The organism is Nocardiopsis terrae (assembly GCF_014651695.1).
Classification (GTDB): Bacteria; Actinomycetota; Actinomycetes; order Streptosporangiales; family Streptosporangiaceae; genus Nocardiopsis; species Nocardiopsis terrae.
In genome coordinates this window covers 400608-457783 of the sequence record NZ_BMXJ01000006.1, presented here as the reverse complement: position 1 = coordinate 457783, position 57176 = coordinate 400608, and the positions used below count along the sequence as shown (strand labels likewise).

Sequence of the window (57176 nt, the reverse complement as noted above, 5' to 3'; positions counted from 1 at the left end):
GAGGTCAGCCCGGTGATGTCACCGTTGGCGAAGCCGGCGGCGATGTCGCGCTTGTAGTCGAAGTTGGTGACCTGGCCGTAGGGCGTGTAGGCGGTGTAGGGGACGGTCTGGTCGCCGTAGACCTCGTGGTAGACGTGCGGGGCTCCGCCGAAGCCGGGGACCTCGTTCAGGGCTCCGATGACGGCGCCCATGTCGTCCTCGGGGACGTGTTTGGAGGCGTCCACCCGGAAACCCCCCACCCCCATGTCGACCAGGCCGTTGAGGTAGCGGGTGATCCGGGCCCGGACCTGGGGGCTGCCGGTGTCCAGGTCGGCCAGGTCGAGGAGCTGGCAGTTCTGGACCTGCCACTTGTCGTTCCAGTCCTCGATGGTGTCGTAGCAGGGGCCGAAGTCGTCGCGGGAGTAGGCGGCCCCGCCGTCCCCGAACAGGTCGGGGTACTCGTACTGCTGCCACTCGGTTCCGGCGCTGCCGACGCTTCCGCCTTCCTGCGGGCCGGTCATGTGGTTGACGACGGCGTCGACGTAGATCCGCACTCCGTTGTCGGCGCAGGTGGCGACCATGTCCTCGAACTCCTCGGCGGTGCCGCGCCGGGTGTTGTCGATCCGGTAGGAGACCGGCTGGTAGTCCTGCCACCAGGGGTAGTTGCCGCCTTCGGAGTAGGGGACGACCACGTGTTCCTGGGGCGGGGAGACCTGGACACCGCCGTAGCCGTTGGGGCCGAGGAAGTCGGCGCACTCGGCGGCGACGGAGTCCCAGTTCCACTGGAAGAGGTGGACGATGGTGTCGCCGTCGCCCTCCTGGAGGGGGACGGGGCTGTTCGCGGAGGCGGCGACGGCGTCCTGGGGGCCGACCGGACCGGGAACCGCTAGCAGGCCGGTTCCCAGCAGCACGGCGCCGATGAGGGCGCCGGGGCGGGGTGTTCTCATGTGCGCTCCTTGGGGGAGGTCCTCGGCGGGGCCACGCTGCCCCGCCGACACTCTCTTGCAGTCTTTGCAAGAGTTTGCGCAAGCGTGACGAAGGTAACAGATGAACCTTCGCTTGTGAACAACGGATTTCCGGTGGCTTGCGGCCATTCGAACGCGCGAGCTCAGCGAATGCCGATGAAAGAAGCTGCAAAGATTTCAACGACGGGGGCACAGAGAACCCCTGGAGAGCTCCGAGAGGGCACGAAAAAGCCGGTGGCGGGCCAGACCTCTCGGCCTGGCCCGCCACCGGCTGACCCCGTGCGGGCGGGAGCGGGAGGCGCCCCGCGGCGGGCGCCTCCCGGGGGTGTCACCAGAAGACCGCGACACCGATGTTGACGATGGCGAGGACCCCGGCGACGATCGCGAGGTTCCTGGCGGGCTTGCGCAGGTTCAGCACACCCAGGACCACGACGGCCAGGGCGACGAGGAGCTTGACCGCGATCTTGACGTGGTCGGTCTCGGCCAGGTCCGCCATCTCGGCGACGCCGACCAGCAGCAGCCCCGTGACGAACTGGAGCAGGGCGCTGTGCAGCAGGACCTTGGTCGCCTTGACGTTGTCGGTCATCAGCTGCATCAGGAACCCGGCGATGATGCCGGCCAGGCCGATCATGTGCAGGAACACGAGCGCGGAGTAGAGAAAGTCCATGCCGACAGACTACTACGCACTGTAGTTGAAGAGCCCGTCTTACTGACGCCCTGACGTAACAAATCAGACAACCCGGCACCTTGATCACCTCCGTTTGGCCACTCCCCACTGCCGCCACAACAACCAGACCAGCACGACCAGCGCCCCCGCACCGGCCGCACGCACCAGGCTGTCGCGGTCCACCAGCTCACCCACCCGAGAGAGGACCGTCCGGTCGGCGACCAGGAGCGTGTCGCTCGCGCACGCCGAGGGTTCGGCGTCCCGGTCCAACAGCAGGCAGGCCGTGCTCACCACGCGGTCCCCCGCCTCCGCGTCCTCGGGCACCCGGACCCGGACCGCGTACACGGCCTCCCCGCCCTCCGGTACGTCGACCCGCCAGTTGGCGACGCCCTCCTCGACCACGCCGGACCGGTCGATGCCGACCACCTCCAGGGGTTCGGGGACGTGTTGGGCGAGCAGGCCCCCCTCGACAGCCGTCGCACCGCCGTTGGCCACGGTCGCCCGGTAGCGGACCTCCTCGCCCGGCACCGGGGACTGCTCCGCGCCCGTCAGGGTCAGACCCACCAGCTCGGAGTCGGCGAGGCCGTCACCGCCGTCGGCGAGCACGCCGGGCTGCGCCCGCTCTCCCCCCTGCCCGTCGGCGGCGGCGGGGGCCGCGCACAGCACGGCGGCGGCCAGCCCCGCGAGGACCCAGCCGGACCTTTGGCCGAGCCCGCTCCCGACTGCTCCTGCCCCGCCCGCCCCCTCTCGGCACGGCCCTGCACCGTCCGTGCCCCGCCGACCGGTTCCGCAAGCGACCCGAGTCATCCCACGCCTCCTTGAGGTTCACCCTGTGACACCTCAAGACAACTACGCGCGATCATCCCCGAACGCTCGGTGACACGCCTCCGACCAGCACAACCTCCAACGGAAACCGCTCCGGGCCGCCTCCGGGCGCGAGCGCTTGGGACGCGTATCACCCGCCTTAGGGCGCTTGGCCCACCGACCCACCGGTTGCTGCGGAGAACCGGTCATTCCTTCCGGTGCGCGAGGGCCCCCAGCCGGATCGTGGAGGGCACGGGGGCGGAACACGGGTTCCGCCGCACAACGGAAAGGACCACCGTGTTCCACCTCGAACCACCACGCGACAGCCGCGCCCCCTCCCGGACGGCCGCCCGCGGGAGCGAACACCTTCGGGCGGCGGCGAGGGCCCGGGCCGAGGCACGCGCCCGCCGGGTGCTCCGTCCCTGCCGGGTTACGGGGCGGGGGCTCAGCTCTCGGGGACGACGTGTTCCACCACCTTGGCGACCAGCTCGTCCAGGGACCCCTCCGCGGAGAGGACGCCGGGGAGGGTGAGGTAGTCGGCGACCAACCGGTTCAGGGCCAGGTAGAGCACGAGGACGGTGTCGCGGTCGCCGGGCATGGCCGCCTCCTCGTGGGAGGCGATGTTGGCGTCCAGGTCGGCACGGACGCGTTCGGTGATGTTCCGGCGCAGTTCGGGGCGGCGGGTGGCCTCCAGCTGGAGTTCCAGGGTGGCCAGGTAGACGTTCGGGTCGGCTGCCAGGCGGGTGACCGTGGCGCGCATGAGCTCCACGAGCTTGGCGCGGTCGCGGGGGCCGGTGAACACGTTGTCCCACTCGGCCTGGTCGGGCGTGAAGCGTTCGTAGGTGCGCACGCTCGCCTGGGCGAGCAGTTCCTCGCGGTTGGCGAAGTAGTTGGAGGCGGTGCCGGCGGGCACCCCCGCCCGGGTGTCGACCGCGCGGAAGGTGAGCCCGCGGGCGCCCTCCTCGGCGAGCACGCCGATGGCGGCGTCCAGCAGCGCGGCGCGGCGCTCCGGGTTCCTGACCATGGTCCTCTCCTGTTCTCCGAAAAACCCTTGGCAAACCACTACGCTTGAAGTACTTTGTTCGTAGTACTTCAACCATAGTGGTCAACAGGCCGCGGGAGTACCCCGGCAAGGAGACACATGCGAAACCTCACCTACTTCGTCGCCGTCTCGCTCGACGGCTACGTCTGCGCGCCCGACGGCTCCTTCGACTTCTTCCCCCTGGGTGAGGACGGCGAGGAGCTCGGGGAGACCGGCGAGTTCCACGCGGACGAGTACCCGGAACTGCTGCCCAGCCACGTCCGCGCCCACCTGGGCCTGGACGCGCCCAACAGGCACTACGACACCATGCTCCAGGGCCGGGGCTCCTACCAGGTCGCCCTGGACGTGGGCGTCACGAGCCCCTACGCGCACATGCGCGAGTACGTGTTCTCCCGCACCCTGCCCGCCGACACCGACCCGAACGTGACGGTCGTGGCCGCCGACCCCCTGGAGACCGTCCGCGAACTCAAGGGGGAGGACGGACCCCTGGGCGTCTGCATGGTCGGCGGACCGGCCATCGCCGGGTACCTGCTGCCGGAGATCGACGAACTCATGATCAAGCGCTACCCGGTGGTGGCCGGGTCCGGAAAGACGCTCTTCGAGGGAGCGGCGTTCGACCCGGCCGCCTTCGAGCGGGTGGAGGGCACCGTCTTCAGGGGCGGAGCGGACTACACGCTGTTCCGCCGCAGCACGACCGGTGCGACCTGAGCGGGGCCCGCAGCCGCGCCCCGGACCGCCCTGCGGCTGATCGGCCCGCCCAACGGCTGGTCGGACTCTCCAGCCGGTTGGTCAGACCGTCCAACGATTGGTGATGGGCACCCGGCGGTCCCGGCTGAGGTTGCGGGAGCTGATCTTGGTACCGGGCGCGGACTGGCGGCGCTTGAACTCGGCCCGGTCCACCAGGCGGATCACCCGGCGCACGAGGTCGGGGTCGTAACCGGCGAACACGAGTTCCGCCTCGCCTCGGTCGGTACCCACGTAGGCGGCCAGAACCGAGTCCAGGAGCGCGTAGTCGGGCAGGGAGTCCGCGTCGGTCTGGTCGGGGCTCAGTTCCGCGCTCGGCGGTTTGCTGATCGAGTTCTCCGGGATCGGCGGGGTCTGGCCCAGTCGCTCCGCCTCGGCGTTGCGCCACAGCGACAGTTCCCACACCAGGGTCTTCCAGCAGTCCTTGATCGGGGCGAAGCCGCCCACGGAGTCGCCGTAGAGGGTGGAGTAGCCGGTGGCCGCCTCGCTCTTGTTCCCGGTGGCCAGCACCAGGTGCCCCTCCTGGTTGGACAGCGCCATGAGCAGCGTGCCGCGCACCCGGGCCTGCAGGTTCTCCGCCGCCAGCCCGGTCAGGGCGGCCTCCGCGGAGGCGGCGGCCTGCCCGAAGGCCTCGACCGCGGAGGTGATCGGGACCGTGCGGGCGGCGAACCCCTGGCGTTCGGCGAGGTCCTCGGCGTCGGCCACCGAGTGCGCACTGGAGTGCTCGCCGGGCAGCAGGACACCGTGTACCCGGTCGGAGCCCAGCGCGTCCACCGCGATGGTCGCGACCAGCGCCGAGTCGATACCCCCGGAGATCCCCAGGACCACCGAGGCGAAACCGTTCTTGGCCGCGTAGTCGCGCAGCCCCACGACCAGGGCCCGGTAGACCTCCCCGGTGTCGGACAGCGGGTCCGGGCGCGGTGTGACGGTGTTGGACCGGGGCTCGTAGGCGGGCACCGGGTCGGCGGACAGCGTGCGCCGGACGATCCGTATCCCGTCGATCACGTCCCCGTCCCGGGCGCCCCGCTCCCCGTCCGCCGCGGCCGGGTCCAGGTCGACGAGGAGCAGGTCCTCCTCGAACTGCGGCGCGCGGGCCACCAGTTCGCCTTCGGAGTCCACCACCAGGGAGTCGCCCTCGAAGACCAGTTCGTCCTGCCCGCCGACCATGTTCACGTACGCCAGGGCGGCGCCGATCTCGCGGGCGCGGCGCGAACACAGTTCGAGGCGCACGTCGTCCTTGTGCCGCTCGTACGGCGACCCGTTCAGGGTGACGAGCAGGCCGACCCGGGCGGCGCGGGCCGCGGTGACCGGACCGCCGTCCTGCCACAGGTCCTCGCAGACGGCCAGGGCCACGTCGACGCCGCGCACCCGGATCACCGGCAGGGTGTCGCCGGGCACGAAGTTGCGGTACTCGTCGAAGACACCGTAGTTGGGCAGGTGGTGTTTGGCGGAGGTGAGCTCGACCCCGCCCCGGAGCAGGACGGCGACCGCGTTCTGCGGCGCCCCGGAGGGCTGGCCGTACCGCTCCCCCGGCCCCTCCCTGCGGGAGAGGAATCCCACCACGACGGGCAGGTCGCCCAACCCCTCGGCGTCGAGGTCGGCGGCCAGGGCGCGGGTGGCCCGGACCGACGCCGACACGAAGGAGTCCCGCAGGGCCAGGTCCTCGACCGGGTACCCGGTGACGATCATCTCCGGGAGCACCACCAGGTGCGCGCCCTTCTCCGCGGCCCGGCGGGCCGCGCCGACCACGGTTCGCCGGTTTCCCTCCAGGTCTCCCACAGTGGGGTTGACCTGGGCCAGTGCGATTCTCAGCTGTGCCACGGAACCGAGCCTAACGGCCGGATGTTTCCGCCCCGGGTCGCGCCCGGCCGTGCTCGGTGAATCCGGACCGTCCCTTCCGGCCGGGGAGGGCCCGAAACCCCCGGGCTGAGGCCATAATGCGTGTAGGGGGAACGGACCGGGCAGGCCGGCTGGCGTGTGCGGAAATACCCTGGAAATATCCGCACGGCAGACTGGTCCCGGGACAACGTGTCCGGCTCGGCCCCGCAGAGTGTGGACCGGGACCGGGACCGACCGGCATCGAGGAAGGTTGATCGTGAATCGACAGCAGGAATTCGTGCTCCGCACGTTGGAGGAGCGCGACATCCGGTTCGTGCGGCTGTGGTTCACCGACGTGCTCGGGTACCTCAAGTCCGTGGCGGTGGCGCCCGCCGAACTGGAGGCGGCCTTCTCCGAGGGCATCGGGTTCGACGGTTCGGCCATCGAGGGCTTCGCCAGGGTCTACGAGGCCGACATGCTCGCCCAGCCCGACCCCTCCACCTTCCAGGTGCTGCCCTGGCGCAACGAGCCGCACGGCACCGCGCGGATGTACTGCGACATCCTGATGCCCGACGGCTCCCCCTCCCCCGCGGACCCCCGGCACGTGCTCAAGCGGCAGCTCAGCCGGGCCTCCGACCTCGGGTTCACGTTCTACACGCACCCCGAGATCGAGTTCTACCTGCTGAAGAAGTTCCCCGAACACGGCGAGTTCCCCGAGCCGAACGACTCGGGCGGCTACTTCGACCACACCCCGCACAACAGTGCGCACGACTTCCGGCGCAACGCGATCAACATGCTCGAGGCCATGGGCATCTCGGTGGAGTTCAGCCACCACGAGGGCGGCCCCGGCCAGCAGGAGATCGACCTGCGCTACGCGGACGCGCTCACCACCGCCGACAACATCATGACCTTCCGGCTCGTGATGAAGGAGGTGGCGATGGAGCAGGGCGTGTACGCGACGTTCATGCCCAAGCCCTTCACCCAGTACCCCGGGTCGGGCATGCACACCCACCTGTCGCTGTTCGAGGGCGACCGCAACGCCTTCTACGAGCCCGGTGCCGAGTACCAGCTGTCCAAGGTGGGGCGCGGGTTCATCGCGGGCCTGCTGCGGCACGCCGACGAGATCGCCGCCGTCACCAACCAGTGGGTGAACTCCTACAAGCGCATCTGGGACGACCCGGCCGCCTCGGCGGGCATGGGCGGTGAGGCCCCCGCCTACATCTGCTGGGGCCACAACAACCGGTCCGCGCTGGTCCGGGTCCCGATGTACAAGCCCGGCAAGTCGAACTCCAGCCGGATCGAGATCCGTTCGCTGGACAGCGCCGCCAACCCGTACCTGGCCTACGCGGTGATCCTGGCCGCCGGTCTCAAGGGCATCGAGGAGGGCTACGAACTGCCCCCGGGCGCCGAGGACGACGTGTGGGCGCTGACCGACGCCGAGCGGCGCGCGCTGGGCATCAAGCCGCTGCCGCAGAGCCTGGACGAGGCCCTGCGCCTGATGGAGAACAGCGAACTGGTCGCCGAGACCCTGGGCGAGCACGTGTTCGACTTCTTCCTGCGCAACAAGAAGGCGGAGTGGAACTCCTACCGCCGCCAGGTCACCCCCTACGAGCTGCAGCGGTACCTGCCCACGCTCTAGCCCCGGGGAGCGGGCCGGGTCCCTTTTCCGCGGTGATCTTGCTACCAGGGGCAACTTCGGCGCCGAAGTTGCCCCTGGTAGCAAGATCACCGCGGTCGGTCCGGGGACTACACCAGCCCGAGTTCGCGGGCCCTGGCCACGGCGGCGGTGCGGTTGCCGACCCCGAGCTTGCCCATCAGGTTGCTCAGGTGCACGCTCACCGTCTTCGCCGAGATGAACAGCGACTCCCCCACCTCCCGGTTGGACAGGCCCTCGGCCACCTGCACCAGCACCTCCAGTTCGCGCCGGGTCAGTCCGGCGGGCAGTGCGGCGGCGGCCTTCGGCACCGGATCGGCGGGGAGCACCTCACGCATCTGTGCCACCTCCTGGCGGACGACGTGGACGTCGAGCTCGGCGAGCAGCGCCTCGGTCTGCTCCAGCAGCTCGCGGGCGCGCTCAGCCTCGCCCGCCCCGTGAGCGGCCCAGAAGGCCCCGTACAGGCATTCACTCCGAGCGGCGCCCTTGGTCCGGGCCGCCAGCGGCAGTGCCCGGCCCCAGTGGGCCAGGGCCCGTTCGGGGTCCTCCTCCAGGAACCCCCTGCTGGCGTGGCGTGCCAGCTCCCCCATCGGGGAGGCCGGCCAGTCCTCGCGCGCCAGCAGCCCCAGCAGGACCTCGGCCAGCTCCTCGGCGAGCTCGCGGTCCCCGGGTTCGGCCCGGCGCCGCAGCCGCCAGGCCACCCTCGCCGTGGCGGTCAGTCCGCTGGCGCTGAACCGGATCTGGGAGAGCAGGCCGATGTCGGCCTCCCCCGCGAGCACCAGCCGGGCCGCCTCGGCCAGCCGGTCACCCGGCCCGTGCAGCAGCAGGAGGAGGCGCGTGTGGTACTCCGGCATGTACTCAACGACCGTGGAGGTGTCCCGGGGCAACAGCCGGGCGAACTCCGCCAGGGCGCGCTGGCTGGCCTCCCACTCGCCCTCCATCGCGGCCATCTGGGCGAGCAGGACCTGACGACGGCCTCCGGCGAGGTCCTCCGAGGAGGGTGCCGCGCGCAGTTTCGCCCGGGCCTGGTCGAATCTGCCCAGAGCGACGAGGGCGCTGGCCACCCCGTTGACGTACCCGACACCCTGGGTGCGCAGTACCCCCAACTCAGCGCAGCGGCCCAGAGCCTCCTCCGCGCAGGCCAGCCACTCCTCGAACTCGAACCGGTTGTTGTGGTTGCTGCCGATGTTGTTGAGGCCCCGCATCTCCACCTGGGCGTCCCCCAGCTCCCGGGCGATCCGGATGCCCTCGCGCAGCATGCCCAGGGCCTCCTCGGAACCGTTGACGTCCAGCAGGTTGCCCAGGGTGATGAGCGCGTCGGCCTCGCTGGCCCGGTCGCCGCAGGCCCGGGCCTCCTCGACCGCGGCGCGGGAGACCCGCTCCGCCTCGGCACCGCGGCCCCTCATCATGAGCACGGTCCCGGTGGCGGCGCTCACCGCGGCCCGTTCGGGGTGGCCCTCGGGCAGGAGTCCGGCGGCGGCGCGCAGATCGTCCAGCGCGGAGAGGCGGCCCAGGTCCTTGTAGGCCACGGCACGGGCCACCAGCAGCCGGGCGGTCAGCTCGGGTTCGGCCTCCGGATCGAGGCCGGCCAGGGCCTCGGTGGCGTGCTCGACCGACCGGCGCAGACCGCCCGCGATCTGCGCGGCCAGACAGACCCGCAGCAGGAGTTCACCGTGGGAGAGCCCCAGCCGGTCGGAGGCGTCGGGCACCAGTTCCCACAGCTCCAGTACCCGTTCGAGCAGCTCCAGGTGTTCGGGGTGGGCCGCGGTGGCGGCGGCGTGCCCGGCGGCCTCCCAGGCGGCGGTGAGCGCGCGCGGATGGTCGTGCGCGGCGTAGGCGTGGTGGGCGAGCCGGGCGACGGCCCCGGCACGGGGCAGGCCCGGGACCCCGGCGTCCAGGGCCTCGGCGTAGCGGCGGTGTGCGCGCACCCGCTGTCCGGGTAGCAGGTCGCCCTTGACGGCCTCGGCGAGCAGGGCGTGCCGGAACACGTATCCGGTGTCGGTGGCGCGTAGGACCTGGGCGTCGACGGATTCGCGGAGTGCCTCGTCCAGGTCGTCCTCGGAGATCCCCGAGGCCTCGGCCACCTCGGCGAGCAGACCGTGGTCGACGCGGTCCCCGGCCACCGCGGCCAGGCCCAGGACCTTGCGGGCGGTGGCGGTGAGGGGGTCGACGCGGCGCATGAGGAGTTCGCGCGGGCCGTCGGGCACCGTACCGCCGTCCGGCACGGTGAGGAAGGATTCGACGAACAGCGGGTTGCCGCCGCTGCGTTCGACGAGCAGGTCCAGGGCGGCCGGGTCCAGGGCGGTGCCGCGCAGGGCGGCGGCCTGTTCGGCGACGGCCTCCCTGGAGAGCGGTTCGAGGTCGAGGCGCGTCACCCGGGACAGCCGTTCCAGTTCCGGAAGCAGGGGCCGCAGCGGGTGGGTGCGGTGCAGGTCGTCGGTGCGCACCGAGAGCACCAGGTGGACCGGGGCTGCGCCGAGGTTGCGCAGCAGGAAGACCAGGAGGTCGCGGGTGGAGGCGTCCGACCAGTGCAGGTCCTCGACGACCAGGCTGAGCCCGCCGGGGGCGGCCCGTTCCTCCAGGAAGGTCAGGACCGCCTCGAACAGGCGGGCCCGGCCGTTGTCGTCGGTTCCCGGGGCCGGAGCGGATTCCCGTCCGGGGCCGGGGAGGAGGCGGACGAGTTCACCGCCGATCTCCGCGGCGTCGCCGTCCGCGCGGACGAGCTGGCGCAGGAGCGCGGTGAAGGGGGCGAAGGCGATGCCCTCGGTGCCCAGTTCCAGGCAGCCGCCCAGGGCTGCCTGCCGCAGCGGCGTGCGGTCCAGGTACTCCTCCAGGAGCCGGGACTTGCCGATCCCGGCGTCGCCGCAGAGCAGGACCGCCCTGGATTCTCCCGTGCGCGCCCGGGCGGCGTCGGTGAGGAGGCGGTCGAGGTGCTGCTGGCGACCGACGAGGACGGAGGAGGGTTCGTGGACCTGCATGCTGTCCAGTATGTCCGGCTGACCCCGGTCCGGCAGCCGGATTCCGGGCCGGAACCGGCCGGTGCTCCGGATCTCCGACAGACCTCGCCGCCCTGGGGCGGGTGGTCAGTGGCCCCCGTGCTCGCCTGTCCTCAGATCACCGGGGCCGGGACACCGGGACAGCAGCCGGGACATGAGAAAGGGCCCACCTGGCAGAGGTGGACCCTTGAAGGGGAGCCGAGGTCAGCCGACCAGGGCGGCGAGCAGGCGCTCGGCGTCGAACTCGCCGTCCTTGACACCCTCAACGAAGGCATCCCACTCAGCACGGGTGAAGACCAACGGGGCGGCCTCAGGGTTCTTCGAGTCACGAACCACGAAGACCACGTCCCCTGCCTCCTTGTTCTCCACAACCACCTCGTGACCAGAGGCGGCCGCCACCTCAACGCAGTTCGCGCCGTTGGCGCTGTAGCTTGATTTGTGCCATCCGGAGGGGTTGGTGCTCATGCCAGCTTCCTAAGTGTGTCCAGCGAAAGGGCCTCCGGGAGCGATGCCGCCAGGGCTGCGGTGGCCTCACCGGTGAGCCGATCGTAGTGGGGCTCTTCGTGTATCACGTTACCGTCCGCGTGGTCGCTGACCACTGCGATGTCTCCAGTGCGCAGCCTGAAGATCATCAGTGGTGCGGCAGGTACGAGCAACCCGCTACCTTCCGGAACCAGGTGCAGGACCACACGTCCCGCATCGGCCCATTTCAGGAGATAGGAAACCTGCGCGCGGCGGAGGGCTTCGGGAAGGCATGACAGGGCCGAGGCGGGGAAGACAGCCGTGACATTCAGGTCCGGAAGCGCTTCCAAACGCCCCGTGCGTAGAGCGACAAGGTGCGCCACATCATCCGCGGAGGCTCCGAGCATCCCCGCCTGAAAGATCGCCCGCGCCAACTCCGGACACTGAAGATAGCCAGGAACCATCGCTGGCGTGACAGTGGTTACGTGCCGCGCGCTGTTCTCTATGGACTCCAGGTCACGGGCCCATTCAGGAAGGCCCGTGCCTTCCACTGTCCTCCGGAGCGCAGCGGCAAGCGTCGTGCGTGCGTCCTGAACCCCGGCATCTTCTAACGCTTTTCCCAAAAGTTCCACATTGTCCCGTTTTGGCACCCCCTTGCCAAGCTCCCAACGGTTCACACTGGAATGGGACGCACCGCTTCGATTCGCCAGCTGACGTTGAGTGAGGCCAGAAAGATCCCGGAGCTTGATGAGGCAATCCTGAAAAATACTGGAGACCATATGGCGAACTGTATCAACAGAGTAGGAAAAAGGATCAGGTAATCCCAAGATCGAACAACTTGCTTTGAGACAGGGCTGACCTCGGCTCAGCATGTGGTCATGGACGTTTTCGGACAGCGGCAGACGCAGACCACCCGGACCACTCAGAGCCAGGACACCGACCCTCGGGCTGAGGCCCTGCAGGCCTTCCGTGAGATGCGGGGGCTGACCTTCACCGTGGAATGGCGGCGCTTCCCCTGGACCCGGGGCGCTGACCTCGAACGCGCCCTGGTCGGCCCCGCCTATCTGGGCAATGTCGCCCTGGGGCTGAAGGACCGCAGCCACTGGGCCTACCAGTCCCGGGACGGCCGTACCTGGCGCTACATCCCTCGGGCCCAGGTCCGCCGCCTGGTGCACGAGGTGGTCGAGGAGTTCGCCGGGTTCGTCCCGCCCCTGCCCCGCAGGCCCTGACCTCCGGCTGGAACACCCCGCTGGTCCAGGAACACCCATCCCGGACAGCCCCCGCCCCCGCCAACGGGAGGCCCGCCCCGCACAGACATGCAGGGGCCTGACAACCGAAGCGGCCCGGCGGTGCTACCCACACCCCGGGCCCGGACAACGCCACTAAGGAGCGCTGTCATGCCTTACGTTACCGCCGCCCTGTGCACCCTGGTGCGCCTGCTCCGCCCCTGCGGCGGGCTGCACGCCGACCCCTCCGGCTACCTGCGCACCCTGGCCGCCGAATACCGGCGCCGCTCCCGCCGGGTCCGCCGCTACACCCTGCCCGAACACACCCCCAGCCGCCCGGACAGCACCGTGCCACGTACCAACCGCACCCAGGGCGCGAGCAACACCGGACCCAAGCCGACCACCGTACGACCCTCGGACCAGGTCGGCCCGTTCATTCCCCGCCCCCGCCGTCCCGTCGACGTCCAGCACCCAAGCCCGCTCCCGGCCGATTCCCGGACCATGAACCCGATCCCGGACACGCCCCGGGCGCTGTTGCCGACCTTCCGCGTCTCCCAGGGCCACACGCCCGCACCGGAACCCTCCGCCGCCGCTGGCCGAGTCGACCTCGTGCGCACCTACTACCGCGCCTACGAACAGCACACCCGCGCCACCCGAACCCGCGCCACCCGAACCCGTACCGGCCACCCCGGCTGACCTCTCCCGCCAGACCCCGGGCCTCCCCCGGTCCCTCCGCCAGCCGGTCGGCGTTGGGTGTGGCGACCGACGAGGACGGAGGAGGGTTCGTGGACCTGCATGCTGTCCAGTATGTCCGGCTGACCCCGGTCCGACAGCCGGACTCCGGGCCGGAACCGGCCGGTGCTCCGAGCGGCGGACAGCCCCCGTGAGGGCGGCCGGCCCCGGAGAGCGACCGGTTCCCGCCGAACCCTCCCCCGTGAACACGGTCAGTCGTCGGCGCCCAGCCACAGGTCGGGGCCGAAGACCTCGTAGCGGACCGAGCGGGCGGGCACGCCCGCGCGCAGGAACTGGGCCCGGACGTCGCGCATGAACGGCAGCGGGCCGCACAGGTACACCTCGGCGCCCTCGGGCACCTCGACCCGGGCCAGATCCATCGTCCCGGGGTGGTGGTCGCCGCCGGTGCCGTCCCCGGGGCACCCCTGCTGGCAGTTCTCGTACCAGGTGTGGGCGGTGGCGCCGGGGAGCCGGTCGACCAGGGCGGCGATCTCCTCGCGGTGGGCGTGGTCCTCGGGGCCGCGGTCGGCGTGCAGGACCAGGACCGGTCGGGTACTGCCCTGTTCGGCCAGGTGCTGGAGCATGGCGACCATCGGGGTGCAGCCGATCCCGGCCGAGGCCAGGACGAGCGGGTGGTCGCCGTCGGCCAGGGTGACGTCGCCCGCGGGGGTGGACACCATGAGGGTGTCGCCGGGGGCGGCGGAGTCGTGCAGGAGGGTGGAGACCTCACCGGCCGGGTGTTCGCCCGCGCGCAGCCGCTTGACGGTGATCCGGCGGCGGCTGCCGTCCCAGCCGGAGAGCGAGTACTGGCGGGCCTGGTGGAGGCCGTCGGGCAGTTGGACGCGCACGCTGACGTACTGGCCGGGCCGGAAGCCGGGCGCCGGTTCGTCGCCCTGGGGCTCCAGGGTGAGGGAGACGGTGTCGGGGGTCTGCGCGGAGCGGTCGGCCACCCGCCAGGGGCGCCACACGTCGCGGCCGGTGGCCCCGGACCCCTGGTAGAGGCGGGCCTCCATGGCGATGAGGCTTCCGGCCATCAGCCAGTAGACCTCGTCCCAGGCCGCGACGACGTCGGGGGTGGCGGCCTCGCCCAGGGTGTCGGCGATCGCGGCGAACAGGTACTTGTGCACGATCACGTACTGGTCCTCGGTGATGCCGAGGGAGACGTGCTTGTGCGCGATGCGCGACAGCAGGGCGTCGGGGCGCTCGTCCGGGTGTTCCAGGAGGGCGGTGGCGAAGCCCGCGATGGATCCGGCCAGGGCTCTGCGCTGTTCGCCGCTGGCCTGGTTGCCCCGGTTGAACAGGCCGTCGAGGAGCTCGGGGTGCTCGCCGAGCATCGTGTCGTAGAACCGGGCGGTGATGGTGTCCAGCGCACCCGCGACGGCCGGGATGGTGGCGCGGATCGTGGCTGCGGACTCGGTGGAGAGCACACGTCCTCCTTCGTCGGGGCGGGGCCCCGCGTCAGATAATTGGTATCTGAGATGCATATTAAAACCGACGCTCGAGACCGCTGCACCGGGGTGGGTCCAAACACGAAAGGGCAGTTCAGAGGGGCATTCGGGGCTCCCGGGGGGGAGGCCCCTCCCCTGCCAGGGAGAGCCCCCTGCCCGGGAAAGCCCTCCGGCAGTCAGGACGCGTCAGGCCACGATCAGGCCGGAGGGGCGTCCTCACCGAGCACGATGAGGGTCTGCCGGGCGGGCGGGGACACCAGGGACTCCACGGTCACCCCGTCCAGGGACACGTAGAAGGCCTCCCGGGCCTGGGCCAGCGCACCGCGCAGCCGACAGGCCGCGCGCAGCGGGCAGGGCGGGTCGTCCTCGCACCCGGCAAGGTCCCCGGCCCCCTCCAGTTCACGGACGATCGCCCCCACCGAGGAGCGCCGTCCCGCCTCGGTCAGCAGCAGCCCGCCGCCGCGGCCCCGCCGCGCCTCCACCAGACCCATATCCGCCAGCCGCGCCACTGCCTTGGCCATGTGGGTGTAGGGCACGGCGAGCATCCCTGCGGCGGTGCGGGTGGTGAGGAGTTCGCCCTCCCCCGCCACCGCGAGCCGCATGACCAGGCGCAGGGAGACGTCGGTGAAGGCGGTCAGACGCATGGACCCATGGTAGGTCCTGCGCCCGACCCCGGCCCTGGTCCCGGTCCTGGTCCTGGTCCTGGCTCCGGATGTTCCCAGCCCGGCGGTCGGCACCTGGACCTGTCACGGCCCCCCTTTCCGCGGTGATCTTGCTACCAGGGGCAACTTCGGCGCCGAAGTTGCCCCTGGTAGCAAGATCACGGGGGGACAAGGGCAGAGGGCGCCTAGCTCGCGGGGCGCTCCGACCCGCTCCCCTCGGCCTCGCGGGCCCCCCGGTCCGGCCGGTGGACGGCGGCGTCCCGGGGCATCCACACCAGCACCACGACCAGCCCGACCACGCCGAAGCACAGCGAGACCAGCGCCGCCAGGTGCAGCCCCGCCAGGAACGCCTCCTTGGCCGGGGCGACCAGGGCCTCTCCTTCAGCACCCAGCCTCCGGGCCAGCGCCATGGTGCCCTCGATCGACTCACCGGCCGAGCGCAGCTCCCCCGGACCCACGTCCTCGGACTCCTCCGCCACGGTGCGCAGGGTGGGTGCGATCCCCGCCCGGTAGTGGAAGGAGATCACCGCCCCCAGGACCGCCACGCCCATGGCGGTGGCGATCTGGCGGACCGTGTTCTGGACCGCCGAGGCGGCTCCGGCCTTGCCCGACGGGACCGACGACATGATCGCGTCGGTGGCCGGGGTGAGCACCACCGCCATCGCCGAGGCCTGGAGGAAGAAGAATCCGATGATGAGCGGCAGCGGGGTGTCCACCGCGATCTGCGTGTAGAAGACGAAACTGCAGCAGACGGCGACGACACCCGCCGCAGCGAGCGTGCGCGGGCCGAGCAGGCGCACCAGGGTGGGGCTGAGCGGGGCGAAGATCATCTGCCCCAGCGCGGCGGGCAGGACCAGCAGGCCCGCGAAGAACGGGGAGAACTCGCGGACGCTCTGCCAGTAGAAGCTGAGGAAGAAGATGATCCCGGCCATGCTGAAGAACAGCACCATGATCGTGGCGATGGAGACGCTGAACCGGGGGTCGCGGAAGAAACGCACGTCCAGCGAGGGGTTCGGGGTACGCGCCTCGTGGACCAGGAACAGCACGATTACCGCCACCCCCAGCAGCAGCGAGCCGAACACGTCCCAGTCGGACAGTGAGGCCCGCTCCCCCGCCGTGATGATCCCGTAGATGATCAGGACCAGCCCCGGGATGGACAGCAGGACGCCGACCACGTCGGGACGCCCGGCGTCCTCGTCCCTGGACTCGGGGATGAGGACGTACATCAGCGCCAGGCCGACGGCCACGAAGGGCACGTTGACCAGGAAGATCGAACCCCACCAGAAGTTCTCCAGGAGCAGCCCGCCCGCTGACGGGCCGATCGCCATCGCCAGGCCGACCGCGCCGGCCCACAGCCCGATCGCCCGCCCGCGTTCCTCCGGCGGGAACACGTCGGTGATCACCGACAGGGTCTGCGGCATCACCATGGAGGCGCCGAAACCCATCACGGCACGCGCCCAGACGAGCTGTTCGGGGCTCTGCGAGTAGGCCGACAGCGCCGAGGCCGCGCCGAACACCACCAGTCCGGCCGCGAGCAGCCGACGCCTGCCCCACCGGTCGCCGAGCACACCGAAGGTGAACAGCAGCCCCGCGAAGACCAGCGTGTAGGAGTTGATCGCCCAGGCCAGCTGCGACTGGCTGGCGCCCAGGCCGAGGACCGGATCGGAGAGGGTGCGCAGCGCGACGTTGAGGATGGTGTTGTCGGCCACGATCACCAACAGGCAGATGACGAGCACCGCCAAACCGCCCCACCTGCGCCGATACGCCGTCTGCTCGTCCATCAACCACCACCTGTAGCCAGGGACGTCCCCGGCCGGGGGCTGGGCACCCGAACAGGTCCGACCATCTGATGAGGGGCCTTCTTACCGAAAACGCAACTCTACCGGTACGCGGACTATACCCGCGAAGGAACCCCACAGGTCACCTCGCATGAATCCTGGCAAACATGGCCTTAAGTCCTTTTCTTGGACTCCGGGGCTTCCCGGTTTTTTGAACCGGGAACCAGAAACCCACCACCTGGGAACATCACGGAGAAGAGTTGCAAACGGAGGCCCCAGCGTCCGGATGTGGCCAACTCACTTTTACTCCGCATCCGCCTTCGCTAATCTGTCGCCCACCAGAAAGAGCACAAATTAAAAACGGAGATCCACAAGATGTCCGAAATCATCCCCCAGATTTCACCGCGAGTGGCTTACGATGAACTCGCCAAACACTACGATGCCGTCAGCCGCACACCGGACTATCACCGGTGGATGCAGCTCTTCGACGACCTCTTCCGTGAGTACGGAGTGAGGGGACCCCTGCTCCTCGACCTCGGGTGCGGAACGGGAAACAGTTCCGTCGAGCTCAAGAAACAGGGTTACCAGGTCACCGGAATCGACATTTCCCCGGAGATGATCGAGGTCGCCAGGAACAAGGACGAGATGTCCGGCATCGAGTTCCAGGTCGGGGAACTCACCGACATCCCCGGCCCGCCCGGGACGTTCGACGCAGCCGCGGCGGCAGGCGAACCCTTTCACTACCTCCTGGACGAGGACGCGCTGACCACAGCGTTCTCCGAGGTCAAACGGATGCTCGCACCCCAGGGGCTCCTGGTTGCGGAGATGAACACCACGATGGCCTTCCGCATGTCGGCGGAGGGGCCGGGGGTGCGCCGCCTGGAGGGCAGTTTCGTCTGTTTCTCCCCCTCCCCCGCGACGCCCTTCTCTCCGGGCGGACTGCTTGACATTGAGTCCGACTCGTTCGTCGAACAGAACGACGGCAGCTGGGAACACCTGTCCACCCGGCACCGGACCAGGCATTTCACGCACGACCAGGTCCTGCGATGCCTCAAGGAATCGGGGCTCGAGTTCGTCGCCGCACGCGGATTCCACGGCGGAGGCCTTGCTCAAGACCTTGACGAAGAGCATCACATCAAAGCCCTGTACGTCGCCCGACGTACAGAAGCCGAGGGCTGAAAACCCGAAGGGGAACGCCCTCACCCGGGATGGATCCATCCCGGAACCAGAAGGAGAGATTATGCAGATCAAGATCGAGAAGGTCGAAGAATTCCGCATTATCGTCGAGTTCAGGGCCGCCTAACAGCGGCAGGGAGGCCAGCCTTTCCGGGGCTGGCCTCCTCCGTTTTTCCAGAAAGGAAGATGATGAGGTACAAATCGGTGGAGGGAATCGGGTGCGCGTGGAACGCCGACGGGCTTCTGGTCAAGAACCCGGTCACGCGGACCACCATCACCACCGAACCCGTGACAGTGGCGCTGCTCCACCATTTCCGGGAGTGGAACACCGTGGCGCAGGCGGCCAAGGAGGTCGGCTACGACGAGGAGAGCGTGACGGAGGCTGTCGGCTCCCTGCACTCCCTCGGTTTCCTGAACAGCGAGGACGCCCCTGACGGGGACACGTCCTCCTCCCTGGGCCCATGGCGGCCCTGGTCGCACGAGGGGACGGCGTTCCACTTCATGACCAGGGACGCTCCGTTCGTGGAGACCACCGATCAGATCAGGGAGGAGCTGACGACCGAGCTCCCTCCCCCGCTGTTCAAGGACTATCCCGACGCCGACCGGGTGTTCCTCCCCCGCAACCAGACACGACTCGACGCCCCCTACGGCGAGGTCCTCTACGGCAGGAGGACCCACCGGGACTTCTCGGCGGAACCGGTGGACCGGGAGACCTTCTCCACTCTCATGGGAGCGGTCTTCGGCCTGAAGGACTTCATCGACGCCAAGCAGTTCGGCTCACTCATGTTGCGGACCAGCCCCTCCGGCGGCTCCCGCCACGAACTGGAGGCCTACGTCGCCGTGTCCGACGTGGCCGACGTCAGTCCGGGTATCTACCACTACGGCGTCCGGGAGCACGCGCTGGAACTCATCCGGGAGGGGGACTTCCGCGACGAGTTGACCCTCATGTGCAACTCCCAGTCCGGTGTCGGCCAAGCGGCGTTCTCCATCATCCTGACCTCGGTCGTGGAGCGCATGAGCAGCAAGTACCGGCACCCCAGGGCCTACCGGGTCATGCTGATGAACGCCGGCCACCTCGGACAGACCTTCGCACTGACCGCTACCGCGCTCGGCCTGGGGCCGTTCCACACCGCCGCGTTCAGCGACTCCGGCGTGGAAGGCCTCATCGGCGTGGACGGGGTCTCCGAGACCGCGCTCTACGTGCTCTCCGCCGGAATCCCCAGAACCGACGAGCGGGGCAGGACCGTCTTCGCCAACCCCCCGATGAGCCTCGCCTCCTCCAGGGCGACCCGATTCGACACCAGCCGTGACTAGTTTCCAGGACGACACCAGGCGACCCGCTGCCACCGCCCGGCTGGGCGGTGCCTTCCAACGCTTCTGGGCCGCCCACACCAGCGCGAACCTGGGTGACGGGATCCTGCTCACGCTGTTGCCCCTGATGGCCGCCGCCGTCACCACCGACCCGCTCATGGTGTCGCTGCTGACCGTGTCGGCCTACCTGCCCTGGGTCCTGTTCGGGCTGCACGCCGGAGCCTTCGTCGACCGCACCGACAAGCGGCGGGTGATGGTCGTCGCCAACGTGCTGCGGTGTGTGTTCCTGGGGCTGCTCATGGTGCTGGTCTGGGCGGGCGCCACACCGATCTGGACGCTGTGCCTGTTCGCGTTCGCGCTTGCGCTCTGCGAGGTGCTCCACGACGGATCCGCCCGTGCGCTACTGCCCGTCCTCGTTCCGCGCCCGCTGCTGCCCAGCGCCAACAGCCGCCTGGAAGGAGCACGGATCCTGGCGTCGGACTTCGTGGGCGGCCCGGTGGCGAGCCTGCTGTTCGTGGCGGCACCGGTGTTCGCGGTGGCGCTCAACGCCGGGACCTACCTCGTGGGAGGGCTGTTGCTGCTCGCCGCCCTCCCCGTACTGACGCGCCCGCTGCCGTCGGAGCCCTCCGACGCGGACGGGGAGGCGCAGGACGGGGAAGCCCGGGACGGGGAGGCTCAGGAGGGGGAGGCCCGGGAGGGGCGCGGCTCGCTCACCCAGGACGCCGTCAGCGGCCTGCGGTTCGTCTGGGGGGACCGGATCCAGCGGGGATTCACCGTGACGGCCGCGATGTCGGCGTTCGCCACCGGCCTGGTGTCAGCCATCCTGGTGCTCTACGTCACCCGGACCCTGGGCGTGAGCGAGGCCATGTTCGGCGTGTACACGGCCGTCGCCGCCGTGGGCGCGGTCATCAGCGCCCTGGTGTGCGGGCCCCTGATCGGACGCCTGGGTGCGGGCTGGGTTCTGGTCGGCGCGTACGTACTGGCCAGTGTCTCCCTGGTGGCACTGGGCGTGTTCCCCGACGTCTACGTCGGCGCGGCAGCGCTCGGGCTCTTCGGGTTTTCCGGTACCGCGATCTCGGTGAGCGCGGTCTCCACGATTCAGGCCGTCACCCCCGTGCACGTCCTGGGTCGTGCGGGCATGACCCGCGCTCTGCTGACCCACGCGGCCGTCCCCGTCGGAGCGCTCACCGGCGGGGTCCTGGGCTGGACGGGGCTCCAGGTGCCGTTCGTCGTCGCGGGTCTGCTGCTCCTGATGGTCCCTGCGCTGTTCTGGCGGGTGATACACGAGGCCTCCGCCCGCGCGGCCGAAACTCCCTGACCGCAGCGGGGCGACCGGCCCCGCTCGGCGCGGGGGACGGCCGGAGGCGCGAAACCGTTCTCGTACCGAAACACACGGCCGGATTCCGGTCATGCGATGATGCTTGCGTGCGGCCCCCGCACACCCGTTCCTCCCGCACCGGTTCCGCCGGGCGGCCCGGAACCGGAGGCGGGGAACAACCCGCACGGCGACACCGTTCCCTCCGGGGAACCCGCGTGCGAGAGCACGTACGACAACTGTTTTCGTCCACAGGTCCGGGGACACCCCCAGCGGGTGCTTCGAGACAACGGAGGAAGAAACATCATGAACACCACCGCGAAGACCCCCTCCGCCGGGAACGCCCTGTACGGCGGGGTCACCAACCGGCGGGTCACCATCCGCGACCTGGCCCTGGCCAAGCAGCGCGGCGAGCGCTGGCCGATGCTGACCGCCTACGACGCCCTCACCTCGCGGATCTTCGACGAGGCGGGCATCCCCGTCCTCCTCGTCGGCGACTCCGCCGCCAACGTCGTCTACGGCTACGACTCCACCGTCCCGGTGACGATGGACGAGCTGGTTCCGCTGACCGCGGCCGTCTCCCGCTCCACCAGGCGGGCGCTGGTCGTGGCCGACCTGCCCTTCGGCTCCTACCAGGGCTCCCCCCAGCAGGCGCTGGAGGCGGCCTCCCGGTTCATGAAGGAGGGCAACGCCCAGGCCGTGAAGCTGGAGGGCGGCCACACGGTGGCTCCCCAGGTCGAGATGCTGGTCTCGGCGGGGATCCCGGTCATGGGCCACGTCGGCCTGACCCCGCAGTCGGTGAACACCCTGGGCGGTTACCGGGTGCAGGGCCGGGGCGAGGCCGCCGCCGGTCTGCTCAAGGACGCCAAGGAACTGGAGCGCGCGGGCGCGTTCTCGGTGGTGCTCGAAGCGGTCCCGGCCGACCTGGCCGCCGAGGTCACCGAGCAGCTGTCCGTCCCGACCATCGGTATCGGCGCGGGCCCGTCCACCGACGCCCAGGTACTGGTGTGGCAGGACATGGCCGGGCTGAGCCCGCGGGTGGCCAAGTTCGTCAAGACCTACGCCGACCTGGCCGGAACCCTGCGCGACGCCGCGGCCGACTACGCGGACGAGGTCGTCAGGGGCAGTTTCCCGGCCGAGGAACACACCTACTCGAGCTGATCCGTGAGCTGACCACGGCAGCAGCCCGGGTGAGCGGACCGCCGCCCGGAGACATCGCGCCCCGGCCGGCGGTTCTTCGTACGTGGGGAAACCCCGTCATCCGGCCGCCCCTCGCGTCGGACGGGCGCGGGGGCGTGCGATCCACGACGGTTCGGTGACCGTTTGGGCCCCCGACCGGTCTCTCCGACTGGTCACCGGCGACGGGCCCGGGTGGCCCGCTGGGTCTGCGTTCCCTGTGGAGCGGTCCCCGGTTCTTCCAGGGGCCGCTCCAGCCTTTTCGCGGCCCGGCCGAAGGCGGGCAGGGCAACCGCTGCCAGGTAGACCGCCGCCCCGGCCGCCAGGACCGGGGAGACTCCGAGCAGGCCGATCGCTGCCCCGATGCCCGGGGCCGCGATCGGGGCGCCGACCCGGGCCAGCGCCCCCACCATGGACATCCCCCGCCCGACCATGTGTCCGGGCAACCGCTCGAAGATCACCGCGGACAGGATCGGGTTGATCAGCCCGCCGCCGAGCCCGGAGACCGCCCACACCACCAGAACCACCCACAGCGGAACGTCCAGGGCCAGCACCAGGACGCGCGGCGGACCGGCGATCACCATGGCCGCGAAGAAGGCGGCCCTGCGGGGAAGCCGGTGCCCGACCCAGGCGGCGACCAGAGACCCCACCACGGAGGCGCCGCCGAGCGTCCCCGCCACCAGCCCCACGGCCTCGGCCCCCCAGCCGCCCTCGTGCGCCCAGACCGGCAGGGCCAGGCTCATCACCGCGACGTCCACGATGTTGGTCACCAGGATCATCGCGACCAGCATCCGCAGCGGCAGGTCGCCCCAGACCGCCCGCCAGCCCGCGTGCAGCCGGGCCAGGTAGCCGTCGCCCTCCTCCGGATCGGTCCTGGCCGGCCCCGCCACCTCGGTGCCTCGGCTCAGGAGGAACGCCATCACCAGCGCGGACAGGACCATGAGCACGGCGTTGACGTAGAGCGCGGTGAGCGCGCCCAGGGCGGCGACCACCGCACCCGCCGCGATCGGGCCCACGGTCATGGAGAGCCGGTCGACCGTTCCGGCCAGGCCGGTGACCCGTTCCACCCGTACGTTCGCCGCGGCGGCCACGAACGGGGCCAGCGACACCTTGGCCGCCTCCGAGGGCCCCGTGGCCAGCCCGATCACGGTGACCAGGGCGAGCAGCACCGGGAACGGCAGCAGCCCGGCGGTGAACAGGATCGGTACCGCCAGCAGGGCCGCGGCGGCGATCAGGTCCACCCGGATACTCACCGCGCGCTGGCCCACCCGGTCCAGGAGGGGGCCGACGAACAGCCGGGCCAGGGTGTAGGCGCCCAGTTCGAAGAGGGTGACCAGGCCCATCTGCGCGGGGCTGCCGGTGGTCTCCAGGACGAACCAGGGGATGGCGATCATGGCCAGCCTGGTGCCCGTGTAGGCCAGGGCCTCGGAGGTGATCAGGCCGACGATCGGTCTCATGGGGGTTCCTCGGGGTGGGGGTGTCGGCGGGAGTCAGGCGTCGGGGTCGGCGCCGGGCTCGGGACTGGGGAAGGCGGCCAGCTGGACGTGCACCGTGCGCTCCCCCGGACCGCCCCGGGCGGCGTGGCGGTTGAGCACCTCGATGAGCTCCGCGCGCAGGCCCTCCGCCTGCTCCAGGGTCAGGTCGAGGGTGCGGTCGGCCATGAACTGGGCCTCGCGCCAGCCCTCGGGCTGGGCGGACCACTGGTTGACCGCCGCGCCCAGGCGCTCGGACCAGCCCGCGGCGATGGCGTGGCGCAGAGCGGTGGTGAGTTCGGGGGCCTCGGTGTCCAGGTGTTCTGGGAGGCGGAAGCCCCGAGCCTCGGCCCGCCACCAGCGTTCCCGGCTGGTGCCCAGGTCCGGGTCCTCCCGGATGAACCCGTAGGTCTCCAGTTGGCGCAGGTGGTAGCTGGCCGAGGCGGAGGAGATGCCCAGCCTCTCGGCGACGGCCTTGCCGGTGGCGGGTGCCTTCTGGAGCAGCTGGTGGACGCGCATGCGCAGGGGGTGGGCCAGGCCGCGCAGAGAGCGCGCGTCCAGGACGGCGGCGTTCTCGAAGGGATCCGGGGCCGACCGGTCGTCGGCAGGTGTGGTGCTCATGGACGGAACCTAAACGCCCAAGGATCATTGGCCAAGGGTTGTTGGCCAAGGAATCTTGGGCCTGGCCGGATGCGGCCACGGCAACCCCTGGGGAGGGCCCGACGGAACCGGGGGCGGGGCGGCCCCGGAGAGGATCCCGGAACAGGTGAGCCAGACAACAAACCGAACTGGACTCGGTAGTACAGTGACGGCACACCGAGCACCTACGCGGGCCGGGGGTCCGGCCCACCGGGAGGACAGCACATGCGCATCTCGATGCCGCTCCAGTACGCGGGCGAGCCCAAGGCCGCCGTCGACCAGGTCGTCGAACTGGAGAAGGCCGGGTTGGACACCGTGTGGGTCGCCGAGGCCTACGGCTACGACAGCCCCACCCTGATGGGCTACCTCGCCGCCCGCACCGAACGGGTGGCCATCGGTTCGGCCATCCTCCCGATGTACAGCCGGACCCCCACCCTGATCGCGATGACCGCCGCCGGGCTGGACTACCTGTCCGACGGGCGCGCGATCCTCGGTCTGGGCGCCAGCGGTCCGCAGGTCATCGAGGGCTTCCACGGCATCCCGTACACCAAGCCGCTCGGCCGCACCCGCGAGACCATCGAGATCTGCCGCAAGATCTGGGCCCGCGAGGAGCGCCTGACCCACGACGGCAAGGTGTTCCAGCTGCCGCTGCCCCCGGAGAAGGGCACCGGCCTGGGCAAACCGCTCAAGATCATCAACCACCCGGTCCGGCCCGCGATCCCGATCTTCGTCGCCTCCCTGGGCGAGAAGAACGTCGAGATGACCGCCGAGACCGCCGACGGGTGGCTGCCGCACCTGTTCATCCCGGAGAAGGCCGAGACCGTGTGGGGCGAGTCCCTCGCCAGGGGCAGGGCCAAACGCGACCCGGCCCTGGGCGCGCTGGAGATCTCCGCGGGCGGCCTGCTCGCCATCGGCGAGGGCGAGGACACCAGGAAGCTGATGGAGTTCACCCGCCCGATGATCGCCCTGTACGTGGGCGGCATGGGCGCCAAGGGCAAGAACTTCTACAACACGGTCGCCCAGCGGTACGGCTACGAGGAGGCCGCCGAGAAGATCCAGGACCTGTACCTGGACGGGAAGAAGGACGAGGCCGCCGCCGCGGTCCCGGACGAGTTCGTGGAGCTGACCAACCTGGTCGGCCCCGAGTCCTACGTACGCGAGCGCGTGGAGGCCTTCCGGGCCGCCGGCGTCACCCAGCTCAACGTGACCCCGGTGGGCGACAACCCCGCCAAGCTCATCGAGAAGGTCAAGGAGTGGGCCTCCTGACCCACCCGTAACACCAGGTCGCGTGCCCTGCGCTTCCGCGGGGCACGCAGTCCCCCAAGAGACGGGGGACTTCTTTCTCACACGAAGGCGCAGCGCACCCCGCATTCGCGACTCTCGGTAACCAGAAACCCACTTATCGCCCTGTTAACATGCGTTAAGTAACGTCCCGCCCCCGGACGAAACCGGAGAACGCATGTCCCCCGTACCCCGCAGACTCGGCGCGAGCGCCCTCCTGGCGGCGGCCGCCCTCGGCTCGGTCCTCGCCTCCCCCCTGCCTGCGGCCGCCTCCCCCGCACAACACTGCGTCGGCGACATCGACGGCAGCGGCCAGGAGTGCTTCGACACCTACGCCCAGGCGATCGACGCGGCGGAGAACCGCGTCGGGCGCACCCTGGCCGAACAGGAACGCGCCCTCGCCGAACAGGAGCACACCCCGTCCGGGTCCCGGATCGGCACCCTCGCAGCCGCGAGAAACTCCAACGTGATCATCGGCACCTACTTCGAACACGGGAACTACGGCGGCGCCACGTTCACCCTCCACGGGGACAACACCTGCCAGGGCGGTGACGACATCGAGTTCTGGTTCACCTTCCCCCCGGAGTGGCAGAACATCATCTCCTCGGCCCAGCCCTGGGCACGGTGCTCGCTGTGGCTGCACGCGGGACCGGACGGCACCGGCGACCGCGACGGCCCCTACCGCGAGAACACCCCCGACATCGGCGGCTACATGAACGACCGCACCGTCTCCACCACCCTGGGCTGACGTCCGACTCCCCCACCCCCGCTCGATGGGAGAACCGACATGAGACGCACGTACGCCGTGCTCGCCGCCGCCGCGGTCGCCGTGGCGACCGCGGTCACCACGGCACCGACCCCGGCCTACGCCGACCACGAGGGCACGCCCACGGTGCGCCAGCTGCTGGAGCTGTGCAACGTGTCCACGGACCTGTGCGAATTCCACCCCGGCGGAGAGCCCGAACTGTTCTCCGCCCACGGCCGCGTCGTGGGCTCGGAGGTGTTCAACTGCACCTCGGGCCGCCAGAACATGGCCGTGCAGTGGGCCGACACCACGTCCCAGAGCAACAGCGTCGGCCTGGCCCTGACCACCGAGGCCGGATTCGGAGAGGTCTTCTCGGTGTCCTACGAACAGTCCTTCCAGCACACCTGGACGACCTCGCACACCGAGGCGCAGACCACCTTCGTCAACACCGGCCCCGGTGAGGTGGGGTGGGTCGAGCGCCGACCGCGGATGCAGCGCGTGCACGGCACCTACGAGCTGCACTTCGGCAGCCGCCAGTGGGGCCACTACATCTGGTACGCGCCCTTCACCGCGGAAGGACCCGTCCCCGGCTCGCCGGACGAGATCGTCACGCAGAACGTGCGGCCGATGACCGACGCGGAGGAGGCGGCGTGCCCGTGACCCACCGCCCCGGGAGGGGCACAGCGATGAGACGCCTCGCGGCCGGTGCCGCGGCGGGCGCGGTGGCGGCGGCCCTGGTGCTGTCCCCCGCGCCGGCCGCGGCCGACCACGAGGGCACCCCGACCGTCCGGGAGCTGCTGGAGAGGTGCGGTGAGAGCACCGACCTGTGCGAGTTCCACCCCTCGGGCGCCCCGGAGTACTTCCAGAACACCGCCGAACAGGTCGGCGCACCGGTCTACAACTGCACCGACCACGAACAGCTCTCCCAGGTGTCCTGGTCCAAGACCACGGGCGAGTCCAACAGCGTGAACCTGTCGATGACGGCCACGTTCGGTGCGATCTTCAAGCAGAGCTTCACCGTCTCCTACGGCCACGAGTGGAGCTCGGAGCACACGCAGACCCAGCGGACCCAGATCACCGCCCAGCCGGGCGAGGTGGCCACCGTGTACTACGGGCCCAGGATGCAGCGCGTGCACGGTACCTACGAGCTGCACTTCGGCAGCCGCCAGTGGGGCCACTACATCTGGTACGCGCCCTTCACCGCAGAAGGACCCGCGGACGACCAGGGCAGCACCGTCACCCAGTCCACGAGGCAGATGACGGACGGGGAGCGCGCCGCCTTCTGCGGCTGACCCGGACCTCCCGGCCGTGCCGCGCCCCCGGTTCCCCGACCGGCGCGGCACGGCCCGGGGCTCACAGTCCCGTGATGCGAATCCCCGCGTGGGTCTTGTAGCGGCGGTTGACCGCGATGAGGTTGGCGGTGAGCGCCTCCACCTGGTGGGCGTTGCGCAGCCGCCCGCCGAACACGCCCCGGACGCCGGGGATCCGCTCCGCCAGGGCGCGCACGACGTCGGTGGCCTCCCGGTCCTCGCCCAGCACCAGGACGTCCAGGTCGATCTCCTCGACCTCGGGGTCGAGCAGGAGCACGGCGGACACGTGGTGGAAGGCCGCGGTGACCCGGCTGCCCGGCAGGACCTCCGCGGCCTGCTGGGCGGCGCTGCCCTCGGCCACGTCCAGGGCGAAGGGCCCCTTCTTGTCGAAGCCGAGCGGGTTGACGCAGTCCACCACGATCTTGCCCGCGAGCCTGTCGGCCAGGGACACCAGCAGCTCGCGGTGGCCGTCCCACGGCACGGCGACGATGACGACGTCCCCCTGGACGGCCGCCTCCACGTTGTCCGCCCCGTGCACCCGGATGGCGGTCGACTCGGCCTCGACCAGCTCACCCGCTGCCTTGGCGGCGCGCTCGGCGCTTCGGGAACCGATGTAGACGGTGTGCCCGGCCAGGGCGAACCTGCGGGCCAAACCGCGTCCCTGGTCACCCGTTCCGCCCAGGACGGCGATGGTCAGCCCGGAGATGTCCGCGCCCTGTGTCGCGTTCTGTTCACTCATGCGCCGATCCTGTCAGAACGGGGTTCGGTGAGGAACGCACAGGGCCGGTGTTGACCGGACCAACCCCTCCCGCCCCTGGTCAGGACCGCCCCCGGGTGGGGCGGGACGGCCGGCCGGACCGGCGGCCGCACCGTCAGCGGTCTCCCCCGTTCTCCTCCTGTTCCTCCCAGGCCTCGTTGCGCTCGGCCGCGATGCCCAGGGCGCGCGCCGCCGTGGCCTCGTCGGGGTAGGGGCCGAGCCGCTGGCTGTTGGGGCAGCCCGCGCCGTGCTCGACCCTGCTGTGTCTGAGGCAGTACCACCAGCCGTCGTCCTGTGCGTCGCCCACTACCGAACCACCTCTCTCGCTTCCGGGTACGTGGGGCACCTACCCGAACCTGGGGCGCTCCTCACACCCGCCCCGGACACGCCGCGGCCCGGCCGGGAGGGTGCACCCACGAACTACAATCAGTGTCCATGACTACTCCGCTGGTTCCTGGGCGCATCTCGCCACAACGTTCGGTTCCCCCGCACATCGTCCGACCGGAATACGTGGGCAGGAAGCACCCGGTGGAGGGTGTTCTGGGAGACGTCCAGACTCCGGAGACCATCGAGCGGATCCGGGTCGCGAGCCGGATCGCGGCCCGGGCCCTCGAAGAGGTCGGCAGGAACGTCCAGCCCGGTGTGACCACGGACGAGCTGGACCGGGTCGGTCACGAGTTCCTGCTGGACCACGGCGCCTACCCGAGCACCCTCGGATACAAGGGCTACCCGAAGTCCCTGTGCTCCTCCCTCAACGAGGTCATCTGCCACGGCATCCCGGACGACACGGTGGTCCGGGACGGCGACATCGTCAACATCGACATCACCGCGTACAAGGACGGCGTGCACGGCGACACCAACGCCACGTTCCTGTCCGGCGAGGTCTCCGAGGAGCACCGCCTGCTCGTGGAGCGCACCCACGAGGCGACGATGCGCGCCATCAAGGCGTGCCGCCCCGGCCGCCAGATCAACGTGATCGGCCGCGTGATCGAGTCGTACGCCAAGCGGTTCGGCTACGGCGTCGTCCGTGACTTCACCGGGCACGGGGTGGGGCCCGAGTTCCACTCCGGACTGGTCGTCCCGCACTACGACGACCCGCGCGCCACCACCGTGATGGAGCCGGGCATGACCTTCACGATCGAACCCATGATCACCCTGGGCGGCGTGGACTACGACATGTGGGACGACGGTTGGACCGCCGTCACGGCCGACCGCCGGTGGACCGCGCAGTTCGAGCACACCCTGGTCATCACCGACACCGGCGCGGAGATCCTCACCCTGCCGTAACCGGGCGTGCCCGTCCCCCAGCCGCCCGAGGGCCCGGCCGCCGCCCCTTCGTTCCCCGAAGGCGCCGCCGGGCCCCGGCCGCCGCGCCGGTGTCGAGAACCCTGTACGAGCCCGGCCGCCCGGCCGGTGACCACGTCCGACCGACACACGGGGACCCTGCCATGGCGATGTTCGTCCACCTCACCCCCCGCGCCAACATCACCCGCGTCCGGCGGTCCGGCCTGCGCACGACCACCGGTTTCGGGGACGCGCGCGGGGTGTTCTGCTTCCCGGTCCTGCCGTCGTACACGGTGACCCACCAGTGGTTGCGGGAGCTGTCCCGCCACCACGGGCCGCGTGGCCTGGTCGGGGTGTACGTGCGGCTGCCCGACGGCGAAACGGTCACGGTCGGCCACCACGACGACCGGCGGGGGCCGCGGAAGGTGACCGCCGCGGAGGCGGTGCGCGTGATCGCCGCGTTGGAGGACCCGCGCGGCTGGGAGGTGGTCGTGCCCCGACCGGTGGCCCGGAGCGAGGTGCACCGTATCCGGGAGGTCCGGCAGGTGACCGGGTGGCGCTGCTTCTCCGACTCCCACGGCGCCGCCCCCTGCACCTGCGCGGACTGTGCGGTGCGCGGCGGATACGGCGTCAGGCGGTTGCGCCAGCGCCGTCCGCACCCCCTGGACGGCCCGGTCCCCCCGCCCCGGGTACTGGTGGGTCGGATCTCCGAAGCACGGACCCGGGGGGACGCCGCAGCGCTGCGCGAGGCGCTGGGGTGGTTCAGCCGGCGCCGCCGCGGTCCCGTGGAGGAGCTGGCCCCGCTGGCCGACTATCCGCATCCGCTGGTCCGGGCCTCCCTGGCCGAGGCCGTCGCGGCCTGGTCGACCCCGGGCGTGGACGCCCTCCTCACCCGGCTGGCCGCCGACCCCGATCTCCAGGTCCGCGAGGAGGCGGTGGCGGCCCTCGCCACCCGCACCGACCGGCGCCCGCCCCTCGCCCGCACCCCGTCCGGGCAACCGCAGCCGCACGGGCGCTGAGCCGTCCCCGTGCGCCCGCCCCCCGGCGACAGCGGGCACCCTCGGAGCAGGATCGAGGACCGCGCCGAAGGTGCGGCGGGGCCCGGTCCGCGTTCGTCCGGTGCCGCCCACGGCCCCGGGTCCCGGGTCCCGGGTCCCGGGGAGTCCGCACGTACACACGCCTCGGCGTGTTCAGGGGGCGAGCCAGGAGAGCCGAAGAACCACGACACGTCGCTGCTCGTCCAGAACCAGGTAGATGACGTCGCACTCGCCGCCCACGCCGATCGTGTGGACACGCGTATTCGCGTCGGGTCTCTCCTTGTTGTAGGGAAACCCGCTCGTTGTAGGGAAACCCGCTCCACGGCTGCAACTCCAGCAATGAGAAGAGAGAGGCCAACTCGGAGAGCAGATGTTCGGGGAGAGCTTGGATCTGTTCCTGGGCGATCTCTTCTACGTCGACTCGGTACAACTACAAACCCAACCGAGCCTTGAGTTCTGACCACGGCACCGTGCAGACGGGCTCACCTCTCTCCACCTTGGCCGCAGTGTCCAGCATCCGGCGATGGGCTTCAGGGTCACGGGAGGACATGGCTACATGCCACCAGCGATCCAGGCACTCGTTCACCGGAGCGATGCCCAAACTCTCCCGTGCCTCGTTCATCACCCGCCGACACTCCCGGTCGAAGTCACCCGCCTCCTCCGGAAGAAGCGCGGACCGGATCGCTCTGGGATTCCTGTTGATCCGCTCGTTCGGGCTCTGCTCTGGGCTGCCCTGGGCTCGCCGGGAACGTGCTGGCATGTGTGTCCTCCTCACTCCGACCTCCAGATTACGGCGACGGAGGCCGCCACGGCGGTCGTCCACAGGGGGAATTCGGGTGAGCGCCTCAACGGTCCCTCCGGTCGGAGAGCACCCGCCCGCCGCGCCCGGCTCTCCCCGCACCGCGTAGGAGGAGGCCGAGGTCATCAGGACCCCCGCGCCCAGGCCGAAGGCGAAGAGCAGGCCTGCTCGGGCCCGCCTCGCCGGTAGCAGTGCGGCCGCGGCCAGAGCCGCGCAGAGGACCAGGTCGGGGACCAGGAAGAGGTTCTCGGCGCGCCAGGAGTCGTGGTGGAGCAGGTACACGAAGGTCACGAGGCCGATCGCCGCGGCGGCCGTGCGCGCCAGGAGGAGCAGGTTCACGGAGTCCTTCTGAAGACTGATTGTCAGCACTAATGACAATCATGTTTGAGGAATATCAGCGCCCTCCCAAGCGGTCCCTGCACTCTCCCCATGACCAGCAGCGCGCGGATCGAGATCGCCGACTCCACCGGGTACCTGCTCCACCGCCTGGGTAACGACACGACCCGGGTGATCGAGCGGGCTCTGCAACCGACCGGACTGCGGGCCCGGGAGGTCCGGGTACTGGGCTTCCTGTCCGAGGCCCCCTCTCGCAGAGCACCCTGTGCGGGATCAGCGGGCTGGACCGCACGACGATGGTGGCGGTGGTCGACCGGCTGGAGGAACGCGGTCTGGCCGAACGCCGCCGCGACCCCGCCGACCGGCGCCGTCAGGCGGTCACGCGCACGCCCGACGGCGAGCGGACCTTCGAGGAGGCCGCCGCCCCGCTCATGCGCGCCGAGGACGACTACCTCGCCCCCTTGGACGCCACCGAACGGGAGCCCCTGCGCCTGCTGCTGCGCAGGCTCTACCTGTCGCGCACACCGGACTGCTAGCGGGGGCCGCGCACACCCTGCCCCCGCCCCGGCGCCGGGACAGGGCCAGGCCGGAGCGGGGCCGGAGTCTCCGGGCAGGAGACGAAGCGGTCGGGAACCGGGCGCCCCATGGTCAACAGGACCGCGGATCACCTTCCGACGCCACCCCAGGGTCTCAGGGCTGTGGATAACCGACCGTCCCGGGCCTAGGCTCTGCCGGGTGAAGATCCTCATCTCCGCGGACATGGAGGGCGCCACCGGCGTCACCTGGCCCGCCGACTGCGAACCCGGGACCGAACAGTGGCAGCGCTGCCGCTCCATGTTCACCAGCGACGTCAACGCCGCGATCGACGGACTCCTCCGGGGCGGCGCCACCGAAGTCCTGGTCAACGAGGCCCACTCCACCATGCGCAACCTCCTCCTGGAGGAGCTGGACGAGCGGGCCACCATGATCACCGGGCGCCACAAGGAGCTCTCCATGGTCGAGGGGGTCCAGACCGGCGACGTCGACGGCGTCGTCTTCCTCGGATACCACTGCGGGGCCGGGGATGACGGCGTGCTCGCGCACACCTACCTGCCCAACGCCATCACCGGGGTGTGGCTCGACGGTCAGCCCGCCAGCGAGGGCTACCTCAACGCCGCCGTGGTCGCCGAGTACGGCACCCCCGTCATCCTGGTGACCGGCGACGACCGGGCCTGCGAGGACGCGGGGGCCTACGCGCCCGCCGCCCGCACCGTGGCGGTCAAGGACCACGTCAGCCGGTACGCCGCCCGTTGCCGCCCGCCCGCGCGCACCGCCGCCGACATCCGCGGGGAGGCGGAACGGGCCATGGCGCTCGCCGGACGCCTGGGCCCGGCCGAGCCCTCCTCCAAGGCCATGGAGATCGAGGTCGACTCCGCCCAGCTCGCCCAGGCCGCGGCCGTCGTCCCCGGCGTCACACGCACCGGAGCACGGCGGGTACGGTACACCTCACCGGACGCCTACGAGATGATCCGCGCGTTCAAGGCGGTCTGCACCCTGATCTCCAACGCGATGGAGAAGGACTACGGCTGACCGCTGACCCCCGCCCCCGCTCCGCCGGCACCGAGCACCCGTCCCGGGACCCGCCCACGGCCGGCCCCGCGACCGAGGTGTTTCTGCCGGTTCCGGCCGAACGTGCGGGCGCCGTCCCGCGCGAACCGGTAGAACAGTGGCGGGTACCAGCACCGAACCGCACGGGACGCCCGTGTGTCCGAAGTGATCGAAAACCCCGAACGTGCTGTACGAACCCTGCTGAGAGCGAGGCCGAGCCCGTGGGCCACACCAACACCTCCCTGCCCGACATCGTCCGTGAGGACGCCCTGGTCGAAGCCGGCGAGGACGCCGTCCACCTCACCCGCGAGCTGATCCGGCGGGACTCCACCAACCACGGCAAAGGCGAGGGGGACGAGCGCGCCGCCGCCGAGTTCATCGCCGAGGCGCTCGGCTCCACGGGCCTGTCCCCCGTGATCCTGGAGTCCGCCGACCGGCGGGCCAATGTGGTCGTGCGCATCCCGGGCACGGACCCGGACGCCGACGCCCTCCTGGTCCACGGCCACCTGGACGTGGTGCCCGCCGACCCCCACGACTGGACCTTCCCGCCCTTCGGCGGGGAGATCGCCGACTGCCCGGTCACCGGGGTGCCCTCACTGTGGGGGCGCGGCGCCGTCGACATGAAGAACACAGTCGGCATGGTCACCGCCGTGGTCCGGTACTGGTCCGAACTGGGTCTGCGCCCCCGGCGCGACATCGTGCTGGCGTTCGTCGCCGACGAGGAGGACAGCGCCGCCTACGGGGCCGACTACCTCGTGCGCGGCCACCCCGACCTGTTCGAGGGCTGCACCGTGGCCATCGGCGAGGGCGGCGGCCACACCGTGCACGCCCGGGACACCTCCGGTTCCCCCGTCCGCCTGTACCCGATCGGGTCGGCCGAACGCGGCAGCGCCTGGCTGACCCTGCGCTCACAGGGCACCGCCGGGCACGGCTCCCGGCCTCCCCGCGACAACGCGGTCGGCGCGCTCGCCGCCGCCGTGGCCCGGATCGACGGGCACCGCTGGCCGCTGCGCCTGACCCCGGTCACCCGCGCCGCCATCGACTCCATCGCCCGGTCCCTGGGGATCGAACGCACCCCCGGCGACACCGGCACCAACGAGGCCGTGGACGCCCTGGTGGCCCGGTTCGGCACCGCCGCACCGCTGGTCGGCCCCACGGTGCGCAACAGCGCCGCGCCCACGATGCTCTCGGCCGGCTACAAGGTGAACGTGGTGCCGGGCGAGGCGACGGCCGGGGTGGACGGCCGTGTCCTGCCCGGCGGCCAGGACCAGTTCACCGAGACCATGGACGCACTGACCGGCGACCGCGTGGAATGGGAGTACGCGCACAGTTCGCCGCCGGTGGCCGCACCGGTGGACTCGGCCGCCTTCGACGCGCTGCGCTCGGCGGTCCTCGCCCACGACCCCGGGGGCCTGGTGGTCCCGGTGTGCCTGGGCGGCGGTACGGACGCCAAGGTGTTCTCCCGACTGGGGATCGACTGCTACGGCTTCTCCCCCATGCGGATGCCCGCGGGCATCGACTACCCGAGCCTGCTGCACGGAGTGGACGAACGGGTACCGCTGGAAGGACTGCGGTTCGGGGTACGGGTGCTGGACAGCTTCCTGCGCGGCTGAGGCACGCGCAGCCGGGGTCCCCGCCGCGCCGCACACGGTGCGGCGCGGCGGGACAGGTGGAGGACAGGACGACAGGTATGGGGGATCAACGTGGGTGAGTCGGTGGCCGAGGCGCTTGACGGCCCAGGCGGTGCGCAGGAGCCGGCCGGGGGCCGCCGACCGGGCAGCGGAGGCGACCCGGGCCCGCGGACGGTGCGGGCGCTGACCCGCCCGCCGAGGCTGCGGGAGGGCGACCGGGTGCGTCTGGTGGCCCCGTGCAGTCCGGTTCCGGCGCCCCAACTGGACGCGGCGGCGGAGGTCCTGCGGAGCTGGGGGCTGGAGGTCGAACTGGCCCCGCACGTGCGTGACCGCCACCCGCTCCTGCCCTACCTCGCCGGGGCCGACCGGGACCGGGCCGCGGACCTCCAGGAGGCCTGGTGCGACCCGGACGTACGCGCGGTGTTCTGCGCGCGCGGCGGCGACGGGGCGCACCGGATGCTGGACCTGCTGGACTTCGACGCGATGCGCCGGGCCGCCCCCAAGGCCCTGGTCGGGTTCAGCGACATCACCGCACTGCACGAGGCGTTCGCGGTCGAGCTCGGCATGGCGACCGTGCACGGGCCGGTGGTGGGGACCCGCTACTTCGTGGGCGACGCGGCGGCCCAGCACGAACTGCACACCACCCTCTTCACTCCCGAACGGCGCACCGTGCTCACCTCCCCGGGAGCGCACGCCCTGGTGCCGGGCCGGGCCGAGGGGGTGACCTTCGGCGGGAACCTGAGCCTGCTCAACGACGGGCTCGCCACACCGCACAGCCGGCTCTCAGCGGCGGGCGGCATCCTGGTCCTGGAGGACGTCAACGAGGACGCGGCCCGCATCGACCGGATGCTGACCCACCTGCTGCGCACCGGCTGGATGGACGGCGTGGCCGGAATCGCCCTCGGTACGTGGACCGACTGCCCCCCTGGCCCGGAGGCCGTGTCCGACCTGATGCGGGACCGCCTCGCCCCCCTGGGGGTACCGGTGCTGGCGGGTCTGGACTTCGGCCACTGCGCCGCGCAGCTCACCGTCCCGCTGGGGGTGCCGGCCGTGCTGGACACCGGGGAGGGAACTCTCGCGCTGGCCGTCCCCGGACTGGATTAGCGGCGGGCGGGACCGGGGCCGCGGGCGGCCGTGCGCGGCCTCAGCCGTCGTCCCACCGGTGGGCCGGGGGCCGGGTGTGCGACCAGCGGTGCAGGTTTTCGAGGAAGACGCGGCAGCGGCACACCGCCCGTTCGGCCTCGGAGCGCTCCCGGTGCTGGTCGCCTTCGCCGAGGCGTTCGGACAGCATGCGCTCCACCCGTCGCGCGGCCCGCCGGTCCTCGTCGGTGGGCCGCGGGTCCGCCAACCGCCGCGCCACGTTCCTTCCCAGGTAGGTCCCGGCGACGGTTCCCTGCAGGCGGGCCAGTGCGGAGTCCAGCGCCTGAGCAGCCGACAGGAGCGCAGGGTCGTGTCGGCCCGCGAGCAGCGCGGCCACCGTGCTCTCCTCCAGGTGGCGCAGTGCGGTCTCGGGGTCGTACTCCTCCCTCTTCGAGCGGTAGGTGAAGGCCACCAGCGGGTAGCGGTGCACCATCTCCTCGACCTCGCGCACGTGTTCGGCCCAGCGCCGGCACTGCGCGCGCGTCTCGGACACTCCGGTCTCGGCCAGCGAGTCGGCGAGGACGGTGATCCCGTCCCGGCCGCGGACGTCGTCGTGGACGGCGAGGGAGAACCGGTTACGGGCGGCGACCCCGCTGACGACCTGGATGGCGTAGGTGGCCATGCCGGTGAACATGGTGAAGCCGACGGCCGCCCCCACCACCGAGGCCAGCTGGCCGAGGGCGGAGAGCGGGGTGAGCTCACCGTAGCCGAGCACCGTGATCGTGCCCGCCGCGAAGTAGAGGGCGTCGAGGAAGGTGAGCGGGTCGAGGTCGGCCCCGAGCCGGAACTCCTCCGGCAGCATCGGCCACACCGCCAACGCGAGCGCGAACGCCAGCGAGACCAGCCACACCAGGAAGGTCGTGACCAGGATCAACGGGCCGGCGAGGCTGAGGAGGTGCTGGCCCGGGCCGGGGAGGCGGGTGCTCAACCACACGGTGGGGTGCCACACCGCCCGGCGGACGAGCACGGCGGCCACCCCTTCGGCGTCCGGGTGCAGCACGGTGACCGCGGCGTCGCAGGCGACCAGCACGGTCAGGATGATTCCGAAGATCGAGATGACGGCCATACCCGCCCTGCTACCCGTCCCGGGCCCCGGAAAGCGTGCGGACGGCAGCGGCGGGTGCCGGGGCGGGCGCCGGGAGCGGTTCGCTAGGGCAGGGTGAGCACCACCGGACCGTCCTCGGTGACGGCGACCGTGTGCTCGCAGTGGGCGGCCCTGGTTCCGTCGTCGCTGAGGACCGTCCACCCGTCGTCGCCGTGGGCGTAGCCGTCGGAGCCGCCGCGCACGAGCTGGGGTTCGATGGCGATGACCAGACCGGGGCGGAGCCCGAACCCTCTTCCGGGGCGGCCGTCGTTGGGCACGTCGGGGGCCTCGTGCATGGTGCGGCCGATGCCGTGCCCGCAGTGGTCGGCGGTGAGCCCGTACCCGGCGGCGCGGGCCCCGGTGGCGATGGCGTGCCCGATGTCACCCACACGGTTCTCCGGGCGGGCGGCCTCCACACCCCGGGCCAGGGCAGCCTCGGTGTCGGCGATCAGGGCGAGGTCGGCCGGGTCGGCCGTGCCCACCACGAAGCTGATCGCGGCGTCGCCGGACCAGCCGCGCAGTCGTGCGCCGCAGTCGACGCTGACCAGGTCGCCGTCGGCCAGGACCCGTTCCCCCGGGACCCCGTGCACGATCTCGTCGTTGACGCTGATGCAGGTCACGCCGGGGAAGGGCACCGGCGCCCAGGCAGGGTGGTAGCCCAGGAAGAGGGGTTCGGCGCCCGCCTCGGCGATGGTCCCGGCCGCGGCACGGTCCAGCTCGGCGGTGGTCCGACCGGGTTCGGCGGCCTCGCGGGCCGCGGCGAGCGCGTGTGCGACGACGCGACCGGCCTCACGCATGAGGGCGATCTCGGCGGGGGTCTTGATCTCGACCATGGGAACTCTTTCGGAGACGGGGGTCCAATAACTATACCGGTATTACTATACGCTCTTTGGGAGTGCGGGATACACTCGCCGCATGGTTCGTGAACCGCTGACCGAAGAGCAGATCGAACGCGGCCGCGCCCTCGGCGCGCTCCTGCGCCAGGCCCGAGCCGACCGCACGATGGCGGACGTCGCCCGCTCCTCCGGGATCTCCGTGGAGACCCTGCGCAAGATCGAGGGCGGCCGCATCCCCACCCCGGCCTTCTTCACCGTCGCGGCCGTCGCCGCCACCCTGGGCCTGTCCCTGGACGCCCTCCTGGCCCGGGTCGGCTCCGCGACCGAACCCGCCGCCCTCGGACCCGCCCCCCTGCACCCGCACGGCATCGCCGTCTGAGCACGGGCCGGGTGCCGGAGAACACGCCACCGACCGGCACCCGGGAACCCGCTCCGAGGACCGACATCCTGGCAACGCCTAGGTTGGGACTCACACCCGCGGCCCGGGCGTGTTCACAGCCGCCCGCCCGCGCGGGGTGGTAACCACGTGAAGGTCGCGTCAACGACGACCACAGGGGGAAATCATGAGCGAACAGGCACCGCTGAAGCTGGACGAGGCCGAACTACGCGGACTGCTCGACGGCCGATGGGCCAACGTGCGCGAACGCGCCCGCGACGTCATCCGGGGCGAGGAGTTCGCCCCGGTGTACGGCCTGTCCGTGGAGGAGCACCGCGCCCGTACCCTCAAGCAGCTCATGGCGCTGAACGGGACCGGCATGCCCGCGTACGGCTTTCCCGGGTCGGTGGGCGGCGCGGACGACGTCGGCGCCTCGGTGGTGGCCTTCGAGATGCTCGTCGCGGACATGTCGCTCATGGTCAAGATGGGTGTGCAGTTCGGGCTGTTCGGCGGCGCCGTCAAGGCCCTGGGCACCGACGAGCACCACCAGCGCTACCTCCCGGACATCATGAGCGTGGAACTGCCCGGCTGCTTCGCGATGACCGAGACCGGCCACGGGTCGGACGTGCAGAGCCTGGGCACCACCGCCACCTACGACCCGGACACCGAGGAGTTCGTGGTCCGCACCCCCAACGAGCACGCGCGCAAGGACTACATCGGCAACGCCGCCCGCGACGGCCGCATGGCGGTGGTCTTCGCCCAACTGCGCACGCCCGACGGCGACGGCGGACTCGTCGAGCACGGCGTGCACGCGCTGATGGTGCCCATCCGGGACGGGGAGGGCAGGCCGATGCCCGGGGTGACCGTCGAGGACTGCGGCCACAAGGCCGGGCTCAACGGGGTCGACAACGGCCGCCTGTGGTTCGACGACGTGCGGGTGCCCCGCACCGACCTGCTCAACCGGTACGGCGACGTGGCCGCGGACGGGACCTACTCCAGCCCCATCGAGAACCCCAACCGGCGCTTCTTCACCATGCTGGGCACCCTCATCCGCGGCCGCATCAGCGTGGCCGGGGGCGCGGGCAGCGCCACCAAGGCCGCACTGGCCATCGCGGTCCGCTACGCCGACACCCGCCGCCAGTTCACCCGTCCGGCCACCGACTCCCAGCCCGAGCAGGAGGTGCGGATCCTGGACTACCTCGCCCACCAGCGCAAGCTCCTGCCCGCGCTGGCCCGCACCTACGGGCTGCACTTCGCCCAGGAGGAGCTGGTCACCCGCCTGCACGAGCTGTCCCGCTCCGAGGAGCGCGACGAGCACGCCCAGCGCGAACTGGAGTCGCGCGCCGCCGGGCTCAAGGCTGTCGCGACCTGGCACGCCACCGAGACCATCCAGACCTGCCGCGAGGCCTGCGGCGGCGCGGGCTACCTCTCGGAGAACCGGATCCCGCAGCTCAAGGCCGACTCGGACATCTTCACCACGTTCGAGGGTGACAACACCGTCCTGTTGCAGCAGCTCACCAAGGGTCTGCTCACCAACTTCAAGGACTCCTTCGGCGACCTGGACCAACTGGGCCTGGCCAAGTTCATGGCGGGCAAGGTGTTCGAGACCGTCATCGAGCGCACCGCCGCGATCCCGCTCATCGACCGGCTGATCGACGCCTCCCCCGGCCGGGGCGAGGAGGCCAGCCTGTACAACCGCGGCTGGCAGCTGGAGCTGCTGGAGGACCGGGAGAAGCACATCATCGAGGGCCTGGCGGGGCGCCTGCGCCGTTCCAGGAAGGACGGCAGCGACGCCTTCGACGTGTTCAACCAGGCCCAGGACCACGTGCTCGCGGCGGGCCGCGCGCACATGGACCGGGTGGTGCTGGAGGCCTTCGTCGCGGGCATCGACCGTTGCGGGGACAAGCCGACGGCCAAACTGCTCAACCGCCTGTGCGACCTGTACGTGCTGTCGGTGATCGAGGAGGACCGGGCCTGGTTCCTGGAGCACGAGCGGCTCTCCACCGCCCGGGCCAAGGCGGTCACCCAGGCGGTGAACGACCTCTGTCAGGGACTGCGCCCGTACGCGGTCCAGCTGGTCGAGGCCTTCGGCCTGCGCGACGAGTGGCTGGCCGCGCCCATCGCCCTGGGAGCCGAGCAGCAGCGCCAGGGGGAGTGACCCCGGCGGGCACCCCTCCGGGTGACCGCTTCCGGTCCGGCCGGGGCCCGCCACGGGCCCCGGCCGGACCGGGCACGCACCCGTTTCCCCCTCTTCCCCCGGGACCGGGGCTCCGCCTAACATGAGTCACCTTCATGTTAGGTAGGTCACCCCGTGCGCACACCCCCGGCGCCACCGCCCCCGGGCCCCCTCCCCACCGCCCTGGCCGAACCCACCCGTAATGTCCGCTCCCTGTGGGTGGCCGGGATCAGCCTGGCCAACCTGGGTATGTGGATGGCCTTCTTCGGCCCCCTCCAGGTCCTGCTCCCCGAACAGGTCGGCCGAGCCGCCCCAGCGGACAAGGAGACGGTCCTGGCCTGGGTCACCGGGATCGGCGCGGCCATGGCCATGGTCGCCACCCCGCTGGCCGGGGCGCTCTCGGACCGCACCACCGGGCCGCTGGGACGCCGCAGACCCTGGGTCCTGGCCGGGGCGGTGCTCGGCGGTGCCGGGCTGGTGGTCCTCGGCACCCAGGAGAGCGTCGCCGGGATCCTGTTGGGCTGGTCGTTCGTACAGACCTCGCTGTCCTGTCTGAACGCGACCCTGCTCGCCGCCGTCCCCGACCACGTGCCGCGGAGCCAGCGCGGAGCGGTCTCGGGCTGGGTCGGCATCCCGCAGTCGGCCGGGGTCGTGGCGGCGGTCGTGCTGGTCACCGTCGTCGTCACCGAGATCTCACCGGGCTACACCCTGATCGGCGTCCTCACCGTCGCCTGTGTGCTGCCCTTCGCCCTGCTCTCCCCCGACCCGCCGCTGCCCCGCGGGGCCCGGCCGCCCTGGCGCGACTTCGCCCGGGGGCTGTGGGTCTCGCCCCGCCGCCACCCGGACTTCGCCTGGGCCTTCCTCACCCGGTTCCTCATCGGCACCGGGAACGCGATGTTCATCCTGTACCTGCTGTACTTCCTGCGCGACGAGGTGGGCTACGAGGACCTCTTTCCGGGCTCCTCGGCGACGGACGGGCTGCTCACCCTGATCCTGGTGTACACGGCGGCGGTCGTGGCCACCACCGTGGTGGCGGGCGTGGTCTCGGACCGGCTCGGGAAACGGCGCGGCATGGTCTCCTTCGCCGGGGTGGTGATGGGCCTGCCCGCGTTCATGGTGGCCCTCTCCCCCACCTGGACATCGGTGCTGGTCTGCGCGGTGGTGCTGGGGGTGGGGTTCGGTGTCTTCCTGTCCGTGGACAACGCCCTGGTCACCGAGGTGCTGCCGACCGCCGAGGGGCGCGCCAAGGACCTGGGGATCGTCAACATCGCCAGTTCGGGCCCGCAGGTGATCGCCCCCGCCCTGGCCGGCCCCATCGTGGTCCACCTGGGCGGCTACCCGGTGCTGTACACGGCCTGCGGGGTGATCTCGCTGCTCGGCGCTGCGGTGGTCTGGCGGATCAGGGGCGTGGCCTGAGACCGGATCCGTGCTTACCCGTGTGGCCTCCGGCGCCCCGCGCCTACCCGGGGCGAACATGGCGGGCATGGATGCTCGGGAGTGGTGGGACCGGTTGGTCGGCGAGCTGACCGAGGGCACGGAGGTGACCGTCTACCCGGGAGGTGCCGGTCCGCCGGTCACCTACCGGGCCACCAGCCGGGCGGAGGTCCTGCCGGGCGAGCGCGCCATCCGGATCAGCTGCTTCATGGGCCGGGAACTGGAGCAGCCGATGACCCTGCACCTGGATCCGGCCGCTCTGGCCGCACGGCTGCGGGAGCTGACCGAGGGGGCGGTGGAGGCGTTCGGGACCCGGCGGCGCGGCGGCCTGGAGGAGGCCTACGCGCTGCTCATGCTCCACCTGGAGGAGACCGTCGGGACCGCCAGGCCCGGGGAGACCCACCTGGTCCCGAGCCGCGGCGGTTTCGACTCCCTGCGCGAACCCCCTCCGTGAGACCCGTCGGCCGCACGGTCCCGCGGTCAGGGCCCCGGTCAGTCGGTGACCGGGTCCAGGGTTCCGCTGTCGGTGCGGGTGTGGCCGGGGGCCTCCTCGCCGCGCTGGCGGGCCGGTTCCCACCACCACCAGTGCGTTTCGGGCACCCAGGCGGGCACCGCCTCGACGGTGGCCGGGCTGGCGTCGCCGGCCACGGCCTCCATGGCGTCGTCGATGCGCGGGATGGCGTCCAGGTCCACCGGGCGCAGGAAGTCCCGCAGGGGGACGAACTCGTCACCGAGGACCTGGAGCATGGAGCGCCGCCAGCAGGCGGGGCGGTAGCCCTCGTGCCGACCGTTCTCGGCCGCGGTCTGGCTGCGCACCACGTACAGGCTGAGCCGGTCGGGGTTGTTGCCGCTCACCAGCAGTCCGGCGAGGGTCGCGTTGAAGTTCTGCCCCGCGGGGGAGCTCCGCTCGGCCCGCGTGGTCGCCCGGTAGAGGTCGAAGAGCCGCGCGAAGGCGGTGTCCATGAGGGCGTCGCGGTCCCTGCCCCGCTCGGAGCTCTCCGCGAACGCGTCCAACGCCCGTTGGGCCAGGCCGGGGATGTCCCTGCCCGAATCCGCACTCACCGACACACCGCCTTGTCCGACCCTCTCGACCCGCCCGAAGGCCTGTCGCACGAAAACTGTTGTGGAACAACCGCTGCGGTCGGGACTTTGCCCAACCTTTTCGATCATAAGCGCCCGCCGCGCGAATGCGGTAGGCGACCCGGGTTCCGGTGCCCCGCAGGCGCGGACGGACCGGCCCGCGAACGCCCGGGGCGGTGGTTCAGCCGACGGCTCCCAGCGCCTGGTCGAGCATACGGGCCCACTGGCGGACGATGCGGCGCCTGCGGGCCCGGTCGTCGGTGAGGAGGTTGGCCAGGCCCAGCCCCCGGGCCAGGTCGAGGGTGGCCTGGACGGCCTCGCGGGTGCCGGGGACCGTCTCGTCGGCGCCCAGCAGTTCCACCACCGCACGGTGCACCTGGCGGCCCACCTGTTCCTCCAACGGGATGACCCTCTCGCGCAGGACCGGGTCACTCGCGGCCCCGGCCCACAACTGGAGCGCGGCGTTGAAGCCGGTCCCGCTGAAGGCGTCCACCACCATCTGCACCACGGCCTCGGTGCGGTCGGGCCCCTCGGGGACCGCCTCGGCACGGCGGCGCAGGTCGGCGCCGCGGTTGTCCACCATGTGCCGCAGCGCCGCCAGCAGCAGGTCCTCACGGGTCGGGAAGTGGTGTTGCGCGGCGCCCCGGGACACCCCGGCGCGCTCGGCGACCGCGCCCACCGTGGCCCCCGCCGCCCCGCGTTCGGACAGGCACCCCACCGCCGCGTCCAGCAGCCGGGCCCGGGTGGCCCGGCTGCGTTCCTGTCTCGGCTCCCGGTCGGATGCCGTGTCCACTGCGCGCCTCTTCTCCGCTGTGGTCTGCCCGTGGTCAGTACGACTTGGGCAGGCCGAGGGACTGCTGTGCCACGTAGTTGAGGACCATCTCCCGGCTCACCGGGGCGATCCGGGCCAGGCGGGAGGCGGCGATCGCCGCTCCCAGTCCGTACTCGCTGGCCAGACCGTTGCCGCCGAGGGTCTGCACGGCCTGGTCGACCGACCGCACACACGCCTCCGCGGCGGCGTACTTGGCCATGTTGGCCGCCTCGCCCGCGCCCGCGTCGTCGCCGGAATCGTAGCGGAGCGCGGCGTACTGGGTCATCAGGCGGGCCTGCTCCATCTCGATCTTCACCTGGGCCAACGGGTGTGCCAGCCCCTGGTGGGTACCGATGGGCCGGTCCCGCCACACCGTGCGCTCCCTGGCGTAGGCGACCGCCTTGTCCAGGGCGTGCCGGGCGCTGCCGGTGGCCAGGGACGCGGCCATGATGCGTTCGGGGTTGAGTCCGGCGAAGAGCTGGAGGAGGCCGGCGTCGGGGTCGCCGACCAGGGCGTCGCCGGGCAGGCGGACGTCGTCCATGAACAGCTGGAACTGGTGGTCCGGGCTGACGATGTCCATCTCGATCCGGCGGGCCTCGAACCCGGGGGTGTCGGTGGGGACCGCGAACAGGGCGGCGGACAGGCGCCCGGTGTCCTCGTCCTCGATGCGGCCGACCACGAGGACGGCGTCGGCGACGTCCACCCCGGAGATGAAGGTCTTGCGTCCATTGAGCACCCAGCCGCCACCGTCCCGGCGGGCGGTGGTGGTGATGCGGTGGGCGTTGGAGCCGGCGTCGGGCTCGGTGATGGCGAAGGCCATGACGGACTCGCCGGCGGCCAGGCCCGGCAGCCAGCGCCGACGCTGCTCGGGGGTGCCGAAGCGGGCCAGGACGGTGCCGCAGATGGCCGGGGAGACCACCATCATCAGGGTGGGACACCCGGCGGCGCTGAGCTCCTCCAGGACGGCGGCCAGGTCCGCGATGCCGCCGCCACCGCCGCCGTACTCCTCGGGGAGGTTGACGCCCAGGTAGCCGAGCCCGCCCGCCTCACGCCACAGTTCGGTGAGGTAGGCGTCCTCCCTGGCCTTGGCCCTGTAGTACTCCGAACCGTACTTGGCGGCGAGGTCCGCCACCGCGGCCCGGAGCTCCACGCGCTCGGGGGGTTCGTTGAAGGTCATGGCACCGGTCACTGTTCGAGCCCTTCGTCGTGGGGGGCGGCCTCCGCGTGGTGGCCGTCGGAGCCGCTGTCGGCGGCGGGTGCGGGGCCGCTGTCGGGGTCGGTGTAGTCGAGTACGGCCAGGGGAGCCCCGGCGGGGACCCGCTCCCCCGCGGCGACCGGGAGTTCCCGGACGGTCCCGGCGGCGGGGGCGGTGATGCGGTGCTCCATCTTCATGGCTTCCATCCGCAGCAGGGTCTGCCCCTCCCGGACCTCCTCCCCCGCGGCGACGTCCACGGCGGTGACCGTGCCCGGCATGGGCGCGGGCAGCGCACCCGGGTCGACGGTCGCCTCGGGTTCGGGGAGCGGGTCGATCACCCTCAGGGCGACCGGTCCGAGTGCGGACTCGACGAACACCTCCGGCCCGTCGGCCCCCTGCGGTCCCCGGCGGTCCGGGGCGGTCCGGTACACGTCGAAGGCCCGGCGCAGCCCGTCCACCTCCAGGACCGCCCGGTCGGGGGTGGCGGACAGCACCCGGACGCCCTCCTGCTCGGGCAGGTGTGCGCCGCGCACCGACCGGAAGGCGGTGGTGATCTCGCGCCCGTCGGGGGTGGTGTGGCGCCGCAGGTGGGGGGCCGAGGGCAGGTTGCGCCAGCCCGCGGGGATCCCGGCCGGGAGGGCGCCGCCGCCCCGGGAGGCCTCGAACGAGGCCAGGGAGGCGGCGAGCGCCGCCAACCGTTCGGTGGCACCGTCGGCGAGGGGCCGGGCCAGTTCGGTGAGGCGGTCGCCGGTCAGGAAGCCGGTGTGCAGCCCTTCGGGACGGTGGTGCGCCCGGGCGAAGTCGGGGTGGCGCAGGGCCCGCACGAGCAGGTCGCGGTTGGTGCCCACGCCGTGCAGTCGGGCCCCGGCCAGGGCCGCGGACAGGCGCCGCAGGGCGTCGCGGCGGTCACGGCCGTAGGCGATGACCTTGGCGAGCATGGGGTCGAAGTCGGTTCCGACGGTGTCACCCGTCCGCACACCGTGGTCCAGGCGCACCCCGGGCCCGGTCAGAGGGGTGAAGCTGGCGGTGGCCGCGGGCACGTCGAAGGTGTGCAGCAGCCCGGTCCGGGGCCGCCAGTCCTCGCGCGGGTCCTCGGCGTACAGGCGGGCCTCGACGGCGTGGCCGCGCGGCGCGGGCGGGCCGCCGGCGGGCAGGGGCTCGCCCTCGGCGATGCGTAGCTGCCACTCCACCAGGTCCAGGCCGGTGACGCACTCGGTGACGGGGTGTTCGACCTGGAGGCGGGTGTTCATCTCCAGGAAGACGGGCTCGCCCAGGCCGTCCCCGGTGACGGGGACGAGGAACTCGGCGGTCCCGGCACCGGTGTAGCCGATGGCCGAGGCCAGGTCGCGGGCGGCGCGGTGCAGCCGCTGCCGGATCCGTTCCGGCAGCCCGGGCGCTGGTGCCTCCTCCAGAACCTTCTGGTGGCGGCGCTGCGCCGAGCAGTCGCGTTCGCCCAGCGCCCAGACGGTCCCGTGGCGGTCGGCGAGGACCTGGACCTCCACGTGGCGGCCGCGTTCCACGTAGGGCTCGCAGAACACCGAGGGGTCTCCGAAGGCGGAGGCGGCCTCGGTACGGGCGGCCTCGGCCCCGGCGGCGAGCCCGGCGAGGTCGCGGATAACGCGCATGCCGCGCCCCCCGCCACCGGAGACCGCCTTGACCAGCACGGGGAGGTGTTCGGCCCGGACGTCGGCGGGGTCGAGGGCGTCGGCGACGGGCACCCCGGCGTCGCGGGCGACCTTCTTCGCGAGGGTCTTGGAGCCCATCTGCTCGACCGCCTCGGCGGAGGGCCCCACCCAGGTCAGTCCGGCGCCGGTGACGGCGCGGGCGAAGGCGGCGTTCTCCGACAGGAAGCCGTATCCGGGGTGGACGGCGTCGGCACCGGACGCCCGTGCGGCGGCCACGAGGGCGTGCGGGTCGAGGTAGGCGTCCACGGGGCCGCGCCCCTCGGGGACGGCCAGGCGCAGGGCGGTGTCGGCCTCGCGCACGTGCGCGGCGTCCTCCTCGCCGGGCGCGTGGACGGCGACGGTGGCCACGCCCAGGGTCCGGCAGGTGCGGATGATCCGGCGGGCGATCTCGCCGCGGTTGGCGACCAGCAGTGTGGTGACGGGGCCGGCGGGGGCGGCGGGGGGTGTGTGGGTCATGGTCCTCCCCTTCTCACATTCGGAAGACGCCGAAGCGGTCGGTGCCGCGTACGGGTGCGTTGCTGGCGAAGGACAGGCACAGCCCGAGGACGGTGCGGGTGTCGCGGGGGTCGATGACACCGTCGTCGTAGACCCTGCCGGACAGGAACATCGGAAGGGACTCGGCCTCGATCTGGTTCTCGACCAGTTCGCGCATGGCGGCGTCCTGGTCGTCGTCGTAGGGCTGGCCCTTCTTGGCGGCCGAGGCTCGCGAGACGATCGAGATGACCTCGGCGAGCTGCTTGGGGCCCATGACGGCGGAGCGGGCGCTGGGCCAGGAGAAGAGGAACCGGGGGTCGTAGGCGCGGCCGCACATGCCGTAGTGCCCGGCCCCGTAGGAGGCGCCGATGAGCACGGAGAAGTGCGGGACGGTGCTGTTGGAGACGGCGTTGATCATCATCGAGCCGTGTTTGATGATGCCGCCCTGCTCGTACTCGGCGCCGACCATGTAGCCGGTGGTGTTGTGCAGGAAGACCAGCGGGGTGTGCGAGCGGTTGGCGAGCTGGATGAACTGGGCGGCCTTCTGCGCTTCGGCGCTGAACAGCACCCCGTGGTCGTTGGCGAGGACGCCGACGGGGTACCCGTGCAGGGTGGCCCAGCCGGTGACCAGGCCGGGCCCGTAGGAGGGCTTGAACTCGTCGAACTCCGAGCCGTCCACCACGCGCGCGATGACCTCGCGCGGATCCACCGGGACCTTGAGGTCGGGCGGCATGATCCCGAGGAGCTCCTCGGCGGGCAGGAGGGGTTCGCGGACCGCGGCGGCCGGGGACGGCCCGGCCTTGGTGTGGTTGAGCCGGGCGACGATGCGGCGGCCGATGCGGATGGCGTCGTGCTCGTCCTCGGCGAGGTGGTCGGCGAGACCGGAGACCTCGGCGTGCATCCGTGCGCCGCCCAGGGACTCGTCGTCGCTCTCCTCCCCGGTGGCCGCCTTGACCAGCGGCGGGCCGCCGAGGAAGACCTTGGAGCGGTCCCGGACCATCACCACGTGGTCGCTCATCCCTGGGACGTAGGCGCCGCCGGCGGTGGAGTTGCCGAAGACCAGGGCGATGGTGGGGATCCCGGCGGCCGACAGCTGGGTGAGGTGGCGGAAGGTGCCCCCGCCGGGGATGAAGATCTCCTTCTGGGTGGGCAGGTCGGCGCCGCCCGACTCCACCAGGCTGATCATCGGCATCCGGTTGCGTTCGGCGATCTCGCCGGCGCGCTGGGACTTCTTCAGCGACCAGGGGTTGCTGGACCCGCCGCGCACGGTGGGGTCGTTGGCGACGACCACGCACTCCACGCCCGAGACCACCCCCACGCCGGTGACGACGCTCGCGCCCACGTGGAAGTCGCTGCCCCAGGCGGCCAAGGGGGAGAGTTCGAGGAAGGGGCTGCCCTCGTCCAGCAGGAGCTCGATGCGCTCCCTGGCCAGCAGCCCGCCCCGGGAGCGGTGCCGTTCGACGTAGCGCTCCCCTCCCCCGGCGAGGGCCTTGGCGTGTTCGGTGTCCAGCTCGGCCAGCTTGGCGAGCATGGTGTCCCGGGCCTCGGCGTAGGCCGGGCCCCGGGTGTCGAGTCTGGAGGTCAGGACGCTCACGGTGACTCCTCGCTCTGCGGGTTCGGGGGTTCGGCCGGGTCGGAGGGGGTCTGGGACGGGGCCGCCCGGGTCGGCGCGGGGCGCTCCGCCAGCAGGGACTCGGGGATCGGGACGCGGCGGGCCCGCAGCCACTCGCCGAGCCCCTTGGCCTGGGGGTCCTGGCCCTCCCTGCGGGCGGTGCCGGGGGCGAGGATCCCTTCGATCCAGAAGTTGGCGGCGCGCAGGCGGGGCAGCAGGTGGCGGGTGACCTTGAGGTCGGCGGTCTCCGGGAGGATTTCGCGCAGCGCCTCGACGGTGAGGGTGTGTGCCAGCCATCGCCAGGCCTCGTCCGAGGTCGCCCACACGCCCACGTTGGCGTCGGCGCCCTTGTCGCCGCTGCGCGCGCCCAGGACCAGGCCCAGGGGGGCGAGCCGGGTGGGGCCGGCTGGCGGCGGCTCGGGCAGCGGGGGTTCGGGGATCTCCGTGAGCTCCCTGGTGTGCTCGGAGTGGGCGACGTTCTCGCGGACGCCCTCGGGGGTGATCACGGTGTGCCCGACCTCTGCCGCGGGCACGAGGGCGTGGGTGACGGCGACCCCGTCGGGGCGGGCGTCGCGCGGCGGTGAGGTGAGGTGGAATCCGGCGTAGCTGCCCAGGGCCAGCTCCACGGCGGCGGCTCCGAAGCGGCGGCCGATTGCGGCGGGGTCGTGGTCGCGGGCGACCACGCGCAGCCTGGCGGTGGCCTCGTCCTGGGTGTCGCCGTGCGGGTCGCGGGCCGGGACGAACTCGAAGCCCAGCTCCGCGGGCGGGCTGCCGGCCAGGGCCGCGCGCATCTGGCGTTCGGCCAGTTCCGCCTTGGCCCGGGCGTCCAGCCCGGTGATGAGGAACTCGACGTCGTTGCGAAAGCCCGAGATCCCGGTCAGGCCGACCTTGAGGTCCGGCGGCGGCGCCTCGCCGACCACCCCGCTGATCCGCACCCGGTCGTCGGCCTCCTGGGTGAGCCGGACGGTGTCCAGCCGGGTGGTGACGTCGGGGCCGGGGTAGCGGGCGCCCGCGACCTCGTAGACGAGCTGGGCGGTGACGGTGCCGACGGTGACCGCGCCCTGGGTCCGGGCGTGCTTGGTGATGACCGAGGAGCCGTCCGCGCCGATCTCGGCGATCGGGAAGCCCGGGTGGTCCAGGTCCCGTCCGGCGAGTTCGCGCGTCAGCGCGTAGTTGCCGCCGGTGGCCTGGGTTCCGCACTCGATGACGTGTCCGGCGACGGTCGCCCCGGCGAGGGCGTCGAGGTCGTCGCGGGTCCAGCCGAAGTGGGAGACGGCCGGGCCGACCGCGAGGGAGGCGTCGGTGACGCGGCCGGTGACGACGATGTCGGCCCCGGCGTCCAGGCAGCGGGCGATGCCGAAGGCGCCCAGGTAGGCGTTGGCGGTCAGGGGGCCGCCGAGGTTGAGCTCCTCCGCGCGGTCGAGCAGGTCGTCTCCGGTGACGCAGGCGATGCGTGGTTCGAAGCCGAGGCCCTCGGCGAGCTCGGTGAGTTCGTCGGCCAGGCCGCGGGGGTTGAGGCCGCCGGCGTTGGTGACCACGCGGACGCGGCGTTCCATGATGATCGCCAGGCACTCGCGCATCTGTCGCAGGAAGGTTCTGGCGTAGCCCCGGCCGGGGTCGGCCAGCTGGTCGCGGCCGAGGATGGCCATGGTGAGTTCGGCCAGGTAGTCGCCGGTGAGGACGTCCACGGCGCCTTCGGTGAGCATCTCGTGGACGGCTCCGAGGCGGTCACCGTAGAAACCGGAGGCGTTCCCGACACGCAGGGAGGGGGCTGGTGTAGCGGTCATGGCAAAGAGAGTGACACCGGACACAGAAAAAAACAAGCACTCATGATTGTTTTTACCCCGTTGGGCATCCTTGGGCGATATGGCCGGAAGTGGCCGCGCCCAACCCGTTACGGAGCCCCCGCGTCGGGAGAACCGGGCGGTATTTTGGCGCGGGTGAGTACCTCCTCAGAAGACACTCCCTCCACCACCGTCCCCTCCGATGCCGACGGCGCCCCGGAGAGCCCCGGCTCAGAGAGCCCCGACGCCTCCGCCGCTGGCGAGGCCTTCCTCTCCGGGCGGAGCGCCCAGCCCCGGAGCGGCCTGTTCGGCCCCGAGACCTTCAGCGTCACCGGGCTCCTCTTCCTGGCCACGACGCTGCTCTCCACCCAGCTGGTCAGGATCTTCAACCAACAGACCCTGACCGGGGCCGAGGGCTCCCTCACCTACGAGGTGCAGGGTGAGCTGACCGGCGCCGGGCTGTTCTCCGCGCTGGCCGTGGTCTGTGCCGCCGTGGCCCTGGTCCGCGCCGACCCCGGCACCCGCGCCTGGGCCCGGCACCTGGCCGCGGCGACCGTACTGGTGGGCGTGGTGCTGGTGGTCCTGACCGTGCTGTCGTACGTGTTGCTCACCGGCGCCTGACCATCAGCGCCCCGTGACGGATTCGAGGCGCTTTCAAGGTCTGATCAGGCGATTCTTAGGCCCCTCTTATACAGACCCCCGGGTACGTTGGCCGCGTGAGTACCGAACCGGAAGACAACGCCAGGGCCGAGAACACCGACAGACCGACGGAGGGCGCTCCCCAACCGAAGTTCGAACCGGGGGTCGCCGAGGCGTCCGCCGAAACCGGGGCCCCGGGAACCACCGAGGCCCCGGAGACCGAGGAGAACCAGTACGGGACCGCCCCCGAAGCGGAGTTCGGGGCCGTTCCGGCCGAGCCCCGGACCGGAGGCGCCTTCTCCACCGAGACCCTGAGCATCGTCAGCGTGGTACTGCTCGCCGTGACCATCCTGACCGGGCAACTGTTGGAGATCCTCACCAGCATGCTCCTGGTCGGCGACCAGACCGTGGACCCCGCTCAGATCAGGCAGATCGAGATGCAGGTCTGGATGGGCGGCGCGGTGGCCCTGCTCACCGTGCTCACCTCGACCCTGGCGCTCGCCCTGCACAACTGGGGGACCCGGCCCTGGGCGAAGTGGACCGCCACCGCGACGACCATCGTGGGCTTGCTGTTCGTGATCGTCGCCGCGGCGGCCTTCCTGCTGATGCCCGAGGCGTCCCCGCAGCAGATGATGCCGCCCGTGATGGACTAGTTCCGCGGCCTTCGGGCACACGCGGGAGGGGCTGGCGACCAGTGTGTCGGCCGGCCCCTCCGCATCTACGCGCCCCCGCGCTCGCGCCTCGGACCCCTGGCTCCGCCGGAGCCAGGCGGACTGCGCGGGCGGCCCGCCCGGACCACGGCGGGATCAGCTGATCCGGTCGATGACCAGCGGTCGCGTCCTCCACTCGGCCGCGTCACCGATGTCGAAGGCCCCCTCCAGGGCCTGGGCGGCGCGGTCGAAGCGCTCGGGCTCGTCGGCGTGTAGCGTGAACAGCGGTTCCCCGGCCTGGACCTCCTCACCCGGTTTGGCGTGCAGGGTCACACCCGCCCCGAAGGACACCGCGTCCTCCTTGCGGGCCCGGCCCGCGCCCAGCCGCCAGGCGGCCAGCCCCACCTGGTAGGCGTCCAGCCGGGTGAGGACACCGCTGGACGGGGAGAGCACCACCCGGCGCTCGGCCGCCTCGGGCAGCGGCGCGTCCGGGTCGCCGCCCTGGGCCCGGACCAACTGCTTCCACGACTCCAGGGCGCTGCCGTCGCGCAGGGCTTGGGCCGGGTCCTTGACGCCGTTCTCGCCCGGGGTCAGACCGGCCGCCGTCAGCATCTCCCGCGCCAGCGCCACGGTGAGCTCCACGACGTCGCCGGGGCCGCCCCCGGAGAGCACCTCGACGGCCTCGGCGACCTCCAGGGCGTTGCCGACCTGACGGCCCAGGGGCGTGGCCATGTCGGTGAGCAGGGCGACCGTGCGCACCCCGTGGTCGTTGCCGATGTCCACCATGGTGCGGGCCAGCTCCCGGGCGGACCCGGCGTCCTTCATGAACGCGCCCGACCCCACCTTGACGTCCAGGACCAGGGCCCCGGTGCCCTCGGCGAGCTTCTTGCTCATGATGGACGCGGAGATGAGCGGGATGGACTCCACGGTGCCGGTGACGTCGCGCAGCGCGTAGAGCTTGCGGTCGGCCGGGGCCAGCCCGGTGCCGGCAGCGCAGATCACGCCGCCGGTCTCGGTGATGACCCGGCGCATCTCCTCGGTGGACAGCGACGCGCGCCAGCCGGGGATCGACTCCAGTTTGTCCAGGGTGCCGCCGGTGTGGCCGAGCCCGCGCCCGGACAGCTGCGGGACCGCCGCCCCGCAGGCGGCGACGGTGGGCGTGAGCGGCAGCGTGATCTTGTCGCCCACCCCGCCCGTGGAGTGCTTGTCGGTGGTGGGCCGGGCCAGGTCGGAGAAGTCGAGCCGGTCCCCCGACGACAGCATCGCCTCGGTCCAGCGGCCCACCTCCGCCCGGCCCATGCCGCGCAGGAAGACCGCCATCGCCAGCGCCGACATCTGCTCCTCGGCCACCTCACCACGGGTGTAGGCGCCGATCACCCAGTCGATCTGCTCCGGAGTGAGCTCTCCCCCGTCGCGCTTGGCTCGGATGACCTCGATGACGTCCATGTCGTGTTCCTCTCCGTGGCTGGAAAAACGACTCCCCGGCCGCCGTGGGTCGGCGGCCGGGGAGGCACCCGATCGTGCTTCGCCCCTCAGGCGAGGTTGTGCGGCCCGAAGGCCTGCGGCAGCACCCGCTCCATGGGGAGGATCCCCTCGGGCGTGTCCACCAGCAGGTCCGGCCCGCCGTGTTCGTACAGCAGTTGGCGGCAGCGGCCGCACGGCATCAGGGTCTCGCCCCGGCCGTCCACGCAGCTGAACGCGACCAGGCGCCCGCCGCCGGAGGCGTGCAGCGCGCTGACCAGACCGCACTCGGCGCACAGGCCCACCCCGTAGGAGGCGTTCTCCACGTTGCAGCCGCTCACGGTCCGGCCGTCGGAGACCAGCGCCGCCGCGCCCACCGGGTACTTCGAGTAGGGCGCGTACGCGTGGCCCATGGCCTCCCGGGCGGCCTCCCGCAGGGCCGCCCAGTCCACGCCGGTGTGTTCGGTCATGAGCGGCCCGCCCTCCACTGCTGGCCGATCCCGGCGGGCGGACGCAGCCGCTGCGAGGCCAGTGAGAGCACCAGCAGGGTGGCGATGTGCGGGCTGTAGGTGGCCAGCTCGCGCGGCAGCGAGTCGGTACCGAAGTACCAGAACAGCAGCAGCGAGGCCACTCCGACGGCCAGGGCCGCCATCGCCGTGGCGCGTTTCCTGGTCTTCCACATCGCCGCGGACGCCGCCGCGATACCCAGCAGGGTCAGTACGACGTACGCGGTGTTCAGGGCCGCGCCGGCGAGGAGGAAGGAACTCGTCCAGTAGGCCAGCGCACCGGCCGCCAGCAGCCCGACCGCGACCACGGCCAGCGGGGGTGTCTGCGCGTCCCGGGTGCTCCACAGGGCCAGGAGCAGGCCGGCCAGCAGCAGGAGCGCCGCCGCCGGGTAGAGCAGTCCGGAGTGGGCGGCCAGCGGGCCGGCCGCGGTGAACGCGTAGAGCAGCGCACCGAGCACGGTCGCCGCGGAACCGATCCGACCGAGCAGGGCCGCGCGCGAACGCCACAGCGTCCAGGCCAGCAGCGCTGCCACGAACAGCAGGAGCAGCGCGTGGATGGCCTCGCCGCCGCCGCGCAGCTGGAGGGCGTCGGTGTAGCCGAACAGTCCGGCGCCCATCGCCAGGCCGCCGGGACGCCAGTTACCGAAGATCATCGCGGCCAGACCGATGTAGCCGCGGCCGCCGGTCTGCCCCTCCTGGTAGATGTTCGAGGCCACCATGGCCAGGAACGCGCCGCCCATACCGGCCAGACCGCCGGAGACGACGACCGCCACGTACTTGAGGCGGTACACCGCCACACCCAGCGACTCGGCGGCGTCGGGGTTCTCACCGACCGAGCGCAGGCGCAGGCCGAAGGTCGTCCGCCACAGCACCAGGTAGGTCAGCGGGATCATCAGGAGGGCGACGAGGGTGAGCGCCGACATGCGGGTGGTCAGACCGATCACCAGCGAGGCCAGGTCGCTGACCAGGAAGGTTCCGGCGGCCTCCACCGGCCGCAGCAGCTCCGGCAGGACCGGCAGGTTCAGTGTCGGGAATTCGGGTGTGGTCGGCGACTGGGCGGCACCCGCGCCGGGCACGTCCGAGTACACCAGGATCGACAGGTAGCGCATCGCGCCGAGCATGAGGATGTTGATCGCCACACCGGACACGATGTGGTCCACCGCGAAGGTCACCGTGGCGACCGCGTGCAGCAGGCCGCCGGCCATCCCGGCGAGGACGCCCGCGAGCAGGCCCATCCACGGGTTGTCGGTGCTCCAGGCGAAGTAGGCACCGAACCAGGTGCCCAGGATCATCATGCCTTCCAGGCCGATGTTGATGATGCCCGCGCGCTCGGCCCACAGTCCGCCGAGGGCGGCCAGTCCGATGGGTACCGCGAAGGTCAGGGTGGTGCGGATGGTGCCCGAGTCGGTGAGCATGTCCTGGCCGGTGATGACGCGCAGCCCGGCCAGGGAGACGAGCACCGCGGCGAACAGGGTCAGGACACGCCACCGCGCCCACCCCCTGGGCCGCCACGGCGACTCCGCCGCTTCCTTCACGTTCAGTTCCTGGCTCACTGTGCCTCCCCGCTGGACTCGACGGCCCTGCCGAGCTGCTTGCCGATCTGCTGCTGCTGGTAGCGGCGGCCCCAGCGGTGCACGACCTCGTAGACCACGACGACCGTGAGGACGATGGTGGCCTGCGCGATGACCGCGATCTCCTGCGGGATCCCGTCGAAGGGCAGGATCCCCGCCGCCTGGTCGAGGAAGGCCCACAGCAGTGCCGCGAAGACGATGCCCACCGGGTGGTTCCGGCCCAGCAGGGCGATCGCGATACCGATGAAGCCGATACCCGCCGGGAAGTCCAGCGCGTAGTAGTGCGAGTGCCCCAGGAGCTGGGGCAGGCCCACGAGCCCCGCGACCATGCCCGAGAAGAGCATGGACAGGAAGACCATCCTCTTGACGTTCACACCGCTGGCCTCGGCCGCGGTCTGCGACTGGCCGGTGGCCCGCAGCTCGAACCCGAAGCGGGTGCGGTTGAGCATCATCCAGTAGAGGAAGCCGACAGCGACGGCCAGCAGGACCAGGCCGTAGATCTCCCGGTCGGAGCCGAGGAAGCCCGCGGGGATGCCGGGCACCCACGCCGACTCGGGCATGGGCGGCGTGCCGATGTTGTTGGTGCTGATCTCCACCGCGAGGCGGTCGGTGCTCAGCAGGTAGGCGGTGATGCCGGTGGCGATCGCGTTGAGCATGATCGTGGAGATCACCTCGGAAACGCCCCGCGCCACCTTGAGGTATCCGGCGATACCGGCCCACACACCGCCGACCGTGATGGCGGTGGCGATGATGACGACCTGGCTGACCACCGGCGGCAGCACGAGGTAGCCGCCCACGGCCGCGGCCAGCAGCGCCGCGAGCCGGTACTGGCCGTCCACACCGATGTTGAACAGCTTCATCTTGAAGCCGATCGCCACGGCCACGGCGGCCAGGTAGTAGGTGATGCTGCTGTTGATGATCTGCACCAGGCTGTCCGGCCGGGTACCGAACTCGGCCATCCGTCCGAAGGTCCGGAACGGCGCGATGCCGCTGAGGAGCAGCACGGCGGCGGTGACGCCGACCGCGAGCACACCGGCGGCCAGGACCGCGGCGAAGGACAGCGCCATCATCGCCGCCAGGCGGTGGAACAGCACGAACGCCAGAGCCGACCCGATGAGCGCGCCGAGCGCGGCAGCGACGGGTTCGATCAGCTGCAGGTCCAGGACCCAGGCGCAGACCAGACCGCCCGCGACCGCCAGGATCAGCGACATCGGAACGACCAGGACGTTGTGCAGGGGCGTGCCCTCCTCCCTGGTCCCGTCGGCGCCGATCCGGCTCTCGTCCGGGGTGAACGGCGCCAGCGCCGCCACGAGCCCGAAGGCGAGCGTGACGCCGATGATGAGCGCGGCCCACCACAGCAGGAACAGGTCCAGGGCGAAGGTCGCCGCGACGCCCAGGAGTACGGCCAGGCCGAACACGATCGGTGCCGCGATGGTGCGGCGTCCGGGGTTACTCATGCGCCGCCCTCGCTCTCGTTTCCGTTGGTGCCCTCAGCACCGCTGCCACCTTCTGTGTGCGCGTCCGCACCGCCCAACCCGGCGCCGGTCATGGCGGAGCCGAGCTGTTCGGGGGTGACGCTGTTCGGGTCGGCCTCCGTGACCAGACGGCCGCGCAGGATGACGTGGAGTGTGTCGGACATGCCGATGAGCTCGTCGAGGTCGGCGGAGACCAGCAGGACGGCCAGTCCGGCCGCGCGCGCCTCGCGCAACTGCTCCCAGATGGCCGACTGGGCGCCCACGTCCACGCCTCGGGTGGGGTGGGCGGCGACCAGGAAGTGCGGTTGCGCGCTCATCTCCCGGCCGATGATGAACTTCTGCTGGTTGCCCCCG

At 71.6% G+C, this 57176-nt stretch carries 52 protein-coding genes and 1 pseudogene (2 of these 53 cut by a window edge); 24 read left to right on the top strand and 29 right to left on the bottom strand.

The window, feature by feature from the left end; all coding sequences use genetic code 11:
- The 4 genes from IE195_RS19220 to IE195_RS19205 all read right to left on the bottom strand — a co-directional run.
- Positions 1 to 926: the 5' portion of a carbohydrate-binding module family 20 domain-containing protein gene (locus tag IE195_RS19220; RefSeq protein WP_191273406.1), read on the bottom strand. Its footprint begins 889 nt before the window's first position; only the first 926 of its 1815 coding nucleotides appear in the window; it begins with the start codon at positions 924 to 926; its stop codon lies off the left edge, out of view.
- Between the two features lie 346 nt (positions 927 to 1272).
- The gene (locus tag IE195_RS19215) at positions 1273 to 1611 is read right to left on the bottom strand and encodes a hypothetical protein (protein ID WP_191273404.1); all 339 of its coding nucleotides are present in this window, start codon (positions 1609 to 1611) and stop codon (positions 1273 to 1275) included.
- Positions 1612 to 1695: 84 nt separating this feature from the next.
- On the bottom strand, positions 1696 to 2418 hold the full coding sequence (locus tag IE195_RS19210; RefSeq protein ID WP_191273402.1) for a hypothetical protein: 723 nt from the start codon (positions 2416 to 2418) through the stop codon (positions 1696 to 1698).
- 442 nt (positions 2419 to 2860) lie between these two features.
- Positions 2861 to 3439 (bottom strand): TetR/AcrR family transcriptional regulator, encoded by a 579-nt coding sequence (locus tag IE195_RS19205; RefSeq protein ID WP_191273400.1) that lies wholly within the window; start codon positions 3437 to 3439, stop codon positions 2861 to 2863.
- A 117-nt stretch (positions 3440 to 3556) separates the two neighbouring features.
- On the opposite strand from IE195_RS19205, the gene IE195_RS19200 reads away from it, so the two are divergent.
- Positions 3557 to 4165, top strand: coding sequence for a dihydrofolate reductase family protein (locus IE195_RS19200; RefSeq protein WP_191273398.1), 609 nt, complete (start codon positions 3557 to 3559; stop codon positions 4163 to 4165).
- An 81-nt stretch (positions 4166 to 4246) separates the two neighbouring features.
- Here IE195_RS19200 and IE195_RS19195 read toward each other — a convergent pair whose 3' ends face one another.
- Positions 4247 to 6022: an NAD+ synthase gene (locus tag IE195_RS19195; protein ID WP_191273396.1), complete on the bottom strand. Its 1776-nt coding sequence runs from the start codon at positions 6020 to 6022 to the stop codon at positions 4247 to 4249.
- A gap of 274 nt (positions 6023 to 6296) precedes the next feature.
- Here IE195_RS19195 and glnA2 point away from each other — a divergent pair, with 274 nt between their 5' ends.
- Positions 6297 to 7658, top strand: a complete 1362-nt coding sequence (gene glnA2 / locus IE195_RS19190) for a gamma-glutamylpolyamine synthetase GlnA2 (RefSeq protein ID WP_191273394.1) — start codon at positions 6297 to 6299, stop codon at positions 7656 to 7658.
- 107 nt (positions 7659 to 7765) lie between these two features.
- On the opposite strand, the gene IE195_RS19185 is transcribed toward glnA2, so the two are convergent.
- From IE195_RS19185 to IE195_RS19175, 3 genes are all read right to left on the bottom strand, one after another.
- A complete protein-coding gene (locus IE195_RS19185; protein ID WP_191273392.1) occupies positions 7766 to 10651 on the bottom strand; it encodes an ATP-binding protein in 2886 nt (961 codons plus the stop codon).
- 222 nt (positions 10652 to 10873) lie between these two features.
- The gene (locus IE195_RS19180) at positions 10874 to 11134 is read right to left on the bottom strand and encodes a DUF397 domain-containing protein (RefSeq protein ID WP_191273390.1); all 261 of its coding nucleotides are present in this window, start codon (positions 11132 to 11134) and stop codon (positions 10874 to 10876) included.
- Complete coding sequence (locus IE195_RS19175; RefSeq protein ID WP_191273388.1) at positions 11131 to 11910, bottom strand: Scr1 family TA system antitoxin-like transcriptional regulator; 780 nt, start codon at positions 11908 to 11910, stop codon at positions 11131 to 11133. The genes IE195_RS19180 and IE195_RS19175 overlap by 4 nt, the downstream gene beginning before the upstream one ends.
- A gap of 99 nt (positions 11911 to 12009) precedes the next feature.
- On the opposite strand from IE195_RS19175, the gene IE195_RS19170 reads away from it, so the two are divergent.
- Complete coding sequence (locus tag IE195_RS19170) at positions 12010 to 12360, top strand: hypothetical protein (protein ID WP_191273386.1); 351 nt, start codon at positions 12010 to 12012, stop codon at positions 12358 to 12360.
- Between the two features lie 168 nt (positions 12361 to 12528).
- Entirely contained in the window at positions 12529 to 13053 is a 525-nt protein-coding gene (locus IE195_RS19165; protein WP_191273384.1) for a hypothetical protein, read from the top strand.
- Between the two features lie 248 nt (positions 13054 to 13301).
- Here IE195_RS19165 and IE195_RS19160 read toward each other — a convergent pair whose 3' ends face one another.
- The 3 genes from IE195_RS19160 to IE195_RS19150 all read right to left on the bottom strand — a co-directional run bounded on the left by IE195_RS19160 (position 13302) and on the right by IE195_RS19150 (position 16980).
- On the bottom strand, positions 13302 to 14516 hold the full coding sequence (locus IE195_RS19160) for a globin domain-containing protein (RefSeq protein ID WP_191273382.1): 1215 nt from the start codon (positions 14514 to 14516) through the stop codon (positions 13302 to 13304).
- A 218-nt stretch (positions 14517 to 14734) separates the two neighbouring features.
- Positions 14735 to 15181 carry an RrF2 family transcriptional regulator gene (locus IE195_RS19155; protein WP_191273380.1) on the bottom strand — a complete coding sequence of 149 codons (447 nt, stop codon included), beginning with the start codon at positions 15179 to 15181 and terminating at the stop codon, positions 14735 to 14737.
- Between the two features lie 203 nt (positions 15182 to 15384).
- Entirely contained in the window at positions 15385 to 16980 is a 1596-nt protein-coding gene (locus IE195_RS19150) for an MFS transporter (protein WP_191273378.1), read from the bottom strand.
- 405 nt (positions 16981 to 17385) lie between these two features.
- Between IE195_RS19150 and IE195_RS19145 the strand changes: the two genes are divergently transcribed.
- The 4 genes from IE195_RS19145 to panB all read left to right on the top strand — a co-directional run bounded on the left by IE195_RS19145 (position 17386) and on the right by panB (position 21940).
- Entirely contained in the window at positions 17386 to 18156 is a 771-nt protein-coding gene (locus tag IE195_RS19145) for a class I SAM-dependent DNA methyltransferase (protein WP_191273376.1), read from the top strand.
- Positions 18157 to 18342: 186 nt separating this feature from the next.
- Positions 18343 to 19467 (top strand): SagB/ThcOx family dehydrogenase, encoded by a 1125-nt coding sequence (locus tag IE195_RS19140; protein ID WP_191273374.1) that lies wholly within the window; start codon positions 18343 to 18345, stop codon positions 19465 to 19467.
- Positions 19460 to 20782, top strand: a complete 1323-nt coding sequence (locus IE195_RS19135) for an MFS transporter (protein WP_191273372.1) — start codon at positions 19460 to 19462, stop codon at positions 20780 to 20782. The genes IE195_RS19140 and IE195_RS19135 overlap by 8 nt, the downstream gene beginning before the upstream one ends.
- Positions 20783 to 21085: 303 nt before the next feature.
- Positions 21086 to 21940: a 3-methyl-2-oxobutanoate hydroxymethyltransferase gene (panB, locus tag IE195_RS19130; protein ID WP_191273370.1), complete on the top strand. Its 855-nt coding sequence runs from the start codon at positions 21086 to 21088 to the stop codon at positions 21938 to 21940.
- A gap of 191 nt (positions 21941 to 22131) precedes the next feature.
- On the opposite strand, the gene IE195_RS19125 is transcribed toward panB, so the two are convergent.
- A complete protein-coding gene (locus IE195_RS19125) occupies positions 22132 to 23412 on the bottom strand; it encodes an MFS transporter (protein WP_191273368.1) in 1281 nt (426 codons plus the stop codon).
- 33 nt (positions 23413 to 23445) lie between these two features.
- Positions 23446 to 24048: a winged helix-turn-helix domain-containing protein gene (locus IE195_RS19120; protein WP_191273366.1), complete on the bottom strand. Its 603-nt coding sequence runs from the start codon at positions 24046 to 24048 to the stop codon at positions 23446 to 23448.
- A 243-nt stretch (positions 24049 to 24291) separates the two neighbouring features.
- Here IE195_RS19120 and IE195_RS19115 point away from each other — a divergent pair, with 243 nt between their 5' ends.
- From IE195_RS19115 to IE195_RS19100, 4 genes are all read left to right on the top strand, one after another.
- Positions 24292 to 25332 carry an LLM class F420-dependent oxidoreductase gene (locus tag IE195_RS19115; RefSeq protein ID WP_191273364.1) on the top strand — a complete coding sequence of 347 codons (1041 nt, stop codon included), beginning with the start codon at positions 24292 to 24294 and terminating at the stop codon, positions 25330 to 25332.
- A gap of 193 nt (positions 25333 to 25525) precedes the next feature.
- Positions 25526 to 26095, top strand: coding sequence for a hypothetical protein (locus IE195_RS19110; protein WP_191273363.1), 570 nt, complete (start codon positions 25526 to 25528; stop codon positions 26093 to 26095).
- A 39-nt stretch (positions 26096 to 26134) separates the two neighbouring features.
- Positions 26135 to 26752 carry a hypothetical protein gene (locus tag IE195_RS19105; protein ID WP_191273361.1) on the top strand — a complete coding sequence of 206 codons (618 nt, stop codon included), beginning with the start codon at positions 26135 to 26137 and terminating at the stop codon, positions 26750 to 26752.
- Positions 26753 to 26778: 26 nt separating this feature from the next.
- Entirely contained in the window at positions 26779 to 27384 is a 606-nt protein-coding gene (locus IE195_RS19100) for a hypothetical protein (protein ID WP_191273359.1), read from the top strand.
- Positions 27385 to 27445: 61 nt separating this feature from the next.
- Here IE195_RS19100 and npdG read toward each other — a convergent pair whose 3' ends face one another.
- Together npdG and IE195_RS19090 are read right to left on the bottom strand one after the other, a co-directional pair.
- Positions 27446 to 28141 carry an NADPH-dependent F420 reductase gene (gene npdG / locus IE195_RS19095; RefSeq protein ID WP_191273357.1) on the bottom strand — a complete coding sequence of 232 codons (696 nt, stop codon included), beginning with the start codon at positions 28139 to 28141 and terminating at the stop codon, positions 27446 to 27448.
- Between the two features lie 133 nt (positions 28142 to 28274).
- Positions 28275 to 28466: a hypothetical protein gene (locus IE195_RS19090; RefSeq protein ID WP_191273355.1), complete on the bottom strand. Its 192-nt coding sequence runs from the start codon at positions 28464 to 28466 to the stop codon at positions 28275 to 28277.
- A gap of 128 nt (positions 28467 to 28594) precedes the next feature.
- On the opposite strand from IE195_RS19090, the gene map (IE195_RS19085) reads away from it, so the two are divergent.
- Complete coding sequence (gene map / locus IE195_RS19085) at positions 28595 to 29446, top strand: type I methionyl aminopeptidase (RefSeq protein WP_225942373.1); 852 nt, start codon at positions 28595 to 28597, stop codon at positions 29444 to 29446.
- Between the two features lie 161 nt (positions 29447 to 29607).
- The gene (locus IE195_RS19080) at positions 29608 to 30462 is read left to right on the top strand and encodes a HEAT repeat domain-containing protein (protein ID WP_191273352.1); all 855 of its coding nucleotides are present in this window, start codon (positions 29608 to 29610) and stop codon (positions 30460 to 30462) included.
- A 448-nt stretch (positions 30463 to 30910) separates the two neighbouring features.
- Here the strand turns inward: IE195_RS19080 and IE195_RS26315 are convergent, their stop codons facing one another.
- The gene (locus IE195_RS26315; protein ID WP_229826302.1) at positions 30911 to 31618 is read right to left on the bottom strand and encodes a DUF6247 family protein; all 708 of its coding nucleotides are present in this window, start codon (positions 31616 to 31618) and stop codon (positions 30911 to 30913) included.
- Positions 31619 to 31866: 248 nt separating this feature from the next.
- On the opposite strand from IE195_RS26315, the pseudogene IE195_RS19070 reads away from it, so the two are divergent.
- The 4 genes and pseudogenes from IE195_RS19070 to IE195_RS19055 all read left to right on the top strand — a co-directional run.
- Positions 31867 to 32151 (top strand): annotated as a pseudogene (locus tag IE195_RS19070) (MarR family transcriptional regulator); the annotation flags it as partial.
- Positions 32152 to 32350: 199 nt separating this feature from the next.
- Entirely contained in the window at positions 32351 to 33184 is an 834-nt protein-coding gene (locus IE195_RS19065) for a M55 family metallopeptidase (RefSeq protein WP_191273350.1), read from the top strand.
- A gap of 239 nt (positions 33185 to 33423) precedes the next feature.
- A complete protein-coding gene (locus IE195_RS19060; RefSeq protein ID WP_191273348.1) occupies positions 33424 to 34815 on the top strand; it encodes a M20/M25/M40 family metallo-hydrolase in 1392 nt (463 codons plus the stop codon).
- Positions 34816 to 34905: 90 nt separating this feature from the next.
- Entirely contained in the window at positions 34906 to 35937 is a 1032-nt protein-coding gene (locus IE195_RS19055) for a S66 peptidase family protein (RefSeq protein ID WP_373295670.1), read from the top strand.
- A gap of 40 nt (positions 35938 to 35977) precedes the next feature.
- Here the strand turns inward: IE195_RS19055 and IE195_RS19050 are convergent, their stop codons facing one another.
- Entirely contained in the window at positions 35978 to 37039 is a 1062-nt protein-coding gene (locus tag IE195_RS19050; RefSeq protein ID WP_191273346.1) for a potassium channel family protein, read from the bottom strand.
- Positions 37040 to 37122: 83 nt separating this feature from the next.
- A complete protein-coding gene (gene map / locus IE195_RS19045) occupies positions 37123 to 37890 on the bottom strand; it encodes a type I methionyl aminopeptidase (RefSeq protein ID WP_191273344.1) in 768 nt (255 codons plus the stop codon).
- Between the two features lie 82 nt (positions 37891 to 37972).
- On the opposite strand from map (IE195_RS19045), the gene IE195_RS19040 reads away from it, so the two are divergent.
- From IE195_RS19040 to IE195_RS19025, 4 genes are all read left to right on the top strand, one after another.
- Complete coding sequence (locus IE195_RS19040; RefSeq protein ID WP_191273342.1) at positions 37973 to 38272, top strand: helix-turn-helix domain-containing protein; 300 nt, start codon at positions 37973 to 37975, stop codon at positions 38270 to 38272.
- A gap of 184 nt (positions 38273 to 38456) precedes the next feature.
- Positions 38457 to 40427, top strand: a complete 1971-nt coding sequence (locus tag IE195_RS19035) for an acyl-CoA dehydrogenase family protein (RefSeq protein ID WP_191273340.1) — start codon at positions 38457 to 38459, stop codon at positions 40425 to 40427.
- A gap of 153 nt (positions 40428 to 40580) precedes the next feature.
- Positions 40581 to 41861, top strand: coding sequence for an MFS transporter (locus IE195_RS19030; RefSeq protein WP_191273337.1), 1281 nt, complete (start codon positions 40581 to 40583; stop codon positions 41859 to 41861).
- 67 nt (positions 41862 to 41928) lie between these two features.
- Positions 41929 to 42333 (top strand): hypothetical protein, encoded by a 405-nt coding sequence (locus tag IE195_RS19025; protein ID WP_191273335.1) that lies wholly within the window; start codon positions 41929 to 41931, stop codon positions 42331 to 42333.
- A 38-nt stretch (positions 42334 to 42371) separates the two neighbouring features.
- Here the strand turns inward: IE195_RS19025 and IE195_RS19020 are convergent, their stop codons facing one another.
- The 6 genes from IE195_RS19020 to IE195_RS18995 all read right to left on the bottom strand — a co-directional run bounded on the left by IE195_RS19020 (position 42372) and on the right by IE195_RS18995 (position 50523).
- Entirely contained in the window at positions 42372 to 42947 is a 576-nt protein-coding gene (locus tag IE195_RS19020; protein WP_191273742.1) for a hypothetical protein, read from the bottom strand.
- 193 nt (positions 42948 to 43140) lie between these two features.
- Positions 43141 to 43752, bottom strand: a complete 612-nt coding sequence (locus IE195_RS19015) for a TetR/AcrR family transcriptional regulator (RefSeq protein ID WP_191273333.1) — start codon at positions 43750 to 43752, stop codon at positions 43141 to 43143.
- A 34-nt stretch (positions 43753 to 43786) separates the two neighbouring features.
- The gene (locus tag IE195_RS19010; protein WP_225942372.1) at positions 43787 to 44947 is read right to left on the bottom strand and encodes an acyl-CoA dehydrogenase family protein; all 1161 of its coding nucleotides are present in this window, start codon (positions 44945 to 44947) and stop codon (positions 43787 to 43789) included.
- Positions 44948 to 44955: 8 nt separating this feature from the next.
- A complete protein-coding gene (locus tag IE195_RS19005) occupies positions 44956 to 47106 on the bottom strand; it encodes an ATP-binding protein (protein ID WP_191273329.1) in 2151 nt (716 codons plus the stop codon).
- Positions 47107 to 47119: 13 nt separating this feature from the next.
- Complete coding sequence (locus IE195_RS19000) at positions 47120 to 48718, bottom strand: acyl-CoA carboxylase subunit beta (RefSeq protein WP_191273327.1); 1599 nt, start codon at positions 48716 to 48718, stop codon at positions 47120 to 47122.
- Positions 48715 to 50523, bottom strand: a complete 1809-nt coding sequence (locus IE195_RS18995; RefSeq protein WP_225942371.1) for an acyclic terpene utilization AtuA family protein — start codon at positions 50521 to 50523, stop codon at positions 48715 to 48717. Before IE195_RS18995 ends, IE195_RS19000 begins: the two co-directional genes overlap by 4 nt.
- A 153-nt stretch (positions 50524 to 50676) precedes the next feature.
- Here IE195_RS18995 and IE195_RS18990 point away from each other — a divergent pair, with 153 nt between their 5' ends.
- Both IE195_RS18990 and IE195_RS18985 read left to right on the top strand, forming a co-directional pair.
- Positions 50677 to 51141, top strand: coding sequence for a hypothetical protein (locus IE195_RS18990; protein ID WP_191273325.1), 465 nt, complete (start codon positions 50677 to 50679; stop codon positions 51139 to 51141).
- Between the two features lie 95 nt (positions 51142 to 51236).
- Positions 51237 to 51812 carry a hypothetical protein gene (locus IE195_RS18985; protein ID WP_191273323.1) on the top strand — a complete coding sequence of 192 codons (576 nt, stop codon included), beginning with the start codon at positions 51237 to 51239 and terminating at the stop codon, positions 51810 to 51812.
- Between the two features lie 153 nt (positions 51813 to 51965).
- Here the strand turns inward: IE195_RS18985 and IE195_RS18980 are convergent, their stop codons facing one another.
- The 5 genes from IE195_RS18980 to IE195_RS18960 form a co-directional block, all read right to left on the bottom strand.
- Entirely contained in the window at positions 51966 to 53255 is a 1290-nt protein-coding gene (locus IE195_RS18980; RefSeq protein ID WP_191273321.1) for a thymidine phosphorylase, read from the bottom strand.
- Positions 53256 to 53341: 86 nt separating this feature from the next.
- On the bottom strand, positions 53342 to 53758 hold the full coding sequence (locus IE195_RS18975; RefSeq protein WP_191273318.1) for a cytidine deaminase: 417 nt from the start codon (positions 53756 to 53758) through the stop codon (positions 53342 to 53344).
- Positions 53737 to 55329 (bottom strand): ABC transporter permease, encoded by a 1593-nt coding sequence (locus IE195_RS26720; protein ID WP_191273316.1) that lies wholly within the window; start codon positions 55327 to 55329, stop codon positions 53737 to 53739. The genes IE195_RS18975 and IE195_RS26720 overlap by 22 nt, the downstream gene beginning before the upstream one ends.
- Positions 55326 to 56804 carry an ABC transporter permease gene (locus tag IE195_RS18965; protein ID WP_191273314.1) on the bottom strand — a complete coding sequence of 493 codons (1479 nt, stop codon included), beginning with the start codon at positions 56802 to 56804 and terminating at the stop codon, positions 55326 to 55328. The genes IE195_RS26720 and IE195_RS18965 overlap by 4 nt, the downstream gene beginning before the upstream one ends.
- Positions 56801 to 57176 carry the final stretch of an ABC transporter ATP-binding protein gene (locus IE195_RS18960; RefSeq protein ID WP_191273312.1) on the bottom strand. It continues 1232 nt past the right edge of the window, so 376 of the gene's 1608 nt are visible here — the last part of the coding sequence; its start codon lies off the right edge, out of view; the stop codon is at positions 56801 to 56803. The genes IE195_RS18965 and IE195_RS18960 overlap by 4 nt, the downstream gene beginning before the upstream one ends.

Bases quoted from the DNA above. Each gene is read 5' to 3' on its own strand.
- IE195_RS19205 (WP_191273400.1), bottom strand. From the start codon at position 3,439: ATGGTCAGGAACCCGGAGCGCCGCGCCGCGCTGCTGGACGCCGCCATC.
- IE195_RS18965 (WP_191273314.1), bottom strand. From the start codon at position 56,804: ATGAGTAACCCCGGACGCCGCACCATCGCGGCACCGATCGTGTTCGGC.
- IE195_RS19100 (WP_191273359.1), top strand. From the start codon at position 26,779: ATGAGACGCCTCGCGGCCGGTGCCGCGGCGGGCGCGGTGGCGGCGGCC.
- IE195_RS19115 (WP_191273364.1), top strand. From the start codon at position 24,292: ATGCGCATCTCGATGCCGCTCCAGTACGCGGGCGAGCCCAAGGCCGCC.
- IE195_RS18995 (WP_225942371.1), bottom strand. From the start codon at position 50,523: ATGACCGCTACACCAGCCCCCTCCCTGCGTGTCGGGAACGCCTCCGGT.
- IE195_RS19150 (WP_191273378.1), bottom strand. From the start codon at position 16,980: ATGGACGAGCAGACGGCGTATCGGCGCAGGTGGGGCGGTTTGGCGGTG.
- IE195_RS19110 (WP_191273363.1), top strand. From the start codon at position 25,526: ATGTCCCCCGTACCCCGCAGACTCGGCGCGAGCGCCCTCCTGGCGGCG.
- map (WP_225942373.1), top strand. From the start codon at position 28,595: ATGACTACTCCGCTGGTTCCTGGGCGCATCTCGCCACAACGTTCGGTT.
- IE195_RS19120 (WP_191273366.1), bottom strand. From the start codon at position 24,048: ATGAGCACCACACCTGCCGACGACCGGTCGGCCCCGGATCCCTTCGAG.
- IE195_RS19165 (WP_191273384.1), top strand. From the start codon at position 12,529: ATGCCTTACGTTACCGCCGCCCTGTGCACCCTGGTGCGCCTGCTCCGC.
- IE195_RS19125 (WP_191273368.1), bottom strand. From the start codon at position 23,412: ATGAGACCGATCGTCGGCCTGATCACCTCCGAGGCCCTGGCCTACACG.
- IE195_RS19210 (WP_191273402.1), bottom strand. From the start codon at position 2,418: ATGACTCGGGTCGCTTGCGGAACCGGTCGGCGGGGCACGGACGGTGCA.
- IE195_RS19105 (WP_191273361.1), top strand. From the start codon at position 26,135: ATGAGACGCACGTACGCCGTGCTCGCCGCCGCCGCGGTCGCCGTGGCG.
- IE195_RS19155 (WP_191273380.1), bottom strand. From the start codon at position 15,181: ATGCGTCTGACCGCCTTCACCGACGTCTCCCTGCGCCTGGTCATGCGG.
- IE195_RS19010 (WP_225942372.1), bottom strand. From the start codon at position 44,947: ATGACCTTCAACGAACCCCCCGAGCGCGTGGAGCTCCGGGCCGCGGTG.
- IE195_RS19080 (WP_191273352.1), top strand. From the start codon at position 29,608: ATGGCGATGTTCGTCCACCTCACCCCCCGCGCCAACATCACCCGCGTC.
- IE195_RS19200 (WP_191273398.1), top strand. From the start codon at position 3,557: ATGCGAAACCTCACCTACTTCGTCGCCGTCTCGCTCGACGGCTACGTC.
- IE195_RS19025 (WP_191273335.1), top strand. From the start codon at position 41,929: ATGGATGCTCGGGAGTGGTGGGACCGGTTGGTCGGCGAGCTGACCGAG.
- IE195_RS19170 (WP_191273386.1), top strand. From the start codon at position 12,010: ATGGACGTTTTCGGACAGCGGCAGACGCAGACCACCCGGACCACTCAG.
- IE195_RS19140 (WP_191273374.1), top strand. From the start codon at position 18,343: ATGAGGTACAAATCGGTGGAGGGAATCGGGTGCGCGTGGAACGCCGAC.
- panB (WP_191273370.1), top strand. From the start codon at position 21,086: ATGAACACCACCGCGAAGACCCCCTCCGCCGGGAACGCCCTGTACGGC.
- IE195_RS19175 (WP_191273388.1), bottom strand. From the start codon at position 11,910: ATGGTCTCCAGTATTTTTCAGGATTGCCTCATCAAGCTCCGGGATCTT.
- map (WP_191273344.1), bottom strand. From the start codon at position 37,890: ATGGTCGAGATCAAGACCCCCGCCGAGATCGCCCTCATGCGTGAGGCC.
- IE195_RS19185 (WP_191273392.1), bottom strand. From the start codon at position 10,651: ATGCAGGTCCACGAACCCTCCTCCGTCCTCGTCGGTCGCCAGCAGCAC.
- IE195_RS19180 (WP_191273390.1), bottom strand. From the start codon at position 11,134: ATGAGCACCAACCCCTCCGGATGGCACAAATCAAGCTACAGCGCCAAC.
- IE195_RS19005 (WP_191273329.1), bottom strand. From the start codon at position 47,106: ATGACCCACACACCCCCCGCCGCCCCCGCCGGCCCCGTCACCACACTG.
- IE195_RS19040 (WP_191273342.1), top strand. From the start codon at position 37,973: ATGGTTCGTGAACCGCTGACCGAAGAGCAGATCGAACGCGGCCGCGCC.
- IE195_RS18980 (WP_191273321.1), bottom strand. From the start codon at position 53,255: ATGGACGTCATCGAGGTCATCCGAGCCAAGCGCGACGGGGGAGAGCTC.
- IE195_RS19035 (WP_191273340.1), top strand. From the start codon at position 38,457: ATGAGCGAACAGGCACCGCTGAAGCTGGACGAGGCCGAACTACGCGGA.
- IE195_RS19215 (WP_191273404.1), bottom strand. From the start codon at position 1,611: ATGGACTTTCTCTACTCCGCGCTCGTGTTCCTGCACATGATCGGCCTG.
- npdG (WP_191273357.1), bottom strand. From the start codon at position 28,141: ATGAGTGAACAGAACGCGACACAGGGCGCGGACATCTCCGGGCTGACC.
- IE195_RS19050 (WP_191273346.1), bottom strand. From the start codon at position 37,039: ATGGCCGTCATCTCGATCTTCGGAATCATCCTGACCGTGCTGGTCGCC.